General features: G+C 56.1%; 36 protein-coding genes, 6 tRNA genes, 6 rRNA genes and 1 riboswitch (1 of these 49 running past the window's edge). Of the genes, 36 read left to right on the top strand and 12 right to left on the bottom strand.

Features of this window, described 5'->3' with window-relative positions:
• The 7 genes from hemG to birA form a co-directional block, all read left to right on the top strand.
• On the top strand, window positions 1–480 hold the 3' portion of the coding sequence (gene hemG, locus AC6I7J_RS18005) for a menaquinone-dependent protoporphyrinogen IX dehydrogenase (protein WP_498006325.1). It extends 69 nt beyond the left edge of the window; the window shows 480 of its 549 coding nt (coding positions 70–549); its start codon lies off the left edge, out of view; it ends in the stop codon at window positions 478–480.
• A 393-nt stretch (window positions 481–873) separates the two neighbouring features.
• Window positions 874–2,415: ribosomal RNA gene (locus tag AC6I7J_RS18000) — 16S ribosomal RNA — on the top strand.
• An 88-nt stretch (window positions 2,416–2,503) separates the two neighbouring features.
• Window positions 2,504–2,578: transfer RNA gene (locus AC6I7J_RS17995), tRNA-Glu, on the top strand.
• A 215-nt stretch (window positions 2,579–2,793) separates the two neighbouring features.
• Window positions 2,794–5,698 (top strand): 23S ribosomal RNA (locus tag AC6I7J_RS17990).
• Between the two features lie 203 nt (window positions 5,699–5,901).
• Window positions 5,902–6,017 (top strand): 5S ribosomal RNA (gene rrf, locus AC6I7J_RS17985).
• The 16S, 23S and 5S rRNA genes sit together here with 1 tRNA gene alongside, the layout of an rRNA operon.
• Window positions 6,018–6,167: 150 nt before the next feature.
• A complete protein-coding gene (murB, locus tag AC6I7J_RS17980) occupies window positions 6,168–7,205 on the top strand; it encodes a UDP-N-acetylmuramate dehydrogenase (protein WP_058769985.1) in 1,038 nt (345 codons plus the stop codon).
• Complete coding sequence (gene birA, locus AC6I7J_RS17975) at window positions 7,202–8,164, top strand: bifunctional biotin--[acetyl-CoA-carboxylase] ligase/biotin operon repressor BirA (protein ID WP_021508689.1); 963 nt, start codon at window positions 7,202–7,204, stop codon at window positions 8,162–8,164. The genes murB and birA overlap by 4 nt, the downstream gene beginning before the upstream one ends.
• A gap of 53 nt (window positions 8,165–8,217) precedes the next feature.
• Here the strand turns inward: birA and coaA are convergent, their stop codons facing one another.
• Window positions 8,218–9,168, bottom strand: coding sequence for a type I pantothenate kinase (gene coaA / locus AC6I7J_RS17970; RefSeq protein ID WP_058759911.1), 951 nt, complete (start codon window positions 9,166–9,168; stop codon window positions 8,218–8,220).
• 396 nt (window positions 9,169–9,564) lie between these two features.
• Between coaA and AC6I7J_RS17965 the strand changes: the two genes are divergently transcribed.
• The 13 genes from AC6I7J_RS17965 to rpoC all read left to right on the top strand — a co-directional run bounded on the left by AC6I7J_RS17965 (window position 9,565) and on the right by rpoC (window position 23,738).
• A tRNA-Thr gene (locus tag AC6I7J_RS17965) sits at window positions 9,565–9,640 on the top strand.
• Window positions 9,641–9,647: 7 nt separating this feature from the next.
• Window positions 9,648–9,732, top strand: a tRNA-Tyr gene (locus tag AC6I7J_RS17960).
• Window positions 9,733–9,921: 189 nt separating this feature from the next.
• A tRNA-Gly gene (locus AC6I7J_RS17955) sits at window positions 9,922–9,996 on the top strand.
• Window positions 9,997–10,001: 5 nt separating this feature from the next.
• Window positions 10,002–10,077 (top strand) — tRNA-Thr (locus tag AC6I7J_RS17950).
• Window positions 10,078–10,183: 106 nt separating this feature from the next.
• Window positions 10,184–11,368, top strand: coding sequence for an elongation factor Tu (tuf, locus tag AC6I7J_RS17945; protein WP_022547082.1), 1,185 nt, complete (start codon window positions 10,184–10,186; stop codon window positions 11,366–11,368).
• 227 nt (window positions 11,369–11,595) lie between these two features.
• Window positions 11,596–11,979 carry a preprotein translocase subunit SecE gene (gene secE / locus AC6I7J_RS17940; protein ID WP_021508209.1) on the top strand — a complete coding sequence of 128 codons (384 nt, stop codon included), beginning with the start codon at window positions 11,596–11,598 and terminating at the stop codon, window positions 11,977–11,979.
• 1 nt (window position 11,980) lies between these two features.
• Window positions 11,981–12,526: a transcription termination/antitermination protein NusG gene (gene nusG, locus AC6I7J_RS17935; protein ID WP_010616908.1), complete on the top strand. Its 546-nt coding sequence runs from the start codon at window positions 11,981–11,983 to the stop codon at window positions 12,524–12,526.
• Window positions 12,527–12,673: 147 nt separating this feature from the next.
• Window positions 12,674–13,102 carry a 50S ribosomal protein L11 gene (gene rplK / locus AC6I7J_RS17930; RefSeq protein ID WP_013507401.1) on the top strand — a complete coding sequence of 143 codons (429 nt, stop codon included), beginning with the start codon at window positions 12,674–12,676 and terminating at the stop codon, window positions 13,100–13,102.
• Window positions 13,103–13,105: 3 nt separating this feature from the next.
• The gene (gene rplA / locus AC6I7J_RS17925) at window positions 13,106–13,810 is read left to right on the top strand and encodes a 50S ribosomal protein L1 (protein WP_021508208.1); all 705 of its coding nucleotides are present in this window, start codon (window positions 13,106–13,108) and stop codon (window positions 13,808–13,810) included.
• A gap of 347 nt (window positions 13,811–14,157) precedes the next feature.
• Window positions 14,158–14,655, top strand: coding sequence for a 50S ribosomal protein L10 (rplJ, locus tag AC6I7J_RS17920; RefSeq protein ID WP_021508207.1), 498 nt, complete (start codon window positions 14,158–14,160; stop codon window positions 14,653–14,655).
• A gap of 66 nt (window positions 14,656–14,721) precedes the next feature.
• On the top strand, window positions 14,722–15,087 hold the full coding sequence (gene rplL, locus AC6I7J_RS17915; protein WP_021508206.1) for a 50S ribosomal protein L7/L12: 366 nt from the start codon (window positions 14,722–14,724) through the stop codon (window positions 15,085–15,087).
• A gap of 326 nt (window positions 15,088–15,413) precedes the next feature.
• The gene (rpoB, locus tag AC6I7J_RS17910; protein WP_021508205.1) at window positions 15,414–19,442 is read left to right on the top strand and encodes a DNA-directed RNA polymerase subunit beta; all 4,029 of its coding nucleotides are present in this window, start codon (window positions 15,414–15,416) and stop codon (window positions 19,440–19,442) included.
• 72 nt (window positions 19,443–19,514) lie between these two features.
• The gene (rpoC, locus tag AC6I7J_RS17905; protein WP_021508204.1) at window positions 19,515–23,738 is read left to right on the top strand and encodes a DNA-directed RNA polymerase subunit beta'; all 4,224 of its coding nucleotides are present in this window, start codon (window positions 19,515–19,517) and stop codon (window positions 23,736–23,738) included.
• A 66-nt stretch (window positions 23,739–23,804) separates the two neighbouring features.
• Here the strand turns inward: rpoC and AC6I7J_RS17900 are convergent, their stop codons facing one another.
• On the bottom strand, window positions 23,805–23,990 hold the full coding sequence (locus AC6I7J_RS17900; protein WP_058769981.1) for a DUF1127 domain-containing protein: 186 nt from the start codon (window positions 23,988–23,990) through the stop codon (window positions 23,805–23,807).
• Window positions 23,991–24,165: 175 nt separating this feature from the next.
• On the opposite strand from AC6I7J_RS17900, the gene AC6I7J_RS17895 reads away from it, so the two are divergent.
• Window positions 24,166–25,620, top strand: coding sequence for an aminotransferase-like domain-containing protein (locus AC6I7J_RS17895; RefSeq protein ID WP_058758901.1), 1,455 nt, complete (start codon window positions 24,166–24,168; stop codon window positions 25,618–25,620).
• Window positions 25,621–25,782: 162 nt separating this feature from the next.
• On the opposite strand, the gene thiE is transcribed toward AC6I7J_RS17895, so the two are convergent.
• The 3 genes from thiE to AC6I7J_RS17880 all read right to left on the bottom strand — a co-directional run bounded on the left by thiE (window position 25,783) and on the right by AC6I7J_RS17880 (window position 29,203).
• Window positions 25,783–26,430 (bottom strand): thiamine phosphate synthase, encoded by a 648-nt coding sequence (gene thiE, locus AC6I7J_RS17890; RefSeq protein ID WP_498007241.1) that lies wholly within the window; start codon window positions 26,428–26,430, stop codon window positions 25,783–25,785.
• Window positions 26,430–28,352, bottom strand: a complete 1,923-nt coding sequence (thiC, locus tag AC6I7J_RS17885; RefSeq protein ID WP_021508200.1) for a phosphomethylpyrimidine synthase ThiC — start codon at window positions 28,350–28,352, stop codon at window positions 26,430–26,432. The genes thiE and thiC overlap by 1 nt, the downstream gene beginning before the upstream one ends.
• Window positions 28,353–28,443: 91 nt before the next feature.
• A riboswitch (TPP riboswitch) is annotated at window positions 28,444–28,544 on the bottom strand.
• A gap of 152 nt (window positions 28,545–28,696) precedes the next feature.
• Entirely contained in the window at window positions 28,697–29,203 is a 507-nt protein-coding gene (locus AC6I7J_RS17880) for an Rsd/AlgQ family anti-sigma factor (protein WP_021508199.1), read from the bottom strand.
• An 88-nt stretch (window positions 29,204–29,291) separates the two neighbouring features.
• Between AC6I7J_RS17880 and nudC the strand changes: the two genes are divergently transcribed.
• From nudC to AC6I7J_RS17850, 6 genes are all read left to right on the top strand, one after another.
• Entirely contained in the window at window positions 29,292–30,065 is a 774-nt protein-coding gene (gene nudC, locus AC6I7J_RS17875; protein WP_021508198.1) for an NAD(+) diphosphatase, read from the top strand.
• A 39-nt stretch (window positions 30,066–30,104) separates the two neighbouring features.
• Window positions 30,105–31,172: a uroporphyrinogen decarboxylase gene (gene hemE, locus AC6I7J_RS17870; RefSeq protein ID WP_058769978.1), complete on the top strand. Its 1,068-nt coding sequence runs from the start codon at window positions 30,105–30,107 to the stop codon at window positions 31,170–31,172.
• A gap of 2 nt (window positions 31,173–31,174) precedes the next feature.
• On the top strand, window positions 31,175–31,843 hold the full coding sequence (gene nfi / locus AC6I7J_RS17865; protein ID WP_021508196.1) for a deoxyribonuclease V: 669 nt from the start codon (window positions 31,175–31,177) through the stop codon (window positions 31,841–31,843).
• A 62-nt stretch (window positions 31,844–31,905) separates the two neighbouring features.
• Window positions 31,906–32,496 (top strand): YjaG family protein, encoded by a 591-nt coding sequence (locus AC6I7J_RS17860; RefSeq protein ID WP_031279834.1) that lies wholly within the window; start codon window positions 31,906–31,908, stop codon window positions 32,494–32,496.
• A 188-nt stretch (window positions 32,497–32,684) separates the two neighbouring features.
• Window positions 32,685–32,957, top strand: a complete 273-nt coding sequence (hupA, locus tag AC6I7J_RS17855) for a nucleoid-associated protein HU-alpha (protein ID WP_006121511.1) — start codon at window positions 32,685–32,687, stop codon at window positions 32,955–32,957.
• A 68-nt stretch (window positions 32,958–33,025) separates the two neighbouring features.
• Window positions 33,026–33,691, top strand: coding sequence for a DUF1481 domain-containing protein (locus AC6I7J_RS17850; protein WP_104094432.1), 666 nt, complete (start codon window positions 33,026–33,028; stop codon window positions 33,689–33,691).
• Between the two features lie 28 nt (window positions 33,692–33,719).
• On the opposite strand, the gene purD is transcribed toward AC6I7J_RS17850, so the two are convergent.
• Window positions 33,720–35,000: a phosphoribosylamine--glycine ligase gene (gene purD / locus AC6I7J_RS17845; protein WP_021508193.1), complete on the bottom strand. Its 1,281-nt coding sequence runs from the start codon at window positions 34,998–35,000 to the stop codon at window positions 33,720–33,722.
• An 18-nt stretch (window positions 35,001–35,018) separates the two neighbouring features.
• Window positions 35,019–36,608 carry a bifunctional phosphoribosylaminoimidazolecarboxamide formyltransferase/IMP cyclohydrolase gene (purH, locus tag AC6I7J_RS17840; protein WP_021508192.1) on the bottom strand — a complete coding sequence of 530 codons (1,590 nt, stop codon included), beginning with the start codon at window positions 36,606–36,608 and terminating at the stop codon, window positions 35,019–35,021.
• Window positions 36,609–37,236: 628 nt separating this feature from the next.
• Here purH and AC6I7J_RS17835 point away from each other — a divergent pair.
• From AC6I7J_RS17835 to aceK, 8 genes are all read left to right on the top strand, one after another.
• Window positions 37,237–38,778 (top strand): 16S ribosomal RNA (locus AC6I7J_RS17835).
• An 86-nt stretch (window positions 38,779–38,864) separates the two neighbouring features.
• A tRNA-Glu gene (locus AC6I7J_RS17830) sits at window positions 38,865–38,940 on the top strand.
• Window positions 38,941–39,282: 342 nt separating this feature from the next.
• Window positions 39,283–42,185: ribosomal RNA gene (locus AC6I7J_RS17825) — 23S ribosomal RNA — on the top strand.
• Window positions 42,186–42,388: 203 nt separating this feature from the next.
• Window positions 42,389–42,504, top strand: a 5S ribosomal RNA gene (rrf, locus tag AC6I7J_RS17820).
• A 300-nt stretch (window positions 42,505–42,804) separates the two neighbouring features.
• Entirely contained in the window at window positions 42,805–43,734 is a 930-nt protein-coding gene (gene metA, locus AC6I7J_RS17815) for a homoserine O-acetyltransferase MetA (protein WP_031279798.1), read from the top strand.
• A 269-nt stretch (window positions 43,735–44,003) separates the two neighbouring features.
• Window positions 44,004–45,602 carry a malate synthase A gene (gene aceB / locus AC6I7J_RS17810; RefSeq protein WP_394515683.1) on the top strand — a complete coding sequence of 533 codons (1,599 nt, stop codon included), beginning with the start codon at window positions 44,004–44,006 and terminating at the stop codon, window positions 45,600–45,602.
• A gap of 16 nt (window positions 45,603–45,618) precedes the next feature.
• Window positions 45,619–46,923, top strand: coding sequence for an isocitrate lyase (gene aceA / locus AC6I7J_RS17805; protein WP_394515682.1), 1,305 nt, complete (start codon window positions 45,619–45,621; stop codon window positions 46,921–46,923).
• Between the two features lie 66 nt (window positions 46,924–46,989).
• Entirely contained in the window at window positions 46,990–48,726 is a 1,737-nt protein-coding gene (aceK, locus tag AC6I7J_RS17800) for a bifunctional isocitrate dehydrogenase kinase/phosphatase (RefSeq protein ID WP_104093893.1), read from the top strand.
• Here the strand turns inward: aceK and iclR are convergent.
• On the bottom strand, window positions 48,723–49,553 hold the full coding sequence (gene iclR / locus AC6I7J_RS17795) for a glyoxylate bypass operon transcriptional repressor IclR (protein WP_059012756.1): 831 nt from the start codon (window positions 49,551–49,553) through the stop codon (window positions 48,723–48,725). The genes aceK and iclR overlap by 4 nt on opposite strands.
• 196 nt (window positions 49,554–49,749) lie before the next feature.
• Between iclR and metH the strand changes: the two genes are divergently transcribed.
• The gene (metH, locus tag AC6I7J_RS17790; protein ID WP_278707987.1) at window positions 49,750–53,433 is read left to right on the top strand and encodes a methionine synthase; all 3,684 of its coding nucleotides are present in this window, start codon (window positions 49,750–49,752) and stop codon (window positions 53,431–53,433) included.
• A gap of 134 nt (window positions 53,434–53,567) precedes the next feature.
• On the opposite strand, the gene AC6I7J_RS17785 is transcribed toward metH, so the two are convergent.
• The 4 genes from AC6I7J_RS17785 to yjbE all read right to left on the bottom strand — a co-directional run bounded on the left by AC6I7J_RS17785 (window position 53,568) and on the right by yjbE (window position 57,365).
• Window positions 53,568–55,658: a YjbH domain-containing protein gene (locus AC6I7J_RS17785; RefSeq protein ID WP_498006320.1), complete on the bottom strand. Its 2,091-nt coding sequence runs from the start codon at window positions 55,656–55,658 to the stop codon at window positions 53,568–53,570.
• The gene (locus AC6I7J_RS17780) at window positions 55,658–56,395 is read right to left on the bottom strand and encodes a capsule biosynthesis GfcC family protein (RefSeq protein ID WP_058757595.1); all 738 of its coding nucleotides are present in this window, start codon (window positions 56,393–56,395) and stop codon (window positions 55,658–55,660) included. Before AC6I7J_RS17780 ends, AC6I7J_RS17785 begins: the two co-directional genes overlap by 1 nt.
• Window positions 56,392–57,039: a YjbF family lipoprotein gene (locus AC6I7J_RS17775; RefSeq protein ID WP_125309294.1), complete on the bottom strand. Its 648-nt coding sequence runs from the start codon at window positions 57,037–57,039 to the stop codon at window positions 56,392–56,394. The genes AC6I7J_RS17780 and AC6I7J_RS17775 overlap by 4 nt, the downstream gene beginning before the upstream one ends.
• Window positions 57,040–57,116: 77 nt before the next feature.
• A complete protein-coding gene (yjbE, locus tag AC6I7J_RS17770; protein ID WP_021508031.1) occupies window positions 57,117–57,365 on the bottom strand; it encodes an exopolysaccharide production protein YjbE in 249 nt (82 codons plus the stop codon).
• Between the last annotated feature and the right edge of the window lie 306 nt (window positions 57,366–57,671).

The following is a 57,671-nucleotide window of genomic DNA, read 5'->3' as shown; positions in this document are numbered from 1 at the left end:
ACGCTGACACCGCAGCAGTTGTGTGATGTGCTGGATCTGGCGCAGGCACCGCAGGTGGAGTGGGCACAGTATGATCGCGTGCTGATTGGCGCCTCGATTCGCTATGGCCACTTCCAGCCCGAGCTGATGAAATTCGTCACGCAATATAAGGCGGAACTGCAGCAGCGCGTCAGCGGCTTTTTCAGCGTCAATCTTACTGCGCGTAAAGCCGATAAGTGCACGCCGGAAACCAATGCCTATACGCGTAAGTTCCTGGCGCAGTCACCGTGGCAACCGGATCGCAGTGCGGTGTTTGCCGGTGCGCTGCGCTATCCACGCTATCGCTGGTTCGATCGCATCATGATTCAGTTCATTATGCGTATGACCGGCGGCGAAACGGATACCACCAAAGAAGTTGAATACACTGACTGGCAGCAAGTCACGCTTTTTGCCCAGGATTTCGCACAGTTACCAGGCAAATTGCCGCAAAATAACGCGTAGTGGTGAAATTTAGGCCGAACGATCATTTTTTTGCAATAAACCCTTGTCAGCCAGAATTAACGCCCTATAATGCGCCACCACTGAGACGGCAAAGCGGCAACGCAGACGGCTCAGCAGGGCGTGAAGTGATTCACCCCGCCGGAGAAAAACGCTGAAAAAAGTGTTTGACTCTGAAGGAGGAAAGCGTAATATACGCCACCTCGCGACAGCAGGCCGAACGCCGCGTCGCACCGCTCTTTAACAATTTATCAGACAATCTGTGTGGGCACTCGCAGGATTGATATCAGCGTCTCCGGACGTAAAAAATATCAAGTCTTTGCTGAGTGAACACGTAATTCATTACGAAGTTTAATTCACAGAGCATCGCTGCACTGGTTGCAGCAAATCAAACTTAAATTGAAGAGTTTGATCATGGCTCAGATTGAACGCTGGCGGCAGGCCTAACACATGCAAGTCGAACGGCAGCACAGAAGAGCTTGCTCTTTGGGTGGCGAGTGGCGGACGGGTGAGTAATGTCTGGGAAACTGCCCGATGGAGGGGGATAACTACTGGAAACGGTAGCTAATACCGCATAACGTCGCAAGACCAAAGTGGGGGACCTTCGGGCCTCACACCATCGGATGTGCCCAGATGGGATTAGCTAGTAGGTGGGGTAATGGCTCACCTAGGCGACGATCCCTAGCTGGTCTGAGAGGATGACCAGCCACACTGGAACTGAGACACGGTCCAGACTCCTACGGGAGGCAGCAGTGGGGAATATTGCACAATGGGCGCAAGCCTGATGCAGCCATGCCGCGTGTATGAAGAAGGCCTTCGGGTTGTAAAGTACTTTCAGCGGGGAGGAAGGCGGTGAGGTTAATAACCTTGCCGATTGACGTTACCCGCAGAAGAAGCACCGGCTAACTCCGTGCCAGCAGCCGCGGTAATACGGAGGGTGCAAGCGTTAATCGGAATTACTGGGCGTAAAGCGCACGCAGGCGGTCTGTTAAGTCAGATGTGAAATCCCCGGGCTTAACCTGGGAACTGCATTTGAAACTGGCAGGCTTGAGTCTCGTAGAGGGGGGTAGAATTCCAGGTGTAGCGGTGAAATGCGTAGAGATCTGGAGGAATACCGGTGGCGAAGGCGGCCCCCTGGACGAAGACTGACGCTCAGGTGCGAAAGCGTGGGGAGCAAACAGGATTAGATACCCTGGTAGTCCACGCCGTAAACGATGTCGACTTGGAGGTTGTGCCCTTGAGGCGTGGCTTCCGGAGCTAACGCGTTAAGTCGACCGCCTGGGGAGTACGGCCGCAAGGTTAAAACTCAAATGAATTGACGGGGGCCCGCACAAGCGGTGGAGCATGTGGTTTAATTCGATGCAACGCGAAGAACCTTACCTGGCCTTGACATCCAGAGAACTTAGCAGAGATGCTTTGGTGCCTTCGGGAACTCTGAGACAGGTGCTGCATGGCTGTCGTCAGCTCGTGTTGTGAAATGTTGGGTTAAGTCCCGCAACGAGCGCAACCCTTATCCTTTGTTGCCAGCGGCTCGGCCGGGAACTCAAAGGAGACTGCCGGTGATAAACCGGAGGAAGGTGGGGATGACGTCAAGTCATCATGGCCCTTACGGCCAGGGCTACACACGTGCTACAATGGCGCATACAAAGAGAAGCGACCTCGCGAGAGCAAGCGGACCTCATAAAGTGCGTCGTAGTCCGGATTGGAGTCTGCAACTCGACTCCATGAAGTCGGAATCGCTAGTAATCGTAGATCAGAATGCTACGGTGAATACGTTCCCGGGCCTTGTACACACCGCCCGTCACACCATGGGAGTGGGTTGCAAAAGAAGTAGGTAGCTTAACCTTCGGGAGGGCGCTTACCACTTTGTGATTCATGACTGGGGTGAAGTCGTAACAAGGTAACCGTAGGGGAACCTGCGGTTGGATCACCTCCTTACCTGAAGATACTTTCCCGCGAAGTGCTCACACAGATTGTCTGATAGAAAAGTAACGAGCAGGACGGCTGCGAAGTCGTGACACTTTGTGTCCCCTTCGTCTAGCGGTTAGGACTCCGCCCTTTCACGGCGGCAACAGGGGTTCGAATCCCCTAGGGGACGCCACTGCTTGGTGACAGGTGAAAGGTGTCTCCACAGAATATCTCAAAACTGACGGTAACGTCGTGTTTGAGATATTGCTCTTTAACAATCCGGAACAAGCTGAAAATTTGAAACGACGCGTCGTATTCATTCTCCGTAATAAGAATGAAATTAACGATGCGTTCGGGTCTCTCAAATGCTTGCAGTCCGCAGCGTTGCAAAACGCCTGTGGGTTGTGAGGTTAAGCGACTAAGCGTACACGGTGGATGCCCTGGCAGTCAGAGGCGATGAAGGACGTGCTAATCTGCGAAAAGCGACGGTAAGGTGATATGAACCGCTACAGCCGTCGATGTCCGAATGGGGAAACCCGGTGCACTCTGTGCATCATCGTTTGATGAATACATAGTCAAACGAGGCGAACCGGGGGAACTGAAACATCTAAGTACCCCGAGGAAAAGAAATCAACCGAGATTCCCCCAGTAGCGGCGAGCGAACGGGGAGCAGCCCAGGACCTGAATCAGCTTGTGCATCAGTGGAAGCGTCTGGAAAGTCGCGCGATACCGGGTGACAGCCCCGTACACGAAGATGCATGAATTGTGAGTCCGACGAGTAGGGCGGGACACGTGGTATCCTGTCTGAACATGGGGGGACCATCCTCCAAGGCTAAATACTCCTGACTGACCGATAGTGAACCAGTACCGTGAGGGAAAGGCGAAAAGAACCCCGGCGAGGGGAGTGAAACAGAACCTGAAACCGTGTACGTACAAGCAGTGGGAGCCTACTTGTTAGGTGACTGCGTACCTTTTGTATAATGGGTCAGCGACTTATATTCTGTAGCAAGGTTAACCGCATAGGGGAGCCGAAGGGAAACCGAGTCTTAACCGGGCGTTAAGTTGCAGGGTATAGACCCGAAACCCGGTGATCTAGCCATGGGCAGGTTGAAGGTTGGGTAACACTAACTGGAGGACCGAACCGACTAATGTTGAAAAATTAGCGGATGACTTGTGGCTGGGGGTGAAAGGCCAATCAAACCGGGAGATAGCTGGTTCTCCCCGAAAGCTATTTAGGTAGCGCCTCGTGAACTCATCCTCGGGGGTAGAGCACTGTTTCGGCTAGGGGGCCATCCCGGCTTACCAACCCGATGCAAACTGCGAATACCGAGGAATGTTATCACGGGAGACACACGGCGGGTGCTAACGTCCGTCGTGAAGAGGGAAACAACCCAGACCGCCAGCTAAGGTCCCAAAGTCATGGTTAAGTGGGAAACGATGTGGGAAGGCACAGACAGCCAGGATGTTGGCTTAGAAGCAGCCATCATTTAAAGAAAGCGTAATAGCTCACTGGTCGAGTCGGCCTGCGCGGAAGATGTAACGGGGCTAAACCATGCACCGAAGCTGCGGCAGCGACACTATGTGTTGTTGGGTAGGGGAGCGTTCTGTAAGCCGCTGAAGGTGTGCTGTGAGGCATGCTGGAGGTATCAGAAGTGCGAATGCTGACATAAGTAACGATAAAGCGGGTGAAAAGCCCGCTCGCCGGAAGACCAAGGGTTCCTGTCCAACGTTAATCGGGGCAGGGTGAGTCGACCCCTAAGGCGAGGCTGAAAAGCGTAGTCGATGGGAAACAGGTTAATATTCCTGTACTTGGTGTTACTGCGAAGGGGGGACGGAGAAGGCTAGGTTATCCGGGCGACGGTTGTCCCGGTTTAAGCGTGCAGGTGTGAAGACCAGGCAAATCCGGTCTTCTTTAACACTGAGGCGTGACGACGAGCCGCTACGGCGGTGAAGTAACTGATGCCCTGCTTCCAGGAAAAGCCTCTAAGCTCCAGGTAACACGAAATCGTACCCCAAACCGACACAGGTGGTCAGGTAGAGAATACCAAGGCGCTTGAGAGAACTCGGGTGAAGGAACTAGGCAAAATGGTGCCGTAACTTCGGGAGAAGGCACGCTGGCGCGTAGGTGAAGGGACTTGCTCCCGGAGCCGAGGCCAGTCGAAGATACCAGCTGGCTGCAACTGTTTATTAAAAACACAGCACTGTGCAAACACGAAAGTGGACGTATACGGTGTGACGCCTGCCCGGTGCCGGAAGGTTAATTGATGGGGTTATCCGCAAGGAGAAGCTCTTGATCGAAGCCCCGGTAAACGGCGGCCGTAACTATAACGGTCCTAAGGTAGCGAAATTCCTTGTCGGGTAAGTTCCGACCTGCACGAATGGCGTAATGATGGCCAGGCTGTCTCCACCCGAGACTCAGTGAAATTGAAATCGCTGTGAAGATGCAGTGTACCCGCGGCAAGACGGAAAGACCCCGTGAACCTTTACTATAGCTTGACACTGAACATTGAGCCTTGATGTGTAGGATAGGTGGGAGGCTTTGAAGCGCGGACGCCAGTCTGCGTGGAGCCAACCTTGAAATACCACCCTTTAATGTTTGATGTTCTAACGTAGGCCCGTAATCCGGGCTGCGGACAGTGTCTGGTGGGTAGTTTGACTGGGGCGGTCTCCTCCCAAAGCGTAACGGAGGAGCACGAAGGTTGGCTAATCCTGGTCGGACATCAGGAGGTTAGTGCAATGGCATAAGCCAGCTTGACTGCGAGAGTGACGGCTCGAGCAGGTGCGAAAGCAGGTCATAGTGATCCGGTGGTTCTGAATGGAAGGGCCATCGCTCAACGGATAAAAGGTACTCCGGGGATAACAGGCTGATACCGCCCAAGAGTTCATATCGACGGCGGTGTTTGGCACCTCGATGTCGGCTCATCACATCCTGGGGCTGAAGTAGGTCCCAAGGGTACGGCTGTTCGCCGTTTAAAGTGGTACGCGAGCTGGGTTTAGAACGTCGTGAGACAGTTCGGTCCCTATCTGCCGTGGGCGCTGGAGAATTGAGGGGGGTTGCTCCTAGTACGAGAGGACCGGAGTGAACGCACCGCTGGTGTTCGGGTTGTCATGCCAATGGCACTGCCCGGTAGCTAAGTGCGGAAGAGATAAGTGCTGAAAGCATCTAAGCACGAAACTTGCCCCGAGATGAGTTCTCCCTGACCCCTTGAGGGTCCTGAAGGGACGTTGAAGACGACGACGTTGATAGGCCGGGTGTGTAAGCGCAGCGATGCGTTGAGCTAACCGGTACTAATGACCCGTGAGGCTTAACCTTACAACGCCAGAGGCGTTTTGGTCTGAGAGACCGAAAGAATTTTCAGCTTGTGACGGAAAAATTAGCGGAAACGAAAGATTTTGCGCTGAGGCAAGGCGGCAGGCCGAAGGAAAGGAAGGAGCATACACGAGTATGTGACTGACTTTACGAGGGCGGCCAACGCGGCATCAGTGAAAAAGATTCGTTTCGCGCACCAGAATTTGCCTGGCGGCAACAGCGCGGTGGTCCCACCTGACCCCATGCCGAACTCAGAAGTGAAACGCCGTAGCGCCGATGGTAGTGTGGGGCCTCCCCATGCGAGAGTAGGGAACTGCCAGGCATTAAATAAGTAAAGAAGCCCCGGACGAGAGTCCGGGGCTTTTTTACGTCCGTACTTCGGCAAATTTCCCGCTAAAAACGCGAAAACTCCCCACTGTAAAACCGTGCAATCGGGTAAACTACGGCCAGATTAATCAGTAAAGGCCGTAACATGTCCAGCCCTCAGACTTCCCTGAAAGCGTTCAACACACTGGGTCTTGCAATCGCGGCTGAAAAGCTTGTTGTTGCGGATAGCGCAGAAGCCATTTCCTCTGCCTGGCACGCCAGTCAGCAAAATAATCAGCCGTTTATGGTGCTTGGCGAGGGCAGTAACGTCCTGTTCCTCGAAGATTTTGCCGGCTGCGTGGTGATTAACGCGATTAAAGGCATCACCCTGGAAGAGCACGACGAAGCCTGGCATCTGCACGTTGGTGCTGGCGAAAACTGGCATCAGTTAGTTGAGCACACTCTAAAGAAAGGCCTCACCGGGCTGGAAAATCTGGCGCTGATTCCAGGCGTGACGGGATCGGCACCAATCCAGAACATTGGCGCTTACGGTGTTGAATTTAAAGATATTTGCCAGTACGTCGAGGTGTTACACCTGCCGGATAGCACAGTCACGCGTCTGCACCGTGATGAGTGCCAGTTTGGCTATCGCGACAGCATCTTCAAACACGCGATGAAGCATGACTATGTGATTGTGGCCGTCGGGCTGCGTCTGGCCAAGCAGTGGAAACCGGTACTGAGCTATGGCGATCTGGCGAAGCTCAATCCCGCCACCGTATGCGCGTGGGACGTATTCAATGCGGTGTGCCATATGCGACAAAGCAAGCTGCCCGATCCGCGCGTAACAGGCAATGTAGGCAGTTTCTTTAAAAACCCCCTGATTTCCGCTCAGCAGGCAGAGGCATTGCTCACGCACTATCCTGCTATGCCGCACTATCCACAGCACAGTGGTGAGGTCAAGCTGGCCGCGGGCTGGCTGATCGATCAGTGTGCGTTGAAAGGCTATCGTCTTGGCGGCGCTGCGGTGCATCGTCAGCAGGCACTGGTACTGATCAACGAAGACAATGCCACACCGCAGGATATTGTCGCCCTGGCCCATCATGTGCGTCAGGAGGTGGGGAAAAAATTTGCCGTGTGGCTGGAGCCAGAGGTGCGGTTTATTGGCGCGCAGGGCGAGCGTAACGCCGTCGAGGTGATTTCATGAAAGATCATAGCGTTCCATTAAAACTGGTCGCCCTGCTGGCTGATGGCGAATTCCACTCTGGTGAACAGCTGGGTGAGGCGCTCGGTATGAGCCGCGCTGCCGTGAATAAACATATTCAGACGCTGAAAAGCTGGGGCCTGGATGTCTACACCGTGACAGGGAAAGGCTACAGCCTGCCAGCGCCCATTCAGCTGCTGAATGAAGAGGCGATACTGGCACATCTGCATCAGCCGGATCTGGCGGTGATTCCGGTTATTGACTCAACGAATCAGTATTTACTTGATCGCATGGACCAGCTGAACTCCGGCTATGCGTGCATCGCGGAATATCAACAGGCCGGGCGCGGCCGGCGCGGACGGAAATGGTTCTCGCCGTTTGGCGCCAATCTCTACATGTCCATGTACTGGCGACTGGAGCAGGGGCCAGCTGCGGCAATGGGCCTGAGTCTGGTGATTGGTATCGTGATGGCAGAGGTTATCCAGTCGCTGGGCGCGGCAGACGTTCGCGTTAAGTGGCCAAATGACCTCTATCTGCAGGATCGTAAACTGGCGGGTATTCTGGTTGAGCTCACCGGTAAAACCGGCGATGCGGCGCAAATTGTGATGGGCGCGGGGATCAACCTGGTGATGCGGGGCGAAGGCACGGCGGAAATCAATCAGGGTTGGATCAATCTGCAGGAAGCTGGCATCGAGATCAATCGTAACGAACTCGCCGCCAGGCTGATAAACCGTCTGCGTGAAGCTTTACCTCTATTTGAACGGGATGGGCTGGCGCCGTTTGTCGGCCGCTGGGAAGCGCTGGATAACTTTATCCATCGTCCGGTGAAACTGCTGATTGGCGATCGTGAAGTGCATGGCATTGCGCGCGGAATTGATAAGCAGGGCGGTTTATTGCTGGAACAGGATGGTGAGATTAAATCCTGGGTCGGTGGCGAGATCTCATTACGTCCCGCTAATTAACACAGTAAACAGTGACGCATTAAACGCCCTGATAAAGCAGGGCGTTTTTAATACTATTTTCGTAACCGCACGCTTTGCACGGCATGATCCGCAGACTTGGTCATGATCAGGCTGGCCCGCTCTCGCGTAGGTAAGATGTTTTCTTTTAAATTCAGCCAGTTAATTTCTTTCCATAACCCACGTGCAATACTCTCTGCTTCCTCTTCAGGCAGCTGAGAATAGTGGTGGAAATAAGAGTCCGGATCGCTGAAGGCACCTTCGCGGAATTTAAGAAAGCGATTAACGTACCAGCGCTCTAATAAGTTTTCTGGCGCATCGACATATATTGAAAAGTCGACGAAATCTGAGACAAATACATGATGCGGATCGTGCGGATAATCCATACCGCTCTGCAGGACGTTCAGCCCTTCCAGAATCAGGATGTCCGGCTGCTGCACCACCTTATCGCCATCCGGGATGACATCGTAAATCAGGTGTGAATACACCGGTGCGGTGACCTGACTGGCACCCGATTTCAAATCGGATACGAACTTCACCAGTCGATGCATATCATACGACTGCGGGAAGCCTTTCTTTTTCATCAGGCCGCGCTCTTTCAGCACCGCATTAGGGTGCAAAAAGCCATCGGTGGTGATGAGTTCCACCTTGCGGTGCTCGGGCCAGCGGCTAAGCAGCGCCTGTAACACGCGCGCGGTGGTGCTTTTACCGACGGCGACACTGCCGGCAATACTGATAATGTAAGGGATCTTCTGGCCATTGGTGCCAAGGAACTGCTCCAGCACCGCCTGACGGCGCAGATTTGAACTGATATAGAAGTTCAGCAGACGTGATAGCGGCAGATAGATCTCGGCAACTTCTTCCAGCGAAAGATCTTCATTGATACCGCGCAGCCGTTCAATTTCACTGGCGGCCAGCGTCATCGGTACAGAATCTCTCAGCGCAGCCCATTGCTGGCGATCAAACTGCAGGTAGGGCGTCGTCAGTGGCGTCGTTTTTTTACTCATAAGCATGCATCTGACCGCAAATTCTGGCTCATCAACACCTTGCAGCAACAGGCATACAGCGATGTGTCGAACTCAGTTGCACGTCACAGGGGTAATTTAACGAGAACAATGGGCAGGAGGGTAACACCAGTGTGACTTTAAAAAGAAGTAAAATGATAAACCTGAGCACGCTTTCGTAAGCAGGCCCGCATTTTTATGATCACAGTATGAGGCTAACGCGGTATCAAAGAATAATCAGGCTGTGGGCTGGCGGAAAAACACACCATGTTTGCTGCTTTTTGCTGCGCTGGCGGGGCGTTTTGCGAGGATTTGCACAAATAGTAAGCGGTAGTGCAAATTTAGCAATTTTTTTGTTGCATCCTGAACCCGGTCTTCCTAGAATGCGCGTCACTTGATGCCGGCTTAGCTCAGTTGGTAGAGCAACTGACTTGTAATCAGTAGGTCACCAGTTCGATTCCGGTAGCCGGCACCATCAAGTAGGTGGGATTCCCGAGCGGCCAAAGGGAGCAGACTGTAAATCTGCCGTCACAGACTTCGAAGGTTCGAATCCTTCTCCCACCACCATCTCAACCTCTCGGTTGAGCGTCAGATAAAGGCTTATCTGATGGGTGAGTTCAACTCTCTCACCTTCGAATTCAGATTGCGCAGTAGCGTGATCACCGTCAGTCGGAAACTCTGACTGGCTCGAATAATAGAAGGTCTTCTTTTATTATTCATAAGCTACAGAAAGAACAGGTAGCCGAGTTCCAGGATGCGGGCATCGTATAATGGCTATTACCTCAGCCTTCCAAGCTGATGATGCGGGTTCGATTCCCGCTGCCCGCTCCAGATGTGCTGATATGGCTCAGTTGGTAGAGCGCACCCTTGGTAAGGGTGAGGTCCCCAGTTCGACTCTGGGTATCAGCACCACTTCCTTTATCTCTCTCCTGATTCTCTCTCTGTAAAACTAACATCAGGTTTTGCCTGGTTAATGTGACGATATCTTTGATATATCCGTGTCTTAGAGGGACAAGCGATGGCTAAAGAGCAATTTCAACGTAACAAACTGCACGTAAACGTGGGCACCATCGGTCACGTCGACCACGGTAAAACCACTCTGACTGCGGCAATCACCACCGTTCTGGCAAAAACCTACGGCGGCCAGGCACGTGCATTCGATCAGATCGATAACGCGCCAGAAGAGAAGGCTCGTGGTATCACCATCAACACCTCTCACGTTGAATATGAAACCCCGACCCGTCACTACGCACACGTTGACTGCCCAGGCCACGCCGACTATGTGAAAAACATGATCACCGGTGCTGCGCAGATGGACGGCGCGATCCTGGTTGTTGCTGCGACTGATGGCCCAATGCCACAGACCCGTGAGCACATCCTGCTGGGTCGTCAGGTTGGCGTTCCTTACATCATCGTGTTCCTGAACAAGTGCGACATGGTTGATGACGAAGAGCTGCTGGAACTGGTTGAGATGGAAGTGCGTGACCTGCTGTCTGCTTACGACTTCCCTGGCGACGATACCCCAATCGTACGCGGTTCTGCGCTGAAAGCGCTGGAAGGCGACGCTGAGTGGGAAGCGAAAATCGTTGAGCTGGCTGAGCACCTGGATAACTACATCCCGGATCCAGTCCGTGCTATCGACCTGCCGTTCCTGCTGCCTATCGAAGACGTATTCTCAATCTCTGGCCGTGGTACCGTTGTTACCGGTCGTGTTGAGCGCGGCATCGTGAAAGTGGGCGACGAAGTAGAAATCGTAGGTATCAAAGCGACTGCCAAGTCTACCTGTACCGGTGTTGAAATGTTCCGCAAACTGCTGGACCAGGGTCAGGCAGGCGAGAACTGTGGTGTTCTGCTGCGCGGTATCAAGCGTGAAGAGATCCAGCGTGGTCAGGTTCTGGCTAAGCCAGGTACCATCAAGCCACACACCCAGTTCGAGTCAGAAGTTTACGTTCTGTCTAAAGACGAAGGCGGCCGTCATACTCCGTTCTTCAAAGGCTACCGTCCACAGTTCTACTTCCGTACCACTGACGTAACCGGCTCAGTAGAGCTGCCAGAAGGCGTTGAGATGGTAATGCCAGGCGACAACATCAAAATGGTTGTTACCCTGATCCATCCAATCGCAATGGACGAAGGTCTGCGCTTCGCAATCCGCGAAGGCGGCCGTACCGTTGGCGCGGGCGTTGTTGCTAAAGTTATCGCGTAATAGCGATAATATTTGACGCAATGCACACGGAAAGGGCATCATTTGATGCCCTTTTTGTACGCTGTTAACCAGAACCTGGCTCATCAGTGATTTTCGATCATAATCATTGCTGAGACAGGCTCTGTATTACGGCGCTGGATACCGAGTTATGCCCAAAAGCGCATTCGGTTTGGATGCCTCGCTCTGCGGGGCAGAATAGTTTCTGAATTATTGTGGCAGGTTGGTTTATGAGTGCGAATACCGAAGCTCAAGGGAGCGGGCGCGGCCTGGAAGCGGTAAAGTGGGTAGTTGTGATCGCATTGCTGCTGGTAGCAATCGTCGGTAACTACCTGTATCGCGATGTGACACTGCCTTTACGCGCGCTGGCTGTCGTGGTGTTGATCGCTGCGGCGGGCGGCATTGCGTTGCTGACTACCAAAGGCAAAGCAACCGTGGCTTTTGCACGTGAAGCAAGAACCGAAATGCGTAAGGTCATCTGGCCAACTCGCCAGGAAACATTGCACACCACGTTAATCGTTGCCGCGGTCACTGCCGTGATGTCACTGATTTTGTGGGGGCTGGATGGTATTCTGGTCCGTCTGGTATCGTTTATCACTGGCCTGAGGTTCTGAGATGTCTGAAGCTCCAAAAAAACGCTGGTACGTCGTTCAGGCGTTTTCCGGTTTTGAAGCCCGCGTAGCCAAGTCGCTGCAAGAGCATATCAAACTGCACAACATGGAAGAACTGTTTGGCGAAGTCATGGTGCCGACTGAAGAAGTCGTGGAAATCCGTGGCGGCCAGCGTCGCAAAAGCGAACGCAAATTCTTCCCTGGTTACGTACTGGTCCAGATGGTGATGAATGACGCCAGCTGGCACTTAGTGCGCAGTGTACCGCGTGTAATGGGCTTCATTGGTGGTACCTCTGACCGTCCGGCACCGATCAGTGATAAAGAAGTGGATGCGATCATGAACCGCCTGCAGCAGGTGGGTGATAAGCCGCGTCCGAAAACGCTGTTCGAGCCAGGCGAGATGGTGCGTGTCAACGACGGCCCGTTTGCCGACTTCAATGGTGTGGTCGAAGAAGTGGATTACGAGAAGAGCCGCCTGAAGGTTTCTGTTTCTATCTTCGGCCGTGCAACGCCGGTAGAACTCGACTTTGCTCAGGTGGAGAAAGGCTAAGCCTTTTGTTCACTTTTTAGCTCTTGCGGAAGGCGCGAAATTTACCTATAATTTCGCGCCTTTTGTTTTTATGCGCTGGCAACAGCGTGTAAATCGTTATCACGGGGAGCCTGTTCGCCAGGCGCTATACCCAATAGAGGAAATATCATGGCCAAGAAAGTACAAGCCTACGTCAAGCTGCAGGTTGCAGCTGGTATGGCTAACCCGAGCCCACCAGTTGGTCCGGCTCTGGGTCAGCAGGGTGTTAACATCATGGAATTCTGTAAAGCGTTCAACGCCAAAACAGAATCACTGGAAAAAGGTCTGCCGACTCCAGTAGTTATCACCGTATACAGCGACCGTTCTTTCACCTTCGTTACCAAAACGCCTCCGGCTGCCGTTCTGCTGAAAAAAGCAGCAGGCATCAAGTCTGGTTCTGGTAAGCCGAACAAAGATAAAGTCGGTAAAGTAACTCGTGCTCAGGTACGTGAAATCGCAGAAACCAAAGCTGCGGACATGACTGGTGCTGACGTAGAAGCGATGACTCGCTCTATCGAAGGTACTGCTCGTTCCATGGGCCTGGTAGTGGAGGACTAAGAAATGGCTAAGCTGACCAAGCGCATGCGCGTGATCCGTGACAAAGTTGATGCGACTAAACAGTATGACATCAACGAAGCTGTTGCTCTGCTGAAAGAACTGGCTACCGCTAAATTCGTAGAGAGCGTGGACGTTGCTGTTAACCTCGGCATCGATGCACGTAAATCTGACCAGAACGTACGCGGTGCGACCGTTCTGCCACACGGTACTGGTCGTTCAGTACGTGTTGCCGTCTTTACCCAGGGCGCAAACGCTGAAGCTGCTAAAGCAGCTGGCGCTGAGCTGGTAGGTATGGAAGACCTGGCTGATCAGATCAAGAAAGGCGAAATGAACTTTGACGTTGTTATTGCTTCTCCGGATGCAATGCGCGTTGTTGGCCAGCTGGGCCAGGTTCTGGGCCCACGTGGTCTGATGCCAAACCCGAAAGTTGGTACCGTAACTCCTAACGTTGCTGAAGCTGTGAAAAACGCTAAAGCGGGTCAGGTTCGTTACCGTAACGACAAAAACGGCATCATCCACACCACCATTGGTAAAGTGGACTTCGATGCTGACAAACTGAAAGAAAACCTGGAATCTCTGCTGGTTGCGCTGAAAAAAGCTAAACCTGCTCAGGCGAAAGGCGTGTACATCAAGAAAGTCAGCATCTCTACCACCATGGGCGCCGGCGTTGCCGTTGACCAGGCTGGTCTGAACGCAGCAGCAAACTAATTGCTGCTTGTAACGGGCGAAAAATTCATCTAGAATCTTACGCCCGTTGTTCTGGTTGATCCGTCAATTCAGAACCCAAATTCATAGTCGCGGAGTGCACAGGTCTAAACACCTTGTCATTCAGCGATTAAGGTTGGAGCCAGGCCTGATCCTGGCCTCCGTCCAAGACCGCAGGAGCAGAACCTCTTCGGAAGTGATGCTTAATATCCTGCGTAGACGGTGACAGAACCAAAAAGAATTTTTTCTTCACTGGATTCTGCTCACCGTGTAACGCGCTTACGGCCTTCGGGTGTGTAAGTGAAGTGAGTTCCGGGAAATTTTCCCGGTCAAATCCAGGAGCAAAGCTAATGGCATTAAATCTTCAAGGCAAACAAGCAATTGTTGCTGAAGTTAGCGAAGTAGCCAAAGGCGCGCTTTCAGCGGTTGTTGCGGATTCCCGTGGCGTTACCGTTGATAAAATGACTGAACTGCGTAAAGCAGGTCGTGAAGCTGGCGTCTACATGCGTGTTGTTCGTAACACCCTGCTGCGCCGCGTCGTTGAAGGTACTCCATTCGAGTGCCTGAAAGACACGTTTGTTGGTCCGACCCTGATTGCATACTCTATGGAACACCCGGGCGCTGCTGCTCGTCTGTTCAAAGAGTTCGCGAAAGCGAATGCAAACTTTGAGGTCAAAGCTGCAGCCTTTGAAGGTGAGCTGATCCCGGCGGCACAAATTGACCGTCTGGCAACGCTGCCGACTTACGAAGAAGCACTGGCACGTCTGATGTCGACCATGAAAGAAGCTGCTGCTGGCAAGCTGGTCCGCACTCTGGCTGCTGTTCGCGACGCGAAAGAAGCGGCTTAAGGCCAGATTCTTTTTCTTCGTACTTGCTAACGTATAAACTTTTACTGATTCTTAGGAACAATTGTCATGTCTATCACTAAAGATCAAATCCTGGAAGCCGTTGCAGCTATGTCCGTAATGGAAGTAGTTGAGCTGGTTTCTGCTATGGAAGAAAAATTCGGCGTTTCTGCTGCTGCTGCTGTCGCTGTTGCTGCTGGCCCGGCTGAAGCTGTTGAAGAGAAAACTGAATTCGACGTTATCCTGAAAGCTGCTGGCGCGAACAAAGTTGCTGTAATCAAAGCCGTTCGTGGCGCAACTGGTCTGGGCCTGAAAGAAGCTAAAGACCTGGTTGAAGCTGCTCCAGCTGCAATCAAAGAAGGCATCAGCAAAGACGACGCAGCTGCACTTGAAGCTGCTCTGAAAGAAGCTGGCGCTGAAGTTGAAGTTAAGTAAGACAACCCTCGGGTTGCAGTCTGCGTAAACAGACTGATGGCTGGTGACTTTTTGGTCACCAGCCTTTTTGCGCTACAGGGGAATGATGGCGTTTCGCACTGTTTGTCCATTGTTCCTCTTCAATATCTTTTTCTATCGACGACTTAATATACCGCTTTCCTGTGAGGGTTCCCTGCCTGCGCAACGGCGATGAAATGATTTAAGAGTGATAGAAAGATGTATTGCATGGGGTGCCGCGCATCGCATGAAAAACAAAATAGTGTTGCATGAACTGTCCCTTCAGGACGGACAGCGTGGGTCGACTTGTCAGCTAGCTGAGGAACCCTATGGTTTACTCCTATACCGAGAAAAAACGTATTCGTAAGGATTTTGGTAAACGTCCACAAGTACTGGATGTGCCTTATCTCCTTTCTATCCAGCTTGACTCGTTCCAGAAGTTTATCGAGCAAGATCCAGAAGGCCAGTACGGTCTGGAAGCAGCCTTCCGTTCCGTGTTCCCAATCGCGAGCTACAGCGGCAACTCTGAGTTGCAGTATGTCAGCTACCGTCTGGGTGAGCCGGTGTTTGACGTGACAGAATGTCAGATCCGTGGCGTGACGTATTCCGCACCGCTGCGCGTTAAACTGCGTCTGGTGATCTACGAGCGCGAAGCGCCGGAAGGCACCGTCAAAGACATCAAAGAACAAGAAGTGTACATGGGCGAAATTCCGCTCATGACCGACAACGGTACCTTTGTCATCAACGGTACTGAGCGTGTTATCGTTTCTCAGCTGCATCGTAGTCCTGGCGTATTCTTTGACAGCGATAAGGGTAAAACGCACTCTTCCGGTAAAGTGCTGTATAACGCACGTATTATCCCTTACCGCGGTTCATGGCTCGACTTCGAGTTTGACCCGAAAGACAACCTGTTCGTCCGTATTGACCGTCGTCGTAAGCTGCCGGCCAGTATCATCCTGCGCGCGCTGGATTACACCACTGAGCAGATTCTCGATCTGTTCTTCGAAAAAGTGGTGTTTGAAATCCGCGACAACAAGCTGCAGATGGAACTGGTGCCTGAGCGCCTGCGTGGTGAAACCGCCTCCTTCGATATCGAAGCCAACGGCACGGTCTACGTTGAGAAAGGTCGTCGCATCACTGCGCGCCACATCCGTCAGCTGGAAAAAGACAACATTCAGCACATCGAAGTGCCGGTCGAGTACATCGCGGGCAAAGTGGTCGCGAAAGATTACATCGATCTGAACACCGGTGAGCTGATCGTACCGGCGAACATGGAGCTGTCACTGGATCTGCTGGCGAAACTGAGCCAGTCCGGTCACAAGCGCATTGAAACCCTGTTCACCAACGACCTGGATCACGGCCCGTACATTTCTGAGACGCTGCGCGTTGACCCAACCAACGATCGCCTGAGCGCGCTGGTTGAGATCTACCGCATGATGCGTCCTGGCGAGCCGCCAACGCGTGAAGCCGCAGAAAACCTGTTCGAGAACCTGTTCTTCTCTGAAGATCGTTACGATCTGTCGGCCGTTGGCCGCATGAAGTTTAACCGTTCTCTGCTGCGTGACGAGATCGAAGGTTCCGGTATCCTGAGCAAAGACGACATCATCGAAGTGATGAAGAAGCTCATCGGTATCCGTAACGGTATTGGCGAAGTGGATGATATCGACCACCTCGGCAACCGTCGTATCCGTTCGGTCGGCGAAATGGCGGAAAACCAGTTCCGCGTTGGCCTGGTGCGTGTAGAGCGCGCCGTGAAAGAGCGTCTGTCTCTGGGCGACCTCGACACGCTGATGCCACAGGACATGATCAACGCCAAGCCAATTTCGGCCGCGGTGAAAGAGTTCTTTGGTTCCAGCCAGCTGTCCCAGTTTATGGACCAGAACAACCCGCTGTCTGAGATTACGCACAAACGTCGTATCTCTGCTCTGGGCCCAGGCGGTCTGACCCGTGAACGCGCCGGCTTCGAAGTGCGTGACGTACACCCGACTCACTACGGTCGCGTATGTCCAATCGAAACCCCGGAAGGTCCGAACATCGGTCTGATCAACTCACTCTCTGTTTACGCGCAGACTAACGAATACGGCTTCCTCGAAACGCCGTACCGCCGCGTGGTTGACGGTAAAGTGAGTGATGAAATTCATTACCTCTCTGCTATCGAAGAGGGTAACTACGTTATCGCTCAGGCGAACACCAACCTCGCCGATGACGGCAGCTTTGTTGACGATCTCGTCACCTGCCGTAGCAAAGGTGAATCGAGCCTGTTCAGCCGCGATCAGGTTGACTACATGGACGTTTCCACCCAGCAGGTGGTTTCTGTCGGTGCGTCACTGATCCCGTTCCTGGAACACGATGATGCTAACCGCGCCCTGATGGGTGCGAACATGCAACGTCAGGCTGTACCTACCCTGCGTGCTGACAAGCCGCTGGTTGGTACCGGTATGGAACGTGCTGTTGCGGTCGACTCCGGTGTAACTGCCGTCGCGAAACGTGGTGGTACCGTGCAGTACGTCGATGCGTCACGTATCGTTATCAAAGTTAACGAAGACGAGATGTATCCGGGCGAAGCAGGTATCGACATCTACAACCTGACCAAGTACACCCGTTCTAACCAGAACACCTGCATCAACCAGATGCCGTGTGTTTCTCTGGGTGAACCTATCGAGCGTGGCGACGTGCTGGCTGACGGCCCGTCTACCGACCTCGGTGAGCTGGCGCTGGGTCAGAACATGCGCGTGGCGTTCATGCCATGGAACGGTTACAACTTCGAAGACTCCATCCTCGTTTCTGAGCGTGTTGTACAGGAAGACCGTTTCACCACCATCCACATTCAGGAACTGGCTTGCGTGTCGCGTGACACCAAACTGGGGCCGGAAGAGATCACCGCTGACATCCCGAACGTGGGTGAAGCTGCGCTCTCCAAACTGGATGAATCCGGCATCGTGTATATCGGTGCGGAAGTGACCGGTGGCGACATTCTGGTAGGCAAGGTCACGCCGAAAGGTGAAACCCAGCTGACGCCAGAAGAGAAACTGCTGCGTGCAATCTTCGGTGAAAAAGCCTCTGACGTGAAAGACTCGTCACTGCGCGTGCCGAACGGCGTTTCCGGTACGGTTATCGACGTACAGGTCTTCACCCGCGATGGCGTGGAAAAAGACAAGCGTGCGCTGGAAATCGAAGAGATGCAGCTGAAGCAGGCGAAAAAAGACCTGTCTGAAGAACTGCAGATCCTCGAAGCGGGCCTGTTCAGCCGTATCCAGGCCGTCCTGATTTCAGGTGGCGTGGAAGCGGAGAAACTGGACAAGCTGCCTCGTGAGCGCTGGCTGGAACTCGGTCTGACCGACGAAGAGAAGCAGAACGCGCTGGAGCAGCTGGCTGAGCAGTATGACGAGCTGAAGCACGAGTTTGAGAAGAAACTCGAAGCGAAGCGTCGCAAGATCACCCAGGGCGACGATCTGGCACCGGGCGTGCTGAAAATCGTCAAGGTGTATCTGGCCGTTAAGCGTCAGATTCAGCCTGGTGACAAAATGGCGGGGCGTCACGGTAACAAAGGTGTTATCTCGAAGATCAACCCAATCGAAGACATGCCATACGATGAGAACGGTACGCCGGTCGACATCGTACTGAACCCGCTGGGCGTACCATCGCGTATGAACATCGGTCAGATTCTGGAAACCCACCTGGGTATGGCGGCGAAAGGCATTGGTGAGAAGATCAATGCGATGCTGAAGAAGCAGGAAGAAGTCGCCAAACTGCGTGAGTTTATCCAGCGTGCTTACGATCTGGGCACCGATGTGCGTCAGAAAGTTGACCTGAACACCTTCTCGGACGACGAAGTGCTGCGTCTGGCAGAGAACCTGAAAAAAGGTATGCCAATTGCGACGCCAGTGTTCGACGGTGCGAAAGAGAGCGAAATCAAAGAGCTGCTGCAGCTCGGCGGTCTGCCTTCTTCCGGTCAGATCACCCTGTTCGACGGCCGTACCGGTGAGCAGTTTGAGCGTCAGGTAACCGTAGGTTACATGTACATGCTGAAACTGAACCACCTGGTCGACGACAAGATGCACGCCCGTTCTACCGGCTCTTACAGCCTGGTTACGCAGCAGCCGCTGGGGGGTAAGGCGCAGTTCGGTGGTCAGCGCTTCGGTGAGATGGAAGTGTGGGCACTGGAAGCATACGGTGCCGCGTATACCCTGCAGGAAATGCTTACCGTTAAGTCTGATGACGTCAACGGCCGTACCAAGATGTATAAAAACATCGTTGACGGCAACCATCAGATGGAACCGGGCATGCCGGAATCCTTCAACGTACTGTTGAAAGAGATTCGCTCGCTGGGTATCAACATCGAGCTGGAAGACGAGTAAGCACTCGCAAGTACTGGTTATGGGACGCGCCTGGCGCGTCCCTGAGAGTTCCACTCCGACGGGAGCTAATCCGTGAAAGACTTACTTAAGTTTCTGAAAGCGCAAACTAAAACCGAAGAGTTTGATGCGATCAAAATTGCGCTGGCCTCGCCAGACATGATCCGTTCCTGGTCTTTCGGTGAAGTTAAAAAGCCGGAAACCATTAACTACCGTACCTTCAAGCCGGAGCGTGACGGTCTTTTCTGTGCCCGTATTTTCGGACCGGTAAAAGATTACGAATGCCTGTGCGGTAAGTACAAGCGTCTGAAACACCGTGGCGTGATCTGTGAGAAGTGTGGCGTTGAAGTTACGCAGACCAAAGTGCGTCGTGAGCGTATGGGCCACATTGAGCTGGCTTCGCCGACCGCGCACATCTGGTTCCTGAAATCACTGCCATCCCGCATCGGTTTGCTGCTGGATATGCCGCTGCGTGATATCGAGCGCGTACTGTACTTCGAATCTTATGTTGTGGTCGAAGGCGGCATGACCAACCTGGAAAAACGTCAGATTCTGACCGAAGAGCAGTACCTTGACGCGCTGGAAGAGTTCGGTGACGAATTCGACGCGAAGATGGGTGCGGAAGCTATCCAGGCGCTGCTGAAAAATATGGATCTGGAGCAGGAGTGCGAGCAGCTGCGTGAAGAGCTGAACGAAACCAACTCTGAGACCAAACGTAAAAAGCTGACCAAGCGTATCAAGCTGCTGGAAGCGTTCGTGCAGTCTGGCAACAAGCCAGAGTGGATGATCCTGACCGTTCTGCCGGTGCTGCCGCCAGATCTGCGTCCGCTGGTACCGCTGGACGGCGGTCGTTTCGCTACGTCGGATCTGAACGATCTGTATCGTCGCGTGATCAACCGTAACAACCGTCTGAAGCGTCTGCTGGATCTGGCTGCGCCAGATATCATCGTACGTAACGAAAAACGTATGCTGCAGGAAGCGGTAGATGCCCTGCTGGATAACGGCCGTCGCGGTCGTGCCATCACCGGCTCTAACAAACGTCCTCTGAAATCTTTGGCCGACATGATCAAAGGTAAGCAGGGTCGTTTCCGTCAGAACCTGCTGGGTAAACGTGTTGACTACTCCGGTCGTTCGGTTATCACCGTAGGTCCATACCTGCGTCTGCATCAGTGCGGTCTGCCGAAGAAAATGGCACTGGAGCTGTTCAAACCGTTCATCTACGGCAAGCTGGAACTGCGTGGCCTCGCGACCACCATTAAAGCGGCCAAGAAAATGGTTGAGCGCGAAGAAGCGGTCGTCTGGGATATCCTGGATGAAGTGATTCGCGAACACCCGGTACTGCTGAACCGTGCACCAACCCTGCACCGTCTGGGTATCCAGGCGTTTGAACCGGTTCTGATCGAAGGTAAAGCGATCCAGCTGCACCCGCTGGTGTGTGCGGCGTATAACGCCGACTTCGATGGTGACCAGATGGCTGTTCACGTACCGCTGACGCTGGAAGCCCAGCTGGAAGCGCGTGCGCTGATGATGTCTACCAACAACATTCTGTCTCCAGCGAACGGCGAGCCAATCATCGTTCCTTCACAGGACGTTGTTCTGGGTCTGTACTACATGACCCGTGACAAAGTGAACGCCAAAGGCGAAGGCATGGTGTTGACCGGCCCGAAAGAAGCTGAGCGTGTTTACCGCGCTGGCCAGGCCGAGCTGCATGCACGCGTTAAAGTGCGTATCACTGAATACAGCAAAAATGAGCAGGAAGAGCTCGTTGCGAAAACCAGCCTGATCGACACCACCATTGGTCGTGCGATCCTGTGGATGATCGTACCGAAAGGTCTGCCTTACTCCATCGTCAACCAGGCGCTGGGTAAGAAAGCGATCTCTAAGATGCTGAACACCTGTTACCGCATCCTGGGCCTGAAGCCGACCGTTATCTTTGCTGACCAGACCATGTACACCGGCTTTGCCTATGCAGCCCGTTCAGGTGCCTCAGTAGGTATCGACGACATGGTGATTCCTGCCAAGAAAGCAGAAATCATTGCAGAAGCCGAAGCGGAAGTGGCCGAGATCCAGGAGCAGTTCCAGTCTGGTCTGGTTACCGCGGGCGAACGTTACAACAAAGTCATCGATATCTGGGCTGCGGCTAACGAACGCGTATCCAAAGCGATGATGGATAACCTGCAGACCGAAACCGTGATCAACCGTCACGGCGAAGAAGAGCAGCAGGTTTCGTTCAACAGCATCTACATGATGGCCGACTCCGGTGCGCGTGGTTCTGCGGCACAGATTCGTCAGCTGGCAGGTATGCGTGGTCTGATGGCGAAGCCAGATGGCTCCATCATCGAGACGCCGATCACCGCGAACTTCCGTGAAGGTCTGAACGTACTCCAGTACTTCATCTCGACCCACGGTGCGCGTAAAGGTCTGGCCGATACCGCACTGAAAACGGCGAACTCCGGTTACCTGACCCGTCGTCTGGTTGACGTGGCGCAGGACCTGGTAGTCACCGAAGACGACTGTGGCACATTCGAAGGCATCATGATGACTCCGGTCATCGAAGGTGGCGACGTTAAAGAGCCGCTGCGTGAGCGTGTACTGGGTCGTGTGACGGCAGAAGACGTGCTGAAGCCGGGCACTGCGGACATCCTGATCCCGCGTAACACCCTGATCGATGAGCACTGGTGTGACGTGGTTGAACTGAACTCCGTGGACGCGATTAAAGTGCGTTCCGTGGTGAGCTGTGAAACCGACTTCGGTGTGTGTGCACACTGCTACGGTCGCGATCTGGCACGTGGTCACATCATCAACAAAGGTGAGGCCATCGGCGTTATCGCAGCACAGTCCATCGGTGAGCCGGGTACCCAGCTGACCATGCGTACCTTCCACATCGGTGGTGCGGCATCGCGTGCAGCAGCTGAATCCAGCATTCAGGTGAAGAACAAAGGTACTATCAAGCTGACCAACGCCAAGTCAGTAACCAACTCCTCCGGGAAACTGGTTATCGTCTCGCGTAACGTTGAGCTGAAGATGATCGACGAGTTCGGTCGTACCAAAGAGAGCTATAAAGTGCCTTACGGTGCGGTCATGGCGAAAGGTGATGGCGAGCAGGTTGCCGCGGGCGAAACCGTTGCAAACTGGGATCCACACACCATGCCGGTTATCACCGAAGTGGGCGGTTTCATCCGCTTCACTGACATGATCGACGGTCAGACCATTACCCGTCAGACTGACGACCTCACCGGCCTGTCATCGCTGGTGGTACTGGATTCTGCAGAGCGTACTGCGGGCGGTAAAGACCTGCGTCCGGCACTGAAAATCGTTGATGCCAACGGCAACGACGTACTGATCCCGGGCACCGACATGCCGGCACAGTACTTCCTGCCAGGTAAAGCGATTGTGCAGCTGGAAGATGGCGTGAAGATCAGCTCGGGTGATACCCTGGCGCGTGTTCCGCAGGAATCTGGCGGTACCAAGGACATCACCGGTGGTCTGCCACGCGTTGCCGACCTGTTCGAAGCGCGTCGTCCGAAAGAGCCAGCAATCCTGGCGGAGATCAGCGGTATCATCTCCTTCGGTAAAGAGACCAAAGGCAAGCGTCGTCTGGTGATCACCCCGGTTGACGGTAGCGATCCGTATGAAGAGATGATTCCGAAATGGCGTCAGCTCAACGTATTCGAAGGTGAGCGTGTAGAACGTGGTGACGTCGTTTCCGACGGCCCAGAGTCTCCGCACGACATCCTGCGTCTGCGTGGCGTCCATGCTGTGACCCGTTACATCACCAACGAAGTGCAGGAAGTTTACCGCCTGCAGGGCGTTAAGATTAACGATAAGCACATCGAAGTCATCGTGCGTCAGATGCTGCGTAAAGCAACCATCATGAACGCGGGTAGCTCGGAGTTCCTGGAAGGCGAGCAGGCGGAAGTCTCTCGTATCAAGATCTCCAACCGCGATCTGGAAGCGAACGGCAAAATCGGCGCGACGTACATGCGTGACCTGCTGGGTATCACCAAAGCCTCGCTGGCAACCGAATCGTTCATCTCTGCGGCATCGTTCCAGGAGACCACCCGTGTCCTGACCGAAGCAGCGGTAGCAGGCAAGCGCGACGAACTGCGCGGCCTGAAAGAGAACGTTATCGTGGGTCGTCTGATCCCGGCCGGTACCGGTTATGCTTACCACCAGGATCGTATGCGTCGCCGTCAGGCGGGTGAAGCACCGGTTGCACCGCAGGTGACTGCGGATGAAGCCTCTGCCAGCCTCGCTGAGCTGCTGAACGCCGGTCTGGGCGGTAGCGACGACGAATAATCGTCTGCTCTGCTGACCATGAAAAAACCCTGCCTCGGCAGGGTTTTTTTTTGTCTCAAATCCGCGTTATTTCTGATTGATATCCTGACGCGTCAGCCCGATGTCACGCAGCTGCGCATCACTCAGGTGCGAAAGAATCTCACGCGTTTCCCGTCTGGCCTGCCAGCGTTTGATTGCGCGCACGCCGCCACGAAAGATATCGAGTAAGGTCACGCTGAACGGTTTTGCCGCCCGATTCTGATCGAATTCCATAATCCCAGCCCTCAGTATGATGTCTGAACAACATTTTCCCTCTGAAGGTGAATGCAATACAGATTCAAAAATCACTTATCTTTAACATACAGATTGCGCCCGTACCGATCTGAATGGTAGAAATAGGCGTCATCTGTACTGATTTTTGATCACCGTTAACGCAGCGAGGCACACAATGACGCGCTATCAACATCTGGCCTGTCTGCTTTCAGACCGTATTGAGCAGGGGCTGTATCGCAGCGGCGAACGCTTGCCCTCGGTGCGTACGCTCAGCATTGAGCACGGCGTCAGCATCAGCACCGTGCAGCAGGCTTATCATCTGCTGGAAGAGAAGCAGCTTATCGTGCCGCAGCCGCGTTCCGGCTATTTTGTCGCTACCCGTAAAGCCACGCCGCCGGTACCCGCGATGACCCGACCCGTACAGCGTCCGGTTGAGATCACCCAGTGGGAATCGGTGCTGGAGCTGCTGAGCAGCCGCATTAATGGCGACGTGCTGCAGCTGGGCAGCGGCATGCCGGACCTGACTCAGCCGACGCTCAAGCCGCTGTGGAAAATCATGGGCCGCATGGCGCAGAAACAGGACATTGAGCAGCTCAACTACGACAGCCTGCTCGGCGTGGCAGCGCTGCGCGAGCAGATTGCGCGGCTGACAATTGACAGCGGCTGTCAGCTGACGGCGGAAGATATTGTCATCACCACCGGTTGCCATGAAGCGCTGTCGGTGTCGATTCGCGCCGTGTGCGAGCCAGGCGATATCATTGCCGTTGAGTCGCCAGCGTTTCACGGCACCATGCAGACACTGCGCGGTCTGGGCATCCGCGCCATTGAAATCCCTACCGATGCGGTCAGCGGGATCAGTCTTGAGGCGCTGGAGCTGGCGTTTGAGCAATGGCCAATTAAAGCGGTGGTGGTGGTACCCAACTGTAATAATCCGCTTGGATTTATCATGCCGGAAGCGCGTAAGCGCGCGCTGCTGACGCTGGCGCAGCGCTTTGACGCGGCGATCATTGAAGATGATGTTTACGGCGAGCTGGCGTGGGAGTATCCGCGTCCGATCACCATCAAATCGCTGGATATGGATGGCCGCGTGCTGCTGTGCAGTTCGTTTTCCAAAACCCTGGCGCCCGGCTTGCGCGTGGGCTGGGTCGCGCCGGGACGCTATCGCGATCGCGTACTGCACATGAAATATATTGGCACCGGTTCGACGGCAACGCAGCCGCAGTATGCGGTCGCAGAGTTTATTCGTCAGGGCCATTACCTGCCGCATTTGCGCCGCATGCGCCAGGTGTATCAGCGTAACTATGAGACGTTTAGCTGCTGGGTGCGCCACTATTTTCCCTGCGGCATTTGCGTCTCGCGGCCGCAGGGCAGTTTCCTGATGTGGATTGAGCTGCCGGAAGCCTTCGATGCGGTGCGGCTGAATGCGGAGCTGCGGGAGCTGAAAATCCAGGTGGCGGTCGGTTCGCTGTTTTCGGCGGCGGGTAAATATCGCAACTGTCTGCGCCTCAATTATGGTCTGCCAATGAATGAGCAAACCGAGCAGGCGATTGCCAGCCTCGGCGCAGCCGTGGAGCGTGCCATGCAGGCCTGCAGTGCGGAAACGCGCCATATCACCTCCCTGACAGAATAACGGTGGAAAGGCAGGGCCGGACAGAGAGTCGGGGAAGCCAGCCCTGGCCCGCTGCAAGCGACAGCGGGCAGGCTCACTTTAGCGCTTGTCCCCGGTCGCGCCAGCCCTGACTGCTGCCGTTTGCGCACCGTATTCGCGGATTTTTAGCGCCGTTGCAGTCAGTTACAACCCTTTTGCGACATGCTCTGGGGATTCCACCAGCGCCAGCAGCTGGTGGGTGGCCGCCTGCCAGTCTTCCGCCTGGGTAATCGCGCTGACCACGGCAATGCTGCCGACGCCAGTCGCCAGCACCTCCGGCACGCGTGCCAGCGAAATGCCGCCAATCGCTACGGTGGGAATGTGCTGCAGCCGCGCCAGATGGCGCTTCAGCTCGGCAATGCCCTGTGGCGCAGAGGGCATCTCTTTGGTTTGTGTCGGAAAGATGTGCCCGAGCGCAATATAGGACGGACGCAGCGCCAGCGCGCGATCCAGCTCGGCGTCATCGTGTGTCGACAGACCCAGGCGTAAGCCGGCGTGGCGGATAGCATCCAGGTCGGCCACGTCGAGATCTTCCTGGCCAAGATGCACACCATAGGCATTGTATTTAATCGCCAGACGCCAGTAGTCATTGATGAACAGCCGGGCGCCGTACTGTTTGCCGAGGGCGATGGCATCGCGCACTGCGGCTTCGATCTGGCGATCATCGCCATCTTTAATCCGCAGCTGGAGGGTGCGCACGCCGGTAGCCAGCAGGCGTTCAATCCACTGTACGCTGTCGACAACCGGATACAGCCCCAGTTTTGGCGCGGTGGCAGGGAAGGCTTCAGTCATCATTTTTCCTCTTTCAGGGCATCGGCGGCGTGATACAGCTCGCCGCCACGGCTACGGAAGGCATCGGACATTTGCGCCATGCCCAGCGCTATCGGCTGGGCTTCCGCCTGCTGGCGGGCGGCAAATTCGCGCACTTCCTGGGTGATTTTCATTGAACAGAATTTGGGGCCGCACATGGAACAGAAGTGGGCCACTTTGCCGGATTCCTGCGGCAGAGTTTCGTCGTGATAGGCCCGCGCGGTATGCGGGTCGAGCGCCAGATTAAACTGATCTTCCCAGCGGAACTCAAAGCGAGCTTTCGACATGGCGTTGTCGCGGATCTGCGCGCCGGGATGGCCTTTAGCCAGATCGGCAGCGTGCGCGGCGATCTTGTAGGTAATCAGCCCCTGCTTAACATCCTCTTTATTCGGCAGGCCAAGGTGCTCTTTCGGCGTGACGTAGCACAGCATCGCGCAGCCAAACCAGCCGATCATGGCGGCGCCAATCCCGGAGGTGAAATGATCGTAGCCCGGCGCGATATCGGTCGTCAGCGGACCCAGCGTATAAAACGGCGCTTCATGGCAGTGTTCCAGCTGCTCGGTCATATTGCGGCGGATCATCTGCATCGGCACGTGACCGGGGCCTTCAATCATGACCTGCACATCATATTGCCAGGCGATTTGCGTCAGCTCGCCTAAGGTACGCAGTTCGGCAAACTGGGCTTCGTCGTTGGCGTCCTGAATCGAGCCGGGACGTAAACCATCACCGAGCGACAGCGCGACATCATAGGCGGCGCAGATTTCACAGATTTCGCGGAAATGCTGGTAGAGGAAGTTTTCCTGATGATGTGACAGGCACCACTTCGCCATGATGGAGCCGCCGCGCGACACGATGCCGGTCAGCCGTTGTGCGGTCATCGGCACATAGCGCAGCAGCACGCCCGCGTGAATGGTGAAGTAATCAACGCCCTGCTCAGCCTGTTCCAGCAGGGTATCGCGGAAAATGTCCCAGTTAAGATCTTCTGCAATACCGTTGACCTTTTCCAGCGCCTGATAGATTGGCACCGTGCCGATCGGCACCGGACTGTTGCGCAAAATCCACTCGCGCGTTTCATGGATATAGCGGCCGGTCGACAGATCCATCACGGTATCTGCCCCCCAGCGCGTGGCCCACACCAGTTTTTCCACTTCCTCTTCAATCGACGAACTTACCGCCGAGTTGCCGATGTTGGCGTTGACCTTCACCAGAAAATTGCGGCCGATGATCATCGGCTCCGATTCGGGGTGATTGATGTTGGCAGGAATGATGGCGCGGCCGCTGGCCACTTCGGCGCGTACGAATTCGGCGCTGATATTCTCTGGCAGCTGCGCACCAAAGCCGTGGCCGGCGTGCTGCTGCAACAGCGTTGCACTGCGGATACGCTCACGTCCCATGTTTTCGCGCAGCGCGATAAACTCCATCTCCGGCGTGATGATGCCCTGACGCGCATAATGCAGCTGCGTGACGCGGCGACCCGCTTTGGCCCGGCGCGGCAGCGGCAGGTGTTCAAAACGCAGATGATCCAGCCCGTCATCCGCCAGCCGCTGCTGACTGTAGCTTGAGCTGAGTGCGCTGATGGTTTCGCTGTCGTTGCGTTCGGCAATCCAGCCGGCGCGTAATTTTGCCAGACCCTGATGCACATTAATGGTCGCGTGGGGATCGCCATAGGCACCGGCAGTGTCATACACCGGCACCGGTTCATTTTCTGCGTATTGCGGATGATCTTTGCTGCCGCCGGTGTGCGTCGGGCTGAGCTGAATTTCGCGCATCGGGACGCGGATATCCGCGCGGCTGCCGCTGATCCAGATACGTTTTGAGTTAGGGAAGGCGGTTCCCTGGAGCGAATCGATAAATTTTTGCGCCTGCGCGCGTTGTTCACGACGTGAGGTTTTAGCATCAGACATAGCAAGTTTCCTGAAAACAAGGGGAAGCTGCTTGTCCGGAGTCCGGAAGGAGTAACAGAAACGGTGCCGGGCGCCTGACTGCACCGTGCTGATCACATCTACTCTTGTTCCCTTCGCAGGTACTAACCTGATCAGGTTCCGCGGATCCCGAATTAACGGTCTCAGCCCCTAAGGGCACTCCGACAAGTTTACGTTTTACGCGATAAGCGACTTTACTGACTGCTGCACGCTGCGCTTATATCGCAAAGTTTGATTGTGGATTGTCGTTAAAAAAGACAATAAAAAAGCCCATTCAGCATAAAAGGGCTTTTCCTGAATAACAAGTCTTTTACAACTGCAGCGGTTCAGGCCGGACGAGCAATGGTGCTGTCATTGGCTACCGGCGGGCGCGCCAGCTGGTTATCCCAGGCGAGCTGAATCAGTTTGTCTTCCAGCGTAAAGCGTGACTCCAGCGCTTCGCCCACTTCTGACAGCGCCTGCTGGAAATCCACGCAGTTGTCGTCATTAATGGCCTGCTGCAGATGGCTGTCATACAGTTGCATCAGACGTTCAGTATTGCCTTCCAGCGCCGGATAGATCTGCGCCGCCGCAATCATCGGGCTGTCGCCGGACATCTCGCTGATGATGCGCTCGTAAACGCTGAAGTGGCCGGTAGAGAGATAGTCCACCAGACGATGGCAAAACGCATCCAGTGCCTGTTCATCCAGCGCGGTCAGCGCTTCTTTGTTCGGCTTCATGCCAATTAACTCGTAATAGGTGACGAGCAGCTGTCGACGGGCGCGCAACCATGAGTCGACTAATTCATTACCGCCACCTACACGCTCGGTCAGGTTATCTAACTGGGTAAGCATACGGGGCTCCAGGTGAGTTATAGTTGTTTATTACACACTTAACATCAGGATTTCAGCGTGCCATTTGACGCTAAGGACAACGATTAAGATGCAACGTGAGATCTCAAGCGTAGACGCTGGCTGGTGGATTGTCAGCTCCGCGCAGAAACTTTGGTTGCCGCAAGGCGAGTTGCCGCATGGCTTATCCGGCGAGTTTGGCCTGACCGGCAGCAGCGGCAGAGTGATTGGCGAGTGGCAGGGCGAAAACGTCTGGCTGGTATGCGAAGCGCGTCCGGACAATATGGCCTCGGTGCGCCAGCTAATAGACGAAGATGTCGGTCTGTTTCAGCTCGCCGGGCGCGGCGTGCAACTGGCTGAGTTCTACCGTTCGCATCGCTGGTGCGGCTATTGCGGCCATGAGATGCAGCACAGCAAGCGCGAATTTGCCTGCCTGTGCAGCCACTGCCGCGAGCGCTACTATCCGCAAATCGCCCCCTGTATCATTGTGGCGATTCGTCGCGGTGAGGAGATCCTGCTGGCAAACCATGCGCGCCATCGCAACAGCATCTACACCGTGCTGGCCGGTTTTGTCGAAGTCGGCGAAACGCTGGAGCAGGCTGTGGCCCGCGAGGTGATGGAAGAGAGCAACGTGCGGGTAAAAAATGTGCGTTACGTGACCTCGCAGCCGTGGCCGTTTCCGCACTCGCTGATGATGGCGTTCATGGCGGAGTACGATGGCGGCGAGCTGCAGCACGATGGTAAAGAGCTGCTGGATGCTGGCTGGTATCGCTACGATGATCTGCCGCTGTTGCCGCCGCCGGGCACCGTGGCGCGCCGGCTGATTGAAGATACGGTTGCGCTGTGTCGCGCCAGCGCGGCGTGAAAATGCTACACTGCCGGCCTTAGCATGAGAGAGCCCATTATGAGTGAACTGAAGAACGATCGTTATCTGCGCGCCCTGTTACGCCAGCCGGTGGATATCACCCCGGTATGGATGATGCGACAAGCCGGGCGTTACCTGCCGGAATACAAAGCCACGCGCGCTGAGGCCGGTGATTTTATGTCGCTGTGTAAGAACGCGGAGCTGGCGTGCGAAGTCACCCTGCAGCCGCTGCGCCGCTATGCGCTGGATGCCGCGATCCTCTTCAGCGATATCCTGACCATTCCGGATGCGATGGGCCTGGGGCTCTACTTTGAGACCGGCGAAGGCCCGCGTTTCTCTCACCCCATCGCCTGCCGTGCCGATGTGGATAAACTGCCGGTGCCGGATCCGGAGCAGGAGCTGGGTTACGTGATGAATGCGGTGCGCACCATCCGTCACAACCTCAAAGGCGAAGTGCCGCTGATCGGTTTCTCCGGCAGCCCGTGGACGCTGGCAACCTACATGGTAGAAGGCGGCAGCAGCAAGGCTTTCACCAAAATCAAGAAGATGATGTACGCCGAGCCGCAGACGCTGCACGCGCTGCTGGATAAGCTGGCAGAGAGCGTGATCCTTTACCTCAACGCACAGATTAAAGCGGGTGCGCAGTCGGTGATGGTGTTTGATACCTGGGGCGGCGTGCTGACCGGGCGCGACTATCGCGAGTTCTCACTCTATTACATGCACAAAATCGTCGACAGCGTGCTGCATGAGAACGAAGGACGACGCGTGCCCATCACCCTGTTTACCAAGGGCGGCGGCCAGTGGCTGGAAGAGATGGCGGCCACCGGCTGTGATGCGCTGGGTCTTGACTGGACCACCGATATTGGCGAAGCGCGGCGCCGTGTGGGCGATAAAGTCGCGCTGCAGGGCAACATGGATCCGTCTATGCTGTATGCACCCCCTGCACGAATTGAGCAGGAAGTGGCAGGGATTCTGGAAGGCTTTGGCGCAGGCGAAGGCCACGTCTTCAACCTCGGTCACGGGATTCATCAGGATGTTCCGCCAGAGCACGCTGGCGCGTTTGTGGAGGCGGTGCATCGGCTATCACGACCATATCATCAGGGATAAGCATGGATTTAGCCGCACTACGACAGCAACAGGTACAGCTCGCCGCCAGCGTGGTGCGGCAGGATGATTTTGACGTACTGCCGCCGCGCTTTATTGGCGGCGCCGATGTCGGTTTTGAACAGGGCGGCGAGGTAACGCGCGCCGCCCTGGTGATCCTCGAATACCCTTCATTAACGCTGGTGGAGCATCGCATCGCGCGTGTCGCGACCACCATGCCTTACATCCCCGGTTTTCTATCGTTTCGCGAAATTCCAGCCCTGCAGGCGGCGTGGCAGCAGCTGTCGCAGCGGCCCGATCTGCTGTTTGTCGATGGCCATGGCATCTCTCATCCGCGCCGGCTGGGCGTTGCTGCGCATTTCGGCTCGCTGCTGGATGTGCCAACCATCGGCGTAGCGAAAAAGCGCCTGTGCGGCCGTTTCGCTGAGCTGGATGCGGCACCGGGCAGTCGTCAGCCGCTGATGGATAAAGGCGAGCAGATTGCCTGGGTGTGGCGCAGCAAGACGCGCTGCAACCCGCTGTTTGTCTCAACCGGCCACCGCGTCAGCCTCGACAGCGCCCTGTACTGGGTTGAAGCCTGCATGGCCGGCTACCGCTTGCCGGAGCCAACGCGCTGGGCCGATGCCGTGGCGTCTGGCCGTCCCGCTTTTGTGAAGTGGCAAAATGCGCGCTAACGCTGTTTGTGCGCGGCTTTTGCGGTACACTGCCGCCAGCTAATCTACCGAGAGTAAGTTTGATGTTACAGAACCCCGTCCATTTGCGTCTGGCGAAGCTGGAAAGCTGGCAGCACATGACCTTTATGGCCTGTCTGTGCGAGCGGATGTTCCCCAATTACTGGGCCTTCTGTCAGCAGACCGAGTTTGCCGATCCGCAGCTCTATCGCCGCATTCTCGACCTGGTGTGGGAAAGCCTGACGGTGAAGGATGCCAAAATCAATTTCGACAGCCAGCTGGAGAAACTGGAAGCGGCGATCCCCAACGGTGACGACTTTGACGTTTACGGCGTGCACCCGGCGATTGACGCCTGCGTGGCGCTGAGTGAACTCCTGCACGCGCAGCTGAGCGGTGAAACGCTGGAGCACGCCATCGAAGTCAGCCGCACGTCGATCACCACCGTGGCCATCCTCGAAATGACCCAGGCCGGTCGCGAAATGAGCGACGAAGAGCTGCGTGACAACCAGGCGGTAATTGACGAATGGGACCTGCAGTGGGAGATTTTTCGCCTGCTGGCAGAGTGCGAAGAACGGGACCTGGAGCTAATCAAAGGGCTACGTGCAGACCTGCGTGAAGCCGGAATCAGTAACATCGGTATAATTTTTCAGCAATAAGGCGAGAAAACGTGACTTCAGGCCCGAATTACCGCGCCTGGAGGCTTCACATCAGCCCCCTGTCTGGTCTACATTTGGGGGGCTGAAAATTGTGGCTATCGGTGCGTGCAGGCTGAAGAGTGCCAGAATATGGCTTTTCCCTCGCACTCGTTGCTTAGCAAGCGATAAATACACTTTAAGGATAACTTATGAACAAGACTCAACTGATTGATGTGATCGCAGAGAAAGCGGACCTGTCTAAAACCCAGGCTAAAGCTGCGCTGGAATCTACCCTGGCTGCGATCACTGAGTCTCTGAAAGAAGGTGATGCTGTACAACTGGTTGGTTTTGGTACTTTTAAAGTGAACCACCGCGCTGAGCGTACCGGTCGCAACCCGCAGACTGGCAAAGAGATCAAAATCGCTGCAGCTAACGTGCCAGCGTTCGTCTCTGGTAAAGCACTGAAAGACGCTGTTAAGTAAGTTTTCCGCATCGCGGTTTAGCTTTAAAAGAGGGGCGATTTCGCCCCTTTTTGTTACCGGGGCCTGCTATGCTGAACATCTCTCCTCAGCGCCTCTGCGCCATCCTCCTCGGGGTATTACTCACCGGCTGCAGTGCCACTCCCGATCTTCCGGCTTTCACCGCCAGCGGCTATCTTTCTGACCGTGGCACGGTGCGAATCTGGCGTAAAAACGGCGACCACGAAGCCGTCCATCTGCGTACTGTCTATACCCCTTTCAATGGCGATAGCCGGGAAACTACCGACTATATCTGGCAGGCGGATAAACTGCTGAGTGTGGAACGGCACATTACTGGCCAGCAGCCGGACGACGTAACCCTGCGTTTCGACCATCAGGGCAACCTCAATTTTATGCAGCGACAGCTCGCTGGCCGGCGTGAAGCCGTCAGCGCCGACAGCGTCGAGCTGTACCGGTTTGACGCGCAGCGCATGCTGGCGCAGAGCAATGCACTGCTGAGTGGTCGGGTACTGTTGCGGCAGGGGCACTGGCAGGGCGGTACGCAGGTTCGTGACTGTGAGGGGCAGCAGGTGAATGTGGCGTTCGATCGCGATACGCTGGCGACGCTGTATCGACAGCAGCAGGGGCAGCAACAGCCGATTACCCTGTCGTGGCTGGAAGCGCCAGAGGGGATTCAGCTGCTGCGTGCCACGCCGGAAGATGAGTGCCGCTGGCAGCCGAAAGAGGCCGATTTTTAGCGGCGACCGGCTGGCCGCCGCCGGGGGCTTACTTGCGGTTAATCGCGCGGTAACCGATATCATTACGGCAGAAGCTGCCGTTCCATGAGATGTGCTGCGCCAGCGCGTAGGCATTCTTCTGCGCTGCCGCCACATCTTCACCCAGCGCGGTCACGCACAGTACGCGACCGCCGCTGGTCACCACCAGATCATCTTTCAGGGTGGTGCCGGCATGGAATACCTTCCCGTCCGGTACGTCTTCCAGCGGCAGACCGTGGATCTGATCGCCCGTGTTGTAGTCGCCCGGATAACCGCCAGCGGCCAGCACCACGCCGAGTGACGGGCGCGGATCCCACTGTGACTGCTGCTGATCGAGCTTGCCGTCGACGGCGGCGAGGCACAGCGCGACCAGATCCGACTGCAGACGCAGCATGATCGGCTGCGTTTCCGGATCGCCGAAGCGGCAGTTAAATTCGATCACCTTCGGCTGACCGGCTTTGTCGATCATCAGACCGGCATACAGGAAACCGGTGTAGGTGTTACCTTCCGCTTTCATGCCGTTGACGGTTGGCCAGATGATCTGATCCATCACGCGCTGGTGAATCTCATCGGTCACTACCGGCGCCGGTGAGTAAGCGCCCATGCCACCGGTGTTCGGGCCGGTGTCGCCGTCGCCAACACGTTTATGATCCTGGCTGGTGGCCATCGGCAGGACGTTATCGCCGTCCACCATCACGATGAAGCTGGCTTCTTCACCATCAAGAAACTCTTCGATGACGATGCGGTGACCTGCGTCGCCAAATGCATTGCCGGCCAGCATGTCCTGCACTGCCGCTTCCGCTTCGGCCAGCGTCATGGCGACAATGACGCCTTTACCCGCGGCCAGACCGTCCGCTTTGATGACGATCGGCGCGCCTTTCTCACGCAGGTAAGCCAGCGCGGGTTCCACCTCGGTGAAGTTCTGGTATTCCGCCGTCGGGATCTGCTGGCGGGCAAGGAAATCTTTGGTGAAGGCTTTTGAGCCCTCCAGCTGCGCGGCCGCCTGCGTCGGGCCAAAGATTTTCAGGCCGGCAGCGCGAAACGCATCGACTACGCCAATCACCAGCGGCGCTTCCGGTCCGACGATGGTCAGGTCGATGTTTTCCTGCTGCGCAAACGCCAGCAGTGCCGGAATATCGGTGGCGCTGATGGCCACGTTCTGCAGGGCCGGCTCCAGCGCGGTACCGGCGTTGCCTGGCGCAACAAATACGGTTTCTGCCAGCGGCGACTGTGCTGCTTTCCACGCCAGCGCGTGTTCACGTCCACCATTACCAATCACTAAAATTTTCATCGTTACGGCTCCAGGCTATTAATGGCGGAAATGACGCATGTCAGTGAAGATCATCGCGATGCCGTGCTCGTCGGCGGCAGCAATTACTTCATCATCGCGGATGGAACCGCCCGGCTGGATCACACAGGTGATGCCCACTGCTGCCGCAGCATCAATGCCATCGCGGAACGGGAAGAAGGCGTCGGAAGCCATGGCGGAACCCTTCACCTCCAGTCCTTCGTCAGCGGCTTTGATGCCGGCAATTTTGGCAGAGTAAACGCGGCTCATCTGGCCCGCGCCAATACCGATCGTCATGTTGTCGCGTGCATACACAATGGCGTTGGATTTAACGAATTTCGCCACTTTCCAGCAGAACAGCGCGTCACGCAGTTCCTGTTCGGTCGGCTGACGTTGGCTGACAACGCGCAGCTGGCTGGCATCGACCATACCGAGATCGCGATCCTGAACCAGCAGGCCACCGTTGACGCGTTTGAAGTCGAGACCGGCCACGCGGCTCTGCCACTGACCGCACACCAGAACGCGGACGTTCTGTTTGGCTGCGGTCACGCGCAGTGCCGCTTCACTGGCCGATGGCGCAATAATGACTTCCACGAACTGACGGCTGATGATCGCCTGCGCGGTCGCTTCATCCAGCTCACGGTTAAAGGCGATGATGCCGCCGAACGCCGAGGTCGGATCGGTTTTATAAGCGCGCTCGTAGGCGGCAAGAATTGAATCGCCTGCGGCGACGCCGCATGGGTTAGCGTGCTTGACGATAACGCAGGCTGGCTCGCTGAACTCCTTGACGCACTCCAGTGCCGCATCGGTATCGGCAATATTGTTGTAGGACAGCGCTTTGCCCTGCAGCTGCTGTGCGGTGGCGACCGACGCTTCGCTGACTTGCTCTTCAATATAGAAAGCAGCGTCCTGATGGCTGTTCTCGCCGTAACGCATATCCTGCTTTTTAATAAAGTTGAGGTTCAGGGTGCGCGGGAAGCGGCCGGCCGGCGCGGTGCTTTCGCCGTGATAGGCCGGTACCAGGCTGCCAAAGTAGTTGGCAATCATGCTGTCGTAAGCGGCGGTGTGTTCAAAGGCTTTGATGGCCAGATCGAAACGGGTTTCCAGCGTCAGGGAGTTTTCGTTGGCATCGAGCTCCGCGATGATCGCGTCGTAGTCACTGCTCTTCACCACGATCGCCACGTCTTTGTGGTTCTTGGCTGCCGAGCGCACCATGGTGGGACCGCCGATATCAATGTTCTCAACGGCATCTTCCAGGCTGCAGTCGGCTTTCGCCACGGTCTGGGCAAAGGGATAGAGGTTCACCACCACCATGTCGATAGGATTGATGGCGTGCTCGGCCATGATGGCATCATCGGTGCCGCGACGGCCCAGAATGCCACCGTGCACTTTGGGGTGCAGCGTTTTGACGCGTCCATCCATCATTTCCGGGAAACCGGTGTAGTCAGAAACTTCCGTGACGGGCAGGCCGGCATCTGCCAGCAGGCGCGCGGTGCCACCTGTGGAGAGCAGCTCAACACCACGATGGGAGAGGGCCTGAGCAAATTCGAGGATACCGGCTTTGTCAGAGACACTGAGCAGAGCGCGGCGTACAGGACGACGTTGTTGCATGGTGGTTTTATCCCTTGGCTTTGTTTCGCGTAAATAAGAGCGTTACATCAGGCTTAACTTTCTCTCTCTATATATAGAAGAGAACATTTACCTCAGGTAACGCCCCAGAAGGGGCATCCTTGACGTCGCGGGGCATTGTAGCGAAAACGTTTGCGCGATGCTCGCCTAAATTTATTACCGGCTGCAGATGTGGATAACTTTGTGTGTAACCGGGTATAAGGCGGGGTTTTGCTGTGGAATGCAGCGAACGATTGTTTTTATTGAATTTAGCGGTTGCGCGTGCCGAACAACTCCCTATAATGCGCCTCCATCGACACGGCACAACGACTTACGGAATGCGGTGTAGACAGGAAGCTTCGTTAAGAACTTCCGCCGGAGAAAAACGCTGAAAAAAGTGTTTGACTCTGAAGGAGGAAAGCGTAATATACGCCACCTCGCGACAGCAGGCCGAACGCCGCGTCGCACCGCTCTTTAACAATTTATCAGACAATCTGTGTGGGCACTCGCAGGATTGATATCAGCGTCTCCGGACGTAAAAAATATTAAGTCTTTGCTGAGTGAACACGTAATTCATTACGAAGTTTAATTCACAGAGCATCGCTGCACTCGTTGCAGCAAATCAAACTTTAAATTGAAGAGTTTGATCATGGCTCAGATTGAACGCTGGCGGCAGGCCTAACACATGCAAGTCGAACGGCAGCACAGAAGAGCTTGCTCTTTGGGTGGCGAGTGGCGGACGGGTGAGTAATGTCTGGGAAACTGCCCGATGGAGGGGGATAACTACTGGAAACGGTAGCTAATACCGCATAACGTCGCAAGACCAAAGTGGGGGACCTTCGGGCCTCACACCATCGGATGTGCCCAGATGGGATTAGCTAGTAGGTGGGGTAATGGCTCACCTAGGCGACGATCCCTAGCTGGTCTGAGAGGATGACCAGCCACACTGGAACTGAGACACGGTCCAGACTCCTACGGGAGGCAGCAGTGGGGAATATTGCACAATGGGCGCAAGCCTGATGCAGCCATGCCGCGTGTATGAAGAAGGCCTTCGGGTTGTAAAGTACTTTCAGCGGGGAGGAAGGCGGTGAGGTTAATAACCTCGCCGATTGACGTTACCCGCAGAAGAAGCACCGGCTAACTCCGTGCCAGCAGCCGCGGTAATACGGAGGGTGCAAGCGTTAATCGGAATTACTGGGCGTAAAGCGCACGCAGGCGGTCTGTTAAGTCAGATGTGAAATCCCCGGGCTTAACCTGGGAACTGCATTTGAAACTGGCAGGCTTGAGTCTCGTAGAGGGGGGTAGAATTCCAGGTGTAGCGGTGAAATGCGTAGAGATCTGGAGGAATACCGGTGGCGAAGGCGGCCCCCTGGACGAAGACTGACGCTCAGGTGCGAAAGCGTGGGGAGCAAACAGGATTAGATACCCTGGTAGTCCACGCCGTAAACGATGTCGACTTGGAGGTTGTGCCCTTGAGGCGTGGCTTCCGGAGCTAACGCGTTAAGTCGACCGCCTGGGGAGTACGGCCGCAAGGTTAAAACTCAAATGAATTGACGGGGGCCCGCACAAGCGGTGGAGCATGTGGTTTAATTCGATGCAACGCGAAGAACCTTACCTGGCCTTGACATCCAGAGAACTTAGCAGAGATGCTTTGGTGCCTTCGGGAACTCTGAGACAGGTGCTGCATGGCTGTCGTCAGCTCGTGTTGTGAAATGTTGGGTTAAGTCCCGCAACGAGCGCAACCCTTATCCTTTGTTGCCAGCGATTCGGTCGGGAACTCAAAGGAGACTGCCGGTGATAAACCGGAGGAAGGTGGGGATGACGTCAAGTCATCATGGCCCTTACGGCCAGGGCTACACACGTGCTACAATGGCGCATACAAAGAGAAGCGACCTCGCGAGAGCAAGCGGACCTCATAAAGTGCGTCGTAGTCCGGATTGGAGTCTGCAACTCGACTCCATGAAGTCGGAATCGCTAGTAATCGTAGATCAGAATGCTACGGTGAATACGTTCCCGGGCCTTGTACACACCGCCCGTCACACCATGGGAGTGGGTTGCAAAAGAAGTAGGTAGCTTAACCTTCGGGAGGGCGCTTACCACTTTGTGATTCATGACTGGGGTGAAGTCGTAACAAGGTAACCGTAGGGGAACCTGCGGTTGGATCACCTCCTTACCTGAAGATACTTTCCCGCGAAGTGCTCACACAGATTGTCTGATGAAAAAGTAATGAGCAAAGCGTCTTACGAAAGAGACTTCAGTGTCCCCTTCGTCTAGAGGCCTAGGACACCGCCCTTTCACGGCGGTAACAGGGGTTCGAATCCCCTAGGGGACGCCACTTGCTGGTAATGAGTGAAAGGCGTTACCGATAATACTTCAGAGTGTGCTGATTAAGCATGCTGCGAAGTATTTGCTCTTTAACAATCCGGAACAAGCTGAAAATTGAAACGACACGTCGTTTTCATTCTCCGTAATAAGAATGAAATTTACGATGTGTTCGAGTCTCTCAAATTTTCACATCCCATGTGGAATGCAGGAATCAACGAGCATGGAAAAAGGCAAGGCGCATCAGCGCACAGCCAGCGGAGCGTACCGACGTACGTGAGCATGGCGAGCACCGCTGCAACACAGCATTTTTCCAGCGCAGTGATTCCGGACATGAAACGTCTGTGGGTTGTGAGGTTAAGCGACTAAGCGTACACGGTGGATGCCCTGGCAGTCAGAGGCGATGAAGGACGTGCTAATCTGCGAAAAGCGACGGTAAGGTGATATGAACCGCTACAGCCGTCGATGTCCGAATGGGGAAACCCAATGCACTTGTGCATTATCGTTAACTGAATACATAGGTTAACGAGGCGAACCGGGGGAACTGAAACATCTAAGTACCCCGAGGAAAAGAAATCAACCGAGATTCCCCCAGTAGCGGCGAGCGAACGGGGAGCAGCCCAGGACCTGAATCAGCTTGTGCATCAGTGGAAGCGTCTGGAAAGTCGCGCGATACCGGGTGACAGCCCCGTACACGAAGATGCATGAGCTGTGAGTCCGACGAGTAGGGCGGGACACGTGGTATCCTGTCTGAACATGGGGGGACCATCCTCCAAGGCTAAATACTCCTGACTGACCGATAGTGAACCAGTACCGTGAGGGAAAGGCGAAAAGAACCCCGGCGAGGGGAGTGAAACAGAACCTGAAACCGTGTACGTACAAGCAGTGGGAGCACCTTCGGGTGTGACTGCGTACCTTTTGTATAATGGGTCAGCGACTTATATTCTGTAGCAAGGTTAACCGCATAGGGGAGCCGAAGGGAAACCGAGTCTTAATTGGGCGTTAAGTTGCAGGGTATAGACCCGAAACCCGGTGATCTAGCCATGGGCAGGTTGAAGGTTGGGTAACACTAACTGGAGGACCGAACCGACTAATGTTGAAAAATTAGCGGATGACTTGTGGCTGGGGGTGAAAGGCCAATCAAACCGGGAGATAGCTGGTTCTCCCCGAAAGCTATTTAGGTAGCGCCTCGTGAACTCATCTCCGGGGGTAGAGCACTGTTTCGGCTAGGGGGCCATCCCGGCTTACCAACCCGATGCAAACTGCGAATACCGGAGAATGTTATCACGGGAGACACACGGCGGGTGCTAACGTCCGTCGTGAAGAGGGAAACAACCCAGACCGCCAGCTAAGGTCCCAAAGTCATGGTTAAGTGGGAAACGATGTGGGAAGGCACAGACAGCCAGGATGTTGGCTTAGAAGCAGCCATCATTTAAAGAAAGCGTAATAGCTCACTGGTCGAGTCGGCCTGCGCGGAAGATGTAACGGGGCTAAACCATGCACCGAAGCTGCGGCAGCGACACTATGTGTTGTTGGGTAGGGGAGCGTTCTGTAAGCCGCTGAAGGTGTGCTGTGAGGCATGCTGGAGGTATCAGAAGTGCGAATGCTGACATAAGTAACGATAAAGCGGGTGAAAAGCCCGCTCGCCGGAAGACCAAGGGTTCCTGTCCAACGTTAATCGGGGCAGGGTGAGTCGACCCCTAAGGCGAGGCTGAAAAGCGTAGTCGATGGGAAACAGGTTAATATTCCTGTACTTGGTGTTACTGCGAAGGGGGGACGGAGAAGGCTAGGTTATCCGGGCGACGGTTGTCCCGGTTTAAGCGTGCAGGTGTGAAGACCAGGCAAATCCGGTCTTCTTTAACACTGAGGCGTGACGACGAGCCGCTACGGCGGTGAAGTAACTGATGCCCTGCTTCCAGGAAAAGCCTCTAAGCTCCAGGTAACACGAAATCGTACCCCAAACCGACACAGGTGGTCAGGTAGAGAATACCAAGGCGCTTGAGAGAACTCGGGTGAAGGAACTAGGCAAAATGGTGCCGTAACTTCGGGAGAAGGCACGCTGGCGCGTAGGTGAAGGGACTTGCTCCCGGAGCCGAGGCCAGTCGAAGATACCAGCTGGCTGCAACTGTTTATTAAAAACACAGCACTGTGCAAACACGAAAGTGGACGTATACGGTGTGACGCCTGCCCGGTGCCGGAAGGTTAATTGATGGGGTTATCCGCAAGGAGAAGCTCTTGATCGAAGCCCCGGTAAACGGCGGCCGTAACTATAACGGTCCTAAGGTAGCGAAATTCCTTGTCGGGTAAGTTCCGACCTGCACGAATGGCGTAATGATGGCCAGGCTGTCTCCACCCGAGACTCAGTGAAATTGAAATCGCTGTGAAGATGCAGTGTACCCGCGGCAAGACGGAAAGACCCCGTGAACCTTTACTATAGCTTGACACTGAACATTGAGCCTTGATGTGTAGGATAGGTGGGAGGCTTTGAAGCGCGGACGCCAGTCTGCGTGGAGCCAACCTTGAAATACCACCCTTTAATGTTTGATGTTCTAACGTAGGCCCGTAATCCGGGCTGCGGACAGTGTCTGGTGGGTAGTTTGACTGGGGCGGTCTCCTCCCAAAGCGTAACGGAGGAGCACGAAGGTTGGCTAATCCTGGTCGGACATCAGGAGGTTAGTGCAATGGCATAAGCCAGCTTGACTGCGAGAGTGACGGCTCGAGCAGGTGCGAAAGCAGGTCATAGTGATCCGGTGGTTCTGAATGGAAGGGCCATCGCTCAACGGATAAAAGGTACTCCGGGGATAACAGGCTGATACCGCCCAAGAGTTCATATCGACGGCGGTGTTTGGCACCTCGATGTCGGCTCATCACATCCTGGGGCTGAAGTAGGTCCCAAGGGTACGGCTGTTCGCCGTTTAAAGTGGTACGCGAGCTGGGTTTAGAACGTCGTGAGACAGTTCGGTCCCTATCTGCCGTGGGCGCTGGAGAATTGAGGGGGGTTGCTCCTAGTACGAGAGGACCGGAGTGAACGCACCGCTGGTGTTCGGGTTGTCATGCCAATGGCACTGCCCGGTAGCTAAGTGCGGAAGAGATAAGTGCTGAAAGCATCTAAGCACGAAACTTGCCCCGAGATGAGTTCTCCCTGACCCCTTGAGGGTCCTGAAGGGACGTTGAAGACGACGACGTTGATAGGCCGGGTGTGTAAGCGCAGCGATGCGTTGAGCTAACCGGTACTAATGACCCGTGAGGCTTAACCTTACAACGCCAGAGGCGTTTTGGTCTGAGAGACCGAAAGAATTTTCAGCTTGTGACGGAAAAATTAGCGGAAACGAAAGATTTTGCGCTGAGGCAAGGCGGCAGGCCGAAGGAAAGGAAGGAGCATACACGAGTATGTGACTGACTTTACGAGGGCGGCCAACGCGGCATCAGTGAAAAAGATTCGTTTCGCGCACCAGAATTTGCCTGGCGGCAACAGCGCGGTGGTCCCACCTGACCCCATGCCGAACTCAGAAGTGAAACGCCGTAGCGCCGATGGTAGTGTGGGGCCTCCCCATGCGAGAGTAGGGAACTGCCAGGCATCAAATAAGTAAAAAAGCCCCGGACGAGAGTCCGGGGCTTTTTTACGTCCGTACTTCAGCAAATTTCCCGCCAAAAACCCTCTCCATAACGACTTATTTAATCCTGAAAAAATTCTAACGCGCTCTTATTCCGACCTTATTGCTGCTGCTCACCGCGCGGCGCTCGCGGCTATTGCCGTTCAATGCTGAAACAATTTCATAAACCGCATGAAGACTCGACATCCAGCGGCAGCCAGGCTAATCTCGGGCATCTGGATGTCTAAACGTTTATATGGTTATCAGCAAGAGGTCAGCAGGTTATGCCAATCAGGATCCCCGACGAATTACCGGCAGTGAATTTTTTGCGTAATGAGAATGTCTTTGTCATGACCTCATCGCGCGCCAGTGTTCAGGAGATTCGTCCGCTTAAAGTGTTGATCCTTAACCTGATGCCTAAAAAAATTGAAACCGAAAACCAGTTTCTGCGCCTGCTCTCTAACTCGCCGCTGCAGATCGATGTTCAGCTATTACGCATCGACAGCCGCGAGTCGCGCAACACGCCAAGCGAGCATCTGAACAACTTCTACTGCAACTTCGACGATATCGCCAACGATAACTTTGACGGCCTGATTGTCACCGGTGCGCCGCTGGGGCTGGTTGATTTCAATGATGTTGCCTACTGGCCACAGATTCAGCGCGTGCTGCACTGGGCGAAAGAGCACGTCACTTCTACCCTGTTCGTTTGCTGGGCGGTGCAGGCGGCGCTTAACATCCTGTATGGCATTCCTAAACAGACGCGACAGAACAAGCTGTCTGGCGTCTATGAGCATCAGATCCTTCATCCGCACGCGCTACTGACGCGCGGTTTTGATGACAACTTCCTGGCACCGCATTCACGCTATGCTGATTTTCCCAGCCAGCTGATTCGTGACTATACCGATCTCGAGCTGTTTGCCGAATCAGAAAGCACCGGTGCCTATCTGATGGCGAGTAAAGACAAGCGCCTGGCCTTTGTTACCGGCCATCCGGAATATGACGCTCTTACGCTGTCGGGTGAGTACCATCGGGACTACGAGGCCGGCCTGCACCCTGAGGTGCCGTTCAACTACTTCCCGCAGGACAACCCCGAATTGCCGCCGCGCGCCACCTGGCGTAGCCACGGCAACCTGCTGTTCTCCAACTGGCTCAACTACTACGTCTACCAGATTACGCCATTCGATCTGCGTCACATGAATCCAACGCTCGAGTAAAACGCCTGCTAAAAGCGCGTTTAAACCTGCCGTGACAGCCGCGTGTTGTCGCGGCTTTTTTTTGCCTTTTTCTATGATGGAACGTATTGCCTTTATTTCGTGAGATTAAATTACATTTAAATCAGATAAATAAAATCAAATAAACACTAAAATGGAAATAGTTTTTGAAATTAAAATAAAAATGATTATGCTCTGATCTTGCCGGTTAAAAAATACCCTACAGCCCGATCCTGTCGTTAGAAAAAGGATCAAACCAGGAGGCAGCCCGCATGACAGACACGGTTATCAGCCCGACACTGACCTTTAGCCAGCCCTTTACCCACGCGGAGAAGCAGCTGCTCACGCCCGAAGCCATTGATTTCCTGCACTCGCTGGTAGTGCGCTTTGCACCCGAGCGCGAGCGTCTGCTGAAAGCGCGTCAGCAGCGCCAGCAGCGCTACGATCAGGGGGCGTTGCCAGATTTCGATTCGGAAACCGCTTCCATTCGGCAAAGTGACTGGCAGGTGAGGCCCATTCCTCAGCTACTGCGCGATCGCCGCGTCGAAATCACCGGTCCGCCAGATCGCAAAATGGTGATCAACGCGCTGAACGCTAACGTCAAAGTGTTCATGGCCGATTTTGAGGATTCGCTGGCACCGACCTGGCAAAAACTGCTTGATGGCCAGCTGGCGCTGCGCGATGCGGTTAACGGCACGCTGAGCTTCACCAGCGAAAACGGCAAGATCTACCAGTTACGATCCGATCCGGCGCTGCTGATGTGCCGGGTTCGCGGCTTACATCTGGATGAGAAGCATGTTGAGTGGCGCGATCGGGCCATTCCCGGCGGGTTATTCGACTTTGCGCTCTATCTGTTTCACAACGTCACCGCGCTGCTGGAGAAGGGCCACGCTCCGTGGTTCTATCTGCCGAAAACCGAGCATGCGGCGGAAGTGGCATGGTGGCGGGAAATCTTCCGTTTCAGTGAAGATCGTTTCGATCTGCCGCGCGGCACTATCAAAGCCACGGTACTGATCGAGACGCTGCCCGCGGTATTCCAGATGGATGAGATCCTGTGGGAACTGCGCGATCACGTGGTTGGCCTCAACTGTGGTCGCTGGGATTACATCTTCAGCTACATCAAAACGCTGGGCCAGCATGGTGACCGCATTCTGCCGGATCGTCAGCAGATCAGCATGGACCAGCCGTTCCTCGAGGCTTATTCGCGCCTGCTGATCAAAACCTGCCACCGGCGCGGTGCGCTGGCGATGGGCGGCATGTCGGCGCTCATCCCGGCCAAAGACGCTGAACGCAACGCCTGGGTGATGCAGAAAGTGCAGGAGGACAAAGCACGGGAAGCGGGCAACGGCCATGACGGTACCTGGGTCGCCCATCCCGGCCTGGCGGATATCGCCATGGCGGAGTTTGACCGTCAGCTGGGCGATCGCCCCAATCAGCTGCACGTCAGTCGTGAACAGGATACGCCGATCACCGCCGAGCGCCTGCTGCGCCCGTGCCGTGGTCAGCGCACCGAAGCCGGGATGCGCGCCAACATCCGCGTTGCGCTGCAATATCTGGAAGCGTGGATCAGCGGCAATGGCTGCGTGCCTATTGATGGGCTGATGGAGGATGCCGCTACCGCGGAGATTGCCCGCACCTCCATCTGGCAGTGGATTCACCACAAGCAAATCCTCAGCGATGGTCAGCTGGTGACCGCCGCGCTGTTCGAACAGTTTCTTGATGAAGAGCTGGCGGCCCTGCGCCACAGCCTGGGTGACACGCGCTTTGACGCCGGTCGCTATGAAGATGCGGCTGCGCTGATGGCGCAAATCACCACCGACGAACAACTGGTTCCTTTCCTCACCCTGCCGGGCTACCGCCTGCTGCCCTGACTCTGGAGATACTGCTATGTCAAATCGTACCCAACAGATCGCTCAACTGGAAAACAGCTGGCTGGCATCACGCTGGCAGGGCATTACCCGTCCTTACAGTGCCGAAGAGGTCATTAACCTGCGCGGCTCCGTCAATCCCGCCTGCACGCTGGCGGATCGCGGCGCGAGAAAGCTGTGGGCACTGCTCAACGGTGACGCGCGCAAAGGCTATATCAATAGTCTCGGCGCCCTGACCGGCGGGCAGGCGGTGCAGCAGGCGAAAGCCGGTATTGAGGCGATTTATCTCTCCGGCTGGCAGGTGGCGGCCGATGCAAACCTGGCCGGGCAGATGTATCCGGACCAGTCGCTGTATCCGGTCAATTCGGTGCCGAACGTGGTGGAACGCATCAACCAAAGCTTTCAGCGCGCCGATCAAATCCAGTGGGCGAGCGGACTGTCGCCGGACGATGACGGCTTTATCGATTACTACCTGCCAATTGTCGCCGATGCGGAAGCCGGATTTGGCGGGGTGCTCAATGCTTTTGAGCTGATGAAAGCGATGATTCAGGCCGGCGCCGGCGCGGTGCACTTTGAAGATCAGCTGGCGGCGGTGAAGAAGTGCGGACACATGGGCGGCAAAGTTCTGGTGCCGACACAGGAAGCGATTCAGAAACTGGTGGCGGCGCGGCTGGCGGCCGATGTGATGGATGTGCCCACGGTACTGATTGCGCGCACCGATGCCGACGCTGCCGATCTGATTACCTCCGATTGCGACGAGCGCGATGCGCCGTTTATCACCGGGGAACGGACCGCTGAAGGCTTCTTTCGCACCCATGCCGGTATCGAACAGGCGATAGCCCGTGGCCTGGCGTATGCGCCGTATGCCGATGTGCTGTGGTGCGAAACTTCCACGCCGGATCTGGCGCTGGCGCAGCGCTTCGCCGAGGCGATTCACGCGCAGTATCCCGGCAAGCTGCTGGCTTACAATTGTTCGCCTTCGTTTAACTGGAAGACGAATCTCGACGATCGCACCATTGCCCGCTTCCAGCAGGCGCTGAGCGAGATGGGCTACCGCTTTCAGTTCATCACTCTGGCCGGCATTCACAGCATGTGGTTCAACATGTTCGACCTCGCGCACGCTTATGCGCAGGGCGAAGGCATGCGCCACTACGTGGAAAAGGTGCAGCAGCCGGAATTTGCCGCACGCGAACGCGGCTACACCTTCTCTGCGCATCAGCAGGAAGTGGGCACCGGATATTTTGATCGCATCACCACGGTGATTCAGGGCGGCAGCTCGTCGGTCACCGCGCTGACCGGCTCCACCGAAGCCGCACAGTTCTGATCAGCGTACTCGCGGTGCGCAGCATGGCGCACCGTTTCACTGGCTCACGCTTGCCGGAGATTGCCGATGTCACCGAGAGAATCCCTTATCGCCCACACGATTCTGCAGGGTTTTGATGCGCAGTACGGTCGCTTTCTCGACATTACCGCAGGCGCGCAGCAGCGCTTTGAACAGGCGGACTGGCAGGCGGTGCAGCAGGCGATGAAAGCGCGTATCCATTTGTACGATCATCACGTCGGGCTGGTCGCCAATCAGTTGCGCATCCTCAACGAGATGGCCGACTGGGATGACGCCTTCTGGCTGCGGGTGAAAAGCCACTATGCCACGCTGCTGCCGGGCTATCCGCGTCATGAAATTGCCGAAAGCTTTTTTAATTCTGTCTATTGTCGCTTGCTGGGGCACAGCCACTTACTGCCTGAGCGGCTGTTTATCCTGCCGTCACAGCCGTACGCGCCCGCGCCGCCGGCGCAGCGACCGCTGTCGCGCCTGTACCGGCCGCAGCACAGCTGGCATGAGACGCTGCGTCAGGTATTGAATGACATTCCGTTGCGGCTGACGTGGCAGGATCAGACGCGCGACATCGGCTGGATTGTGCGTCATTTGCACGAGCAGTTCAGCGCGGCACAGCTGGCCAATGCCACGCTGGACGTCGCCAGCGAGCTGTTTTATCGCAACAAAACCGCCTGGATTGTGGCGCGGCTGCAGCTGAGCGCGGGCGAGATTGTGCCGTGCCTGCTGCCGATCCAGCGCGACGATGCCGGCCGGTTGTGGATTGATACCTGTCTCACCGACAGCAATGACGCCAGCATCGTGTTTGGCTTTGCCCGCGCCTATTTCATGGTGTATGCGCCGGTGCCGGCCGCGCTGGTGGCCTGGCTGCAGCCGATTTTGCCGGGCAAAACCCTCGCCGAGCGCTATATGGCGATTGGCTGCCAGAAACACGGTAAAACCGAATGCTATCGCGAATATTTAGATTACCTGGCGCACAGTCAGGAAGCATTCACCATCGCACCCGGCGTGCGCGGTATGGTGATGCTGGTATTTACGCTGCCCGGTTTTGATCGGGTATTTAAGGTGATTAAAGATCGCTTCGCGCCGCAAAAAGAGGTGACGGATGCGCAGGTGCGCGCCTGTTACCGGCTGGTCAAAGAGCATGACCGCGTCGGGCGCATGGCTGACACCCAGGAGTTTGAGCATTTCGCCATCCCGCGCGCGCGCATTCCGGCGGCGCTGATGGCGGAATTTGAGCGCGAGATTCCGGAAAAAATCGAGCTGCGCGATGACGTACTGATCATCCGCCACTTATGGCTGGAGCGTCGTATGCAGCCGCTTAACCTGTGGCTGATGCAGGCGACGCCGGAACAGCGCCAGCACGCCATTGAGGAGTACGGCGATGCGATTTGTCAGCTGGCGGCGGCCAATATCTTCCCCGGCGATATGCTGTTTAAAAACTTCGGCATGACGCGCCATGGCCGCGTGGTGTTTTACGACTATGATGAAATCCGCCCGATGACCGAGCTGGTGTTCCGCGATGTTCCGGCGGCGCGTTACGAAGAGGATGAGCTGCAGGCCGAGCCGTGGTACAGCGTCGGGCCGGATGATGTGTTTCCGGAAACCTTCCGCTACGCGCTGTGCAGCGAACCGGCGACCGGAAAACTGCTGCAGGCGCTGCATCCGCAGTTGTTCGATCCTGGCTGGTGGCGCGCCCTGCAGGCGCGGATCCGTGCCGGGCATATTGAAGAGGTGATGGCGTGGCGCGCCGGACAGCGTTTCAGCGCGCGCTACGCGTCAGTGGCCGCCTAGCGGCCGGCATAGCTCAGCGTCACCTGCTTCGCCGCGCGGATCACCAGCGCCCCGAGTTCGGTAATGCGGTCGTCGGTCATACGCGCCAGCGGGCCGGAGATGGAGATGGCGGCAAACGGTTCGCCGTGTTCATCATAAATCGGTGCCGCCACACAGCGCAGGCCGAGCGCGTGCTCTTCGTCGTCGTGCGAAAAACCCATCTTACGGATCAGCGCCAGATTCTCCTTCAGGCTATGCGGCGACATCAGGGTTTTCGGCGTGTAGTGATGTAATCCCTTCTGATGCAGCAGGGCGGTGACCTGATCATCGCTAAGGTGAGCGAGAAACGCTTTGCCGGCACCGGACGCATGCATCGGCAACTTGCCGCCAATCGGCGCTGACATGCGCATCAGCTGGGTGCACTGTACCTGGTCAATAATCACCGCCTGATAATCACTGAGATCCAGCACCGCCAGATTCACGGTTTCGCCGGCTTCTTCCATCAGCCGGCGCAGAATCGGGTGCACAATCGCCAGCAGATTGCGGCTCTGCAGAAAACTGCTGCCGACCACAAAGGCATGAGCGCCAATGGTCCATAAACCGAGGTCGCCCACCTGATGCACAAATCCCTGCTGCTGCATGGTGGTCAGCAGGCGATGAGTGGTGGAGTTGGGAAGCCCGGCCTGTTGCGCCAGCTCGGTCAGCGCCACGCTACCGTGTGATTCGGCAATCAGCTCCAGCAAACGCAGCCCGCGCGTCAGAGATTGTACCTGGCCGCCGGCAGGGGCACTGGCCACCGGAGCCGTACGGGGTTTTTTGCCGCGTTTCGCGGGCGCAGGGGTTGCCATAACATCTCCACAGTCATTGCAGGTATGGAAACCATTTTCGTTTTTAATGGTATGAATGCAAACGCTGGCTGACTGGTCGGATCTGCTGGTCACTTTGCCGCCGGTGGCCGCAAACGGGTGACTTTTGCTCATTTGAAAGTTGTGCCAGTATGACTGGCTGGCATTTAGCCAGCGTAATGACGTGGATGGGGCAAGAGTGAGCAATAAAACCGCAACGCTACAGCAGCAGCTGGCACAACGCATCATGATTCTGGACGGTGGTATGGGCACCATGATCCAGAGTTACAAACTGGATGAGCAGGATTTTCGCGGCAGCCGCTTCGCTGACTGGCCGTGCGATGTGAAGGGCAATAATGACCTGCTGGTGCTGAGTAAGCCGGACGTCATTCGCGAAATCCACGATGCTTACCTGGCGGCTGGCGCGGATATTCTCGAAACCAACACCTTCAACGCCACCCCGATTGCCATGGCCGACTATGAAATGGCCGCGCTGTCGGCGGAGATTAACTTCGAAGCGGCGAAACTGGCGCGCGCCTGCGCCGACGCGTGGACGGCAAAAACGCCCGATCGCCCGCGCTACGTTGCTGGCGTGCTCGGCCCGACCAACCGCACCTGCTCGATCTCGCCTGACGTCAACGATCCCGCGTTTCGTAACATCACCTTCAATCAGCTGGTGGACGCCTACCGCGAATCGACCCATGCGCTGATTAGCGGCGGTGCTGACATCATCATGATCGAAACGGTGTTCGATACCCTGAATGCCAAAGCGGCGATCTATGCGGTACAGAGTGAGATGGAAGCGATGGGCGTGACGCTGCCGCTGATGATCTCCGGTACCATTACCGATGCGTCAGGCCGTACGCTCTCCGGCCAGACCACGGAAGGATTCTACAACTCACTGCGCCACGCGGAGCCGCTGTCGTTCGGCCTCAACTGCGCGCTTGGCCCGGACGAACTGCGCCAGTATGTGCAGGAGCTGTCGCGCATTGCCGAAGGCTATGTCAGCGCCCACCCCAACGCCGGTCTGCCGAATGCCTTCGGCGAATATGACCTTGATGCGGCGACGATGGCGGCGCAGATTGGCGAGTGGGCGCGCGCCGGTTTCCTCAACATTATCGGTGGCTGCTGTGGCACCACGCCGCAGCACATTGCGGCGATGGCGGCAGCGGTCGAGGGCGTGCCACCGCGGCCGCTACCGGAAATAGCCGTCGCCTGCCGTTTGTCTGGCCTCGAACCGCTCAATATTCAGGCCGATTCACTGTTCGTCAACGTGGGTGAGCGCACTAACGTGACCGGCTCGGCCAAATTTAAGCGCCTGATTAAAGAAGAGAAGTACAACGAAGCGCTGGACGTGGCGCGCCAGCAGGTAGAAAACGGCGCGCAGATTATCGATATCAATATGGATGAAGGCATGCTGGATGCGGAAGCGGCCATGGTGCGCTTTCTCAATCTGATTGCCGGTGAGCCCGATATTGCGCGTGTGCCGATCATGATCGACTCCTCGAAATGGGAGGTGATTGAGAAAGGCCTGCAGTGCATTCAGGGCAAAGGCATCGTCAACTCCATCTCGATGAAAGAGGGCATCGAGCCGTTTATTGCGCACGCGCGCAAAGTGCGGCGCTACGGCGCGGCGGTGGTGGTGATGGCGTTCGACGAAGTGGGCCAGGCGGATACCCGCGCGCGCAAAATTGAGATCTGCCGCCGCGCCTACCACATCCTCACCGAAGAAGTCGGTTTCCCGCCGGAAGACATCATTTTCGACCCCAATATCTTTGCCGTCGCCACCGGCATCGAAGAGCACAACAACTACGCGATGGATTTCATCGGTGCCTGTGAAGACATCAAACGCGAACTGCCGCACGCGATGATCTCCGGCGGCGTCTCCAACGTGTCGTTCTCGTTCCGCGGTAACGAACCGGTGCGCGAGGCGATTCACGCGGTGTTCCTCTACTACGCCATCCGCAACGGCATGGACATGGGCATCGTCAACGCCGGTCAGCTGGCAATTTATGACGATCTGCCGGCGGAGCTGCGCGATGCGGTTGAGGACGTGATCCTCAACCGGCGCGACGATGGCACCGAGCGACTGCTGGCGCTGGCGGAGAAGTATCGCGGCAACAAAGGCGAGGGTGAGCAGGACAAGCAGCAGGCCGAATGGCGCAGCTGGGACGTGGTGAAGCGGCTGGAATATTCGCTGGTGAAAGGCATCACCGAGTTTATCGAGCAGGACACCGAAGAGGCGCGCCAGGCCGCGGCACGGCCGATTGAAGTCATTGAAGGGCCGTTGATGTCCGGCATGAATGTGGTCGGCGATCTGTTTGGCGAGGGCAAAATGTTTCTGCCGCAGGTGGTGAAATCGGCGCGCGTGATGAAGCAGGCGGTGGCCTACCTCGAACCCTTTATCCAGGCGAGCAAAGAGGCCGGCCGCAGCAACGGTAAAATCGTGCTGGCGACGGTAAAAGGCGACGTGCACGACATCGGCAAAAATATTGTTGGCGTGGTGCTGCAGTGTAACAACTACGAAATCATCGACCTGGGCGTGATGGTGCCGGGCGACAAAATCCTGAAAACCGCGCGTGAGGAAAACGCCGACATCATCGGACTTTCCGGCCTGATTACCCCGTCGCTCGACGAGATGGTGAACGTGGCGAAAGAGATGGAGCGCCAGGGCTTTACGCTGCCGCTGCTGATTGGCGGGGCCACCACCTCGAAAGCGCACACGGCGGTGAAGATTGAGCAGAATTACAGCGGCCCGACGGTCTATGTGCAGAACGCCTCGCGCACCGTCGGCGTGGTCTCATCGCTGCTGTCGCCCACGCTGAAAGAGGCGTTTGTGGCGCGCACGCGTAAAGAGTACGAAACCGTGCGGATTCAGCACGCGCGTAAAAAGCCGCGCACGCCGCCGGTCACGCTACAGGCCGCGCGCGATAATCATTACGTCATTGACTGGCAACGCTACACGCCACCGGTGGCGCATCGCACCGGCGTCAGCGCAGTGGAGGCCAGTATCGATACGCTGCGCAACTACATCGACTGGACGCCGTTTTTTATGACCTGGTCGCTGGCCGGCAAATATCCGCGTATCCTGGAAGATGAGGTGGTGGGCGAAGAAGCCACACGGCTGTTTGCCGATGCCAATGCGATGCTGGATAACCTCAGCGCGCAGGGCACGCTCAGGCCGCGCGGCGTGGTCGGCATTTTCCCGGCTAACCGCGTCGGCGACGACATTGAAATCTACCGTGACGAGACCCGGCGCGAGGTGCTGTGCGTCAGCCATCATCTGCGCCAGCAAACGGAAAAAACCGACTTCGCCAACTACTGTCTGGCGGACTTCGTGGCGCCGAAATCCAGTGGTAAAGCGGATTATCTCGGCGCGTTTGCCGTCACCGGCGGGCTGGAGGAGGATGCGCTGGCGGCGGCGTTCGACCAGCAGCACGATGATTACAACAAAATCATGGTGAAAGCGGTGGCGGATCGCCTGGCGGAGGCGTTTGCCGAATATCTGCATGAGCGCGTGCGTAAGGTGATCTGGGGCTATGCCGCCCATGAAAATCTCAGCAACGACGAGCTGATTCGCGAAAATTACCAGGGCATTCGCCCGGCGCCGGGCTATCCGGCCTGTCCGGAACACACCGAGAAGGCACAAATCTGGCAGCTGCTGGATGTGGAGCATCACACCGGCATGAAACTGACTGAATCTTTTGCCATGTGGCCCGGTGCCGCGGTGTCCGGCTGGTATTTTAGTCATCCGGAGAGTAAATATTTCGCCGTGGCGCAGATTCAGCGCGACCAGGTGGAAGATTACGCGGCGCGTAAAGGCATGAGCGTCAGCGACGTGGAACGCTGGCTGGCACCGAATTTAGGCTACGACGCGGATTGATGAATTGCCGGCGCAGAGCGCGCGCAATGAAATGCTGGCAGGCGGTCGCCATCAATGGCGACCCTACATGGTTCACGTAGGGTGCGCATTAATGCGCACCGTTAAATGGCGCGGGTTTAACCCCGCGCTGCAATTTAATTAAAACGCGCATCGCGATCGGCGGTCAGATCGTACAGCTGGTACTTACGGCCCAGCATCTGACCACCGTCACGCGTCAGCGGCACCCAGTTCACCTGCGCACGGCCACGGGTTGGCGTGACGGTAAACAGATCCATCGGAATCGAAATATAGAAACCTTTGGTGAAATCCCCTTCGCCATACGCTTCGGCTGACACGTTGGTTTTGGTGGCGTAGAAGCCGACCATCACGCCGCTGTCAAAGCGCTTCGACACATCCAGCGTGACCCCTTTGTCCTTCGCCAGATATTCACCGACGCTGGCTTTCACCAGCACATCCTGCATGAACCACGGACGCCAGTAAGCGGTAAGGTGCCCGGTGGGCGCCTTGTAATCGGTGAACTGCATCATGTTGTCCCAGTCACGCTGCTTCACGTAGTTCGCATCGAGACCGAAAGCCCAGTTGCTGTCCACCGGGCGATACAACAGCTCGCCGCCCACGCCGCCGTACATGGTTTCCAGATAGCCACCGTACACCTGGCCGTAGAAGCCATTGCCGAGATAGCGCATGTAGTTGGCCTGCAGATCATTCACGTAAACGTTGTTCTCCACGTAGTCGCGAATGTGGGTGCGCACGCGCGGCAGCGTCGAGTCGGCTGGCGCGCCGTTGTAGTTGAACTTGTCATAGTTATTGGCGATGTTGCCAAACAGGCTGCCGCCAATCAGCCAGTGATCGGTCAGCCAGTAATCGACATTGCCCATTACGCCGAGCTGATACATGTAGAAGCTTTCCGGACCGCCGACCGACTGGTTCAGCACCGGCGACAGGCTGTAGTTAAGGCGATCCTTACGGATGAAATAGCCCTGTTCGGTGGTGCCCGGATCGATCGGTTCTTCACGCGTCTGCTGCAGCGGCTGCTCGTGGCCGAGCGGATAGCCGCGCAGTTCGTTATTCAGGCTGGCCACATCGGTGCGCGTGGTGACCTGCGGCATGTTAAAGCGCGACTCGGTGACTTCAATCGTATCAATGCCAGCCGGCAGATTGTTCATGATGATGCGGTTAGCGCGGTCAACGCCTTCGCGCGTGTCGCGATATTTGGTCTGCTCACCGGAAACGTAAAGCGTGCGGCCTTTGGTCTGGATGCGCGGACCATCCAGTCCGGCATTGTATTTCAGATCGGTAAGCTGATTAGCGACCACCGTCGGCTGCAGCAGATCGCCCTGCGGCTGTGGCTGATAAGCCGGTTTTGCGCTATCAAGGTGCGACTGGTGTAACGAATTAAAGTTGGTGCGCACGGTCACGCCAAACATAAAGGTATTGCCGCGCTCGTAGCTGGCGTTGATATCCGCCCAGTCGGTAAGGCGATAGATTGCGCCAACGTTGACCTTACTGCGCTGCTCCAGCCGGCCGGCAAAATCGTCCTGATAATCGTTGCCTTCATACTCCAGCTTGAGACGCAGCGGCTGCCACGGCGTCTGGTATTCGATGCCACCAACCAGTGCCGCTGGACCGTGGAACATCTGCGAGCCGTTAATGGAACCCGCCGAACCGCCGCCGGTGCGGCTGCAGAAGCTATCGCTGTAGGAGCAGAACGGGTTTTTGATGGTGCCGCTGTTGCCGAGATAGCCCCAGCCCAGCCCGAGGCTGAAATCAAACGGTCCCCAGGCTTTACTCGCCACCAGATATTCACTGTCGAACAGGCCGGTACCGCCCAAATCGCGCGAGCCGACCGCCACTTCCGGCAGCCAGAAGCTCTCCTGCCACAGGCGCAGCTTCAGGTCGAAGGCTTTGTCTTTATAGCTCTGGTTGCCGCTGAAGCCTTCCACCGCACTATAGCGGCGGGTGCGTACGTCGGTATAGCGCACCGTGGTTTCCAGCCACGGGAACAGCTGCAATGACGCAGAATAGTAACGATATTGATCGTTATCGCGGAAGTTCAGGCTAAATTCGCCCTCTTTTGCCATGCGCGCGGTCGGCGTTTGCATCAGGCCCACGCCGCCAAAATCAGATTGTGAAGGACCGACCGGTTGCGGCCAGGTTTCCGCCTGCACCTGGCATGCGGCGGCGACAGAAGCAGCCAACAGGCTGAGGAGTAATTGTTTTTTCATCAGTCTGGCATCCGGTGAGTCAGAACGGAAAGCATGCGCGCATTCAAATCAGGCTGGCCCCAGGGCAGGCTCCATGTGGAAAAGCCCAGCCAGATGGTGCTGCCAGGCTCGACTTCAACATGCCGCTGATTCCAGTAAGCGATCGGCACCTGTTGCGTCTCACCTGACGGCGCAATCACCGTGGCCACGCTGCGTTCGGCACCCGATAAACGCGCATGCGGCGCGAGGTAGTCACGCACTGTGCGTCCTGGCTGCCAGCTCTCACTGCCGGGATGGCTGAGTGCGCCCATCACCCGTACCTGCGTCGGCGCTGCCACGATGTACAGGTCGTAGCTGCCCTGCAGTTTACGGTTGGCTTCCGGACGCAGCCGCACCCAGTCGGGATCGAGCGAAGTAAACTGGCGCCCGGTAACCTGCAGGGCGCTGAGCTGCTGAATTACGCTGCCGATGGTTGCGGCCAGTGAAGTACCGCTGTCGGCCTGCCAGGCGCGCAGATCCGCGAGCAGCTGAGCGTGCTGCTGCTGCGCCACGGCGGTCGCACCGCGTTCGGCAATCACCGTGCCCGGCCACCAGCTGTGCAGCGCCGGGTTCGTTACCAGTTCGCTAAGCGTGCTGGCATGATCGATCTGGAAACTGCGCTGATCGTGCGCAGGGTGTACCGTCACCTGGCTATCCGCCAGCGCGTGGCTGGCCGCCGTGAGGGCGAATGCCGCCAGCAAAGAATTGATTTTTTTCATGATTTCGCCGGCTTCAGAAGGGTGGTTGCGATCGGGAACTGGTCAGCCGCCAGCATCTGCTGCGCCTGCAGCACCGTACCGTCGCGGTTATCGATCCAGAAGGTGTTCTGCCAGCTGACGCCGGGGCTCTCCATCTCTACCGTTTCGTGCCAGACGCGGCAGGGCACCCGCTCGCCGGCGAGGTTCAGCACTTCATCGTCGCCGCGCTGAAAGGTGGAGTGAGCGGTGGCGGCACGCACGTTGTCCTGCTCGCGCCACTGCACGACGCGCGTCCACTGCGCGCCATTTTGCAGCCGCAGCGCATCGGCCAGCGGATCCTGCGCCAGGTTACTGACGGCCTGCAGGTTGTCGCGCAGGCCGAGGGTTTTCACCAGGCGGCCGTGCTGCATCACCAGCATGGCTTTATCCTGGGTTACCCATTTCTGCTGGCCGTTTTCCAGGTAGCCCAGCACCACAAAGATGCGCGGACCGTTGTCGACGCGCGCATACAGGCTGGCATAGGGCAGAGTAGCGATTTGTTCATCGCTGACGGTGACATCGTCCGGACCGCTGATGGCGAGCATTACGGTCTGTTCGAGGCCTTTTTGCGTTTGTGTGCAAGCCTGCAGCAACAGGCAAAGAAGCAGCAAAGAGAGTCGGCGCACTGTGTATCCCTGTCTCAATAGAGGCAAAAAACAAAAAATAACCACACGACTGTGTGGTTATGTTTAAAGGTGCTACATCAACGAGTGGTGCTCGTTGTGGTAGTGGTTGTTGTACCGGTATTTGCACCGTCGCCACCGCCAGCAGCGGCAACGCCGAGACCCACTAACGCACCGAGTGCGCCGATACCCACAGCGGTGGTCGCACCGGTCGAGATTGCTCCCGCCTGCGCGCCTGCTGCAGCACCGGCTTCTTCCGGTGCGGCAATCGCAGCGGAAGAAACGGCAACGTAAAGTAAGGCTGCACCGGCAACCATCAGTTTTTTCATAACAACGTTTCCTGCATCTTGATAAAACGTGAATGAAGGATATTACCCGTCATACCGTACGCTGCCGTCCGATGGCCGCTGGGCCGCATGCAGCTGGCTAACCGTGGTCAGCGCGCAATAATGTTTCCCGGGCCGCCGGGCGACAGCGGGGAAGTATTCAGGGCAGCCTTGAAGGCGCGTTCAGTATAGGGCAACAAATTACCAGAGTTCAGCGCCAGAAAAAGAGGGGGATTAAGCAGGACATTTCTGGTGATAAATAAGGCGAATTGGCGTTAGCTGCTTTTTTTAATTGCGCTTTTTTCGCTG

Source organism: Type-C symbiont of Plautia stali, from assembly GCF_059730935.1.
This window is presented reverse-complemented; position numbering and strand designations above follow the sequence as displayed.

Coding starts and splice junctions, on each gene's coding strand:
- nfi (WP_021508196.1), top strand. CDS start 31,175: ATGGATTTAGCCGCACTACGACAGCAACAGGTACAGCTCGCCGCCAGC.
- hupA (WP_006121511.1), top strand. CDS start 32,685: ATGAACAAGACTCAACTGATTGATGTGATCGCAGAGAAAGCGGACCTG.
- purD (WP_021508193.1), bottom strand. CDS start 35,000: ATGAAAATTTTAGTGATTGGTAATGGTGGACGTGAACACGCGCTGGCG.
- rplK (WP_013507401.1), top strand. CDS start 12,674: ATGGCCAAGAAAGTACAAGCCTACGTCAAGCTGCAGGTTGCAGCTGGT.
- rpoB (WP_021508205.1), top strand. CDS start 15,414: ATGGTTTACTCCTATACCGAGAAAAAACGTATTCGTAAGGATTTTGGT.
- AC6I7J_RS17900 (WP_058769981.1), bottom strand. CDS start 23,990: ATGGAATTCGATCAGAATCGGGCGGCAAAACCGTTCAGCGTGACCTTA.
- rplA (WP_021508208.1), top strand. CDS start 13,106: ATGGCTAAGCTGACCAAGCGCATGCGCGTGATCCGTGACAAAGTTGAT.
- secE (WP_021508209.1), top strand. CDS start 11,596: ATGAGTGCGAATACCGAAGCTCAAGGGAGCGGGCGCGGCCTGGAAGCG.
- rplJ (WP_021508207.1), top strand. CDS start 14,158: ATGGCATTAAATCTTCAAGGCAAACAAGCAATTGTTGCTGAAGTTAGC.
- yjbE (WP_021508031.1), bottom strand. CDS start 57,365: ATGAAAAAACTGATGGTTGCCGGTGCAGCCTTACTTTACGTTGCCGTT.
- tuf (WP_022547082.1), top strand. CDS start 10,184: ATGGCTAAAGAGCAATTTCAACGTAACAAACTGCACGTAAACGTGGGC.
- metA (WP_031279798.1), top strand. CDS start 42,805: ATGCCAATCAGGATCCCCGACGAATTACCGGCAGTGAATTTTTTGCGT.
- AC6I7J_RS17780 (WP_058757595.1), bottom strand. CDS start 56,395: ATGAAAAAAATCAATTCTTTGCTGGCGGCATTCGCCCTCACGGCGGCC.
- purH (WP_021508192.1), bottom strand. CDS start 36,608: ATGCAACAACGTCGTCCTGTACGCCGCGCTCTGCTCAGTGTCTCTGAC.
- AC6I7J_RS17785 (WP_498006320.1), bottom strand. CDS start 55,658: ATGAAAAAACAATTACTCCTCAGCCTGTTGGCTGCTTCTGTCGCCGCC.
- AC6I7J_RS17860 (WP_031279834.1), top strand. CDS start 31,906: ATGTTACAGAACCCCGTCCATTTGCGTCTGGCGAAGCTGGAAAGCTGG.
- AC6I7J_RS17895 (WP_058758901.1), top strand. CDS start 24,166: ATGACGCGCTATCAACATCTGGCCTGTCTGCTTTCAGACCGTATTGAG.
- thiC (WP_021508200.1), bottom strand. CDS start 28,352: ATGTCTGATGCTAAAACCTCACGTCGTGAACAACGCGCGCAGGCGCAA.
- murB (WP_058769985.1), top strand. CDS start 6,168: ATGTCCAGCCCTCAGACTTCCCTGAAAGCGTTCAACACACTGGGTCTT.
- birA (WP_021508689.1), top strand. CDS start 7,202: ATGAAAGATCATAGCGTTCCATTAAAACTGGTCGCCCTGCTGGCTGAT.
- nudC (WP_021508198.1), top strand. CDS start 29,292: ATGCAACGTGAGATCTCAAGCGTAGACGCTGGCTGGTGGATTGTCAGC.
- coaA (WP_058759911.1), bottom strand. CDS start 9,168: ATGAGTAAAAAAACGACGCCACTGACGACGCCCTACCTGCAGTTTGAT.
- aceA (WP_394515682.1), top strand. CDS start 45,619: ATGTCAAATCGTACCCAACAGATCGCTCAACTGGAAAACAGCTGGCTG.
- thiE (WP_498007241.1), bottom strand. CDS start 26,430: ATGACTGAAGCCTTCCCTGCCACCGCGCCAAAACTGGGGCTGTATCCG.
- aceK (WP_104093893.1), top strand. CDS start 46,990: ATGTCACCGAGAGAATCCCTTATCGCCCACACGATTCTGCAGGGTTTT.
- hemE (WP_058769978.1), top strand. CDS start 30,105: ATGAGTGAACTGAAGAACGATCGTTATCTGCGCGCCCTGTTACGCCAG.
- iclR (WP_059012756.1), bottom strand. CDS start 49,553: ATGGCAACCCCTGCGCCCGCGAAACGCGGCAAAAAACCCCGTACGGCT.
- AC6I7J_RS17880 (WP_021508199.1), bottom strand. CDS start 29,203: ATGCTTACCCAGTTAGATAACCTGACCGAGCGTGTAGGTGGCGGTAAT.
- nusG (WP_010616908.1), top strand. CDS start 11,981: ATGTCTGAAGCTCCAAAAAAACGCTGGTACGTCGTTCAGGCGTTTTCC.
- rplL (WP_021508206.1), top strand. CDS start 14,722: ATGTCTATCACTAAAGATCAAATCCTGGAAGCCGTTGCAGCTATGTCC.
- AC6I7J_RS17850 (WP_104094432.1), top strand. CDS start 33,026: ATGCTGAACATCTCTCCTCAGCGCCTCTGCGCCATCCTCCTCGGGGTA.
- aceB (WP_394515683.1), top strand. CDS start 44,004: ATGACAGACACGGTTATCAGCCCGACACTGACCTTTAGCCAGCCCTTT.